We start from the raw sequence: 56,081 nt of genomic DNA on the forward strand, positions 1-56,081 counted from the left end.
GAGCCTAGGCGAGGTGCCGAGTGTTGGGGCAAGAGCGTTTTGCTTACTTTTGCGCTCTTCAAAAGTGAGCCGCCGTAAGGGCGGAACCAATATCAGCCATCACCGCAGCAACGGATATGTACACAACACACCACCAACCACCCCAACGGAACTTTGCCAAGAAATAACCGCCTGAATCCGGTAGGCTCACCCTTTTCATTCAAGGAGTTACTCCCCATGGCCAAAGCCACCGCCCGTCACATCCTCGTTTCCACTGAAGACAAGTGCAACGAACTCAAGGCCCAAATCGAAGGCGGCGCCGATTTCGCAGAGATCGCCAAAGCCAACTCCAGCTGCCCGTCCAGCCGCGAAGGCGGCAACCTGGGCTCGTTCGGTCCAGGCCAGATGGTCAAGGAATTCGACACTGTCGTATTCAGCGCCCCGGTCAACACCGTACAAGGCCCGGTAAAAACCCAGTTCGGCTACCACCTGCTGGAAGTCACCAGCCGCCAGGACTGATCCAGTCTGCGCTGATGTTCTAAACAACGGCCCGCCTTTAGGTGGGCCGTTGTGCATGTGATGACTGGCGACGCTGATGCCGTTAGCGTACAAATCCCTTTTCTACTTCACACGGCGCTCAAGGCTGACAATGCGATTGGCTTTTTCCTACATTTTTAGTTCGACCCTGGCCCTGCTGCTGGCCAGCACAGCCGTGATCGCGGCACCGCAACCGTACCTGACCGTGTACGGCGAACCGGCCAAGTACCCCGCCGGCTTTACCCATTTCGACTACGCCAACCCGAATGCCCCCAAGGGCGGTAGCCTGCGCCGTTCGGCCATCGAGATCGGGCGCTTTGACCACGTGTTGCCCTATATCGACAAAGGCATCGGGGTTTCCCAGGTCGACGGCTGGCTGTATGCGCCCCTGGCCCAGCGCTCCCTGGACGAGCCCTACACCGTTTACGGCCTGGTGGCCGAAAAAATGGAGCGCGCCGATGACGGCCTGTCGCTGCGTTTTTTCCTCAATCCCAAGGCACGTTTTGCGGACGGTAAACCCATCACCGCCGAAGACGTGCGCTACAGCTTCGACCTGCTGATGACCCAAGGCAGCCTGCGCTTTCGCACCCTGTTTGCCGACGTCAAGCACGTCGAAGTCGAAGGCGAACGTCAGGTACGCTTTGATTTCTCCAGCAATGAAAACCGCACCCTGCCCCTGGACATCGCCACCCTGCCGGTCTTCCCGGAACACTGGTGGAAGACCCGCGACTTCGCCAACGGCGGCGGCTATGAAGCGCCTCTCGGCAGCGGCCCCTATAAAGTCAGCAAGATCGACTCCGGCAGCACCATCACCTTTACCCGAGACCCGAACTGGTGGGGCAAGGACCTGCCCGTCAGCCGTGGCCTGTACAACTTCGATCACTTGAGCCTGGAGTATTTCGGCGACACCGAAGTGGCCCGCCAGGTATTGCGCGGTGGTGCCTACGATTTCAACCGCGAGTTTTCCGCCACCGGTTACTCCATCGGCTACAACGGCCCGGCCCTGGATGACGGTCGCCTGCAACGCGCGCACTTGGCCAAGGAAATGCCGCAACCGGCGCAGGGTTATGTGTTCAATGTGCAAAAACCGATATTCAAGGACCGTCGCGTGCGCCAGGCCCTGGCGATGCTGTGGGACTTCGAATGGGCCAACCGGCAAATGATGCGCAACATGTACATCCGCCAGCAGAGCTTCTTCTCCAACAGCCCGCTGGCGGCCAGCCAGCCGCCGACCCCAGAAGAACTGGCGATTCTTGAACCCTTGCGCGGCCAGGTGCCGGACGAAGTGTTCACCCAGGTGTTCAAGGCGCCGGTCACCGACGGCAGCGGCATGATCCGCGACAAGCAATTGCAGGCCCTGGCCTTGCTGGAGGAAGCCGGCTGGAAACCGGATGGCGACAAACTGGTGAACGCCGAGGGCAAGCCGCTGGAATTTACCTTCCTCAACGCCCAAAGCGGCCTGGAACGCCTGTTGCTGCCGTACAAACGCAACCTGGCGCAGATCGGCATCACCCTGAATATCCGCCGCATCGACTCCTCACAGTATGTGAACCGGGTAATGGCACGGGACTACGACATGATCGTCACCGGCTTCCCGGTCACCACGTCGCCCGGCATGGAGCTGTACAACTATTTCGGCTCGGCCGCCGCGTTTGACCCCGGCGCCAACAACTACATGGTGCTCAAGGACCCAGCCGTCGACAGCCTGATAAAGGGTCTGGTCAAGGCCGACACCCAAGCGCAGATGCTCACCTACGCCCACGCGCTGGACCGGGTGCTGCAATGGAATTACCTGTGGATCCCCAATTACTACCCGCCCGGCACGTCCGCCGCGTGGTGGAACCGCTTTGGCCGCCCGGCCATCGAGGCGAAAAACGACGAAGCCCTGGAAACCTGGTGGGAAATCAGCCCCACCCCACTGACCAACGAACAAATGAACGCTGAGCTGAAAAAACGCGGAGGGGCGCGCTGATGTTTGCCTATATCGTGCGGCGCCTGCTGCTGATCATCCCGACGCTGGTGATCATCTTGCTGGTGAATTTCGTGATCGTACAAGCGGCCCCCGGCGGCCCGGTGGAGCAAGCCATTGCCCATTTGCAAGGCATTGGCGGCGGTGGCGTCGGCGGCTCGTCAGGCGAAGGCATCAGCGGCGGTTCCCGCGCCAGCCGTGGGCTGGACCCGAAGTTGATCGCGGACATCGAAAAACAGTACGGCTTCGACAAGCCTGCGCCGGAACGCCTGTGGCTGATGCTCAAGAGCTACGCGCAGCTGGACTTTGGTAACAGTTTCTTTCGCGGCAAGACGGTGATCGATCTGATCCTGGAAAAAATGCCCGTCACCATCTCCCTCGGCCTCTGGGCCACGCTGATCACCTACCTGGTGTCGATCCCCCTGGGGATTCGCAAGGCGGTGCGCCATGGCAGCAGCTTCGATGTGTGGAGCAGCACCGCGATCGTCATCGGCTATGCGATGCCGGCGTTCCTGTTTGCGATGTTCCTGATCGTGGTGTTTGCCGGCGGCACGTCGCTGAACTGGTTCCCGGTGCGCGGGCTGGTGTCGGAGAACTTCGAAGAACTGAGTACCGTGGGCAAGATTGCCGATTATTTCTGGCATCTGGTGTTACCGGTTACCTCGTTGGTCATCGGTGGGTTCGCCACGCTGACCATCCTCACCAAAAACTCATTCCTCAATGAAATCACGCGCCAGTACGTAGTGACCGCGCGCGCCAAGGGCCTGAGCGAAAGGCGCGTGTTGTACGGCCACGTATTTCGCAACGCCATGTTGCTGGTGATCTCGGGGATTCCCCAGGCGTTCATCGCCGTGTTCTTCGCCGGCTCCCTGCTGATCGAGGTGATCTTCTCCCTCGATGGCCTCGGCCGCATGAGCTACGAAGCCGCCGTCTCCCGCGATTACCCGGTGGTGTTCGGTTCGTTGTTCATCTTCACGTTGTTCGGCCTCTTGATAAAACTCATCGGTGACCTCTGCTACACCCTGGTGGACCCGCGTATCGACTTCGCCGCGAGGAACGCCTGATGCTTAACCTGTCTCCCGTGGCGCGCCGCCGTTTCGAGCGTTTCAAGAAAAACCGACGCGGCTGGTGGTCGCTGTGGCTGTTTATCGGCCTGTTTATCCTGACCCTCGGCGGTGAGTTGATCGCCAATGACAAGCCCCTGGTGTTGAGTTTCAAGAACGAACTGTATTTCCCGGTGTTCAAGCGGTACACCGAGCAACAGTTCGGCGGCCAGCTGCCGTTCCAGGCCGACTATCGCAGTGACTACGTGAAAAAGCTGATTGAGCAGGACGGCGGCTGGATGCTGTTCCCGCCGATCCCGTTCAGCGACGACACGCCCAACTACGAACTGACCCGCCCTGCCCCCAGCCCGCCCTCGGCGGTGAACTGGCTGGGCACTGACGACCAGTCGCGGGATGTGTTGGCGCGGGTGATCTTTGGTGCGCGGGTGTCGATCCTGTTTGCCCTGGCGCTCACCGCGATCAGCGCCGCCATCGGTATTGCGGCCGGCGCATTGCAGGGCTACTACGGCGGCTGGGTGGATTTGATTGGCCAGCGCGTGCTGGAGGTGTGGTCCGGGCTACCGGTGCTGTACCTGCTGATCATCCTGTCCGGTTTTGTCGAACCGAATTTCTGGTGGTTGCTGGGGATCATGGCGCTGTTTTCCTGGCTGGCCCTGGTGGACGTGGTGCGCGCCGAGTTCCTGCGCGGGCGCAACCTGGAATACGTCAAGGCAGCACGGGCCTTGGGTTTGGGTGACGGCAAGATCATTCGCCGGCATATTCTGCCCAACGCCATGACGGCCACCTTGAGTTACCTGCCGTTCATCCTGACCGGCGCGATTTCTACCCTGAGCGCCCTGGATTTCCTCGGTTTTGGCATGCCGGCAGGCAGCGCCTCCCTGGGCGAGTTGATCGCCCAGGGCAAGCAGAACCTGCAAGCGCCCTGGCTGGGCCTGACGGCGTTCTTCACACTGGCGCTGATCCTGTCGCTGCTGGTGTTTATCGGCGAGGCATTGCGTGATGCCTTCGACCCACGCTCATGAGTGACCGCCTATGAACCTGATCGAAATCCGCGACCTCAGCGTCGCCTTCAGCGGCCAGACCGTGGTGCGCAACCTGAGCCTGGACGTTCGCCCCGGCGAGTGCCTGGCGCTGGTGGGCGAGTCGGGCTCGGGCAAGTCGGTGACTGCCCACTCGATCCTGCAACTGCTGCCCGAAGCCGGCACTGAAACCACCGGTTCTATCCAGTACCGCGGCCAGGAATTGATCGGCGCATCGGCGCCGACCCTGCAGAAGCTACGCGGCAACCGCATTGCGATGATCTTCCAGGAGCCGATGACCTCCCTGAACCCGTTGCACAGCATCGAAAAGCAGATCGGCGAAACCCTGCTGCTGCACAAGGGCCTGGGTGGCAAGGCGGCCCAGGCGCGCATTCTGGAATTGCTTGACCTGGTGGGCATCCAGAAACCCAAGGAGCGGCTCAGGGCCTATCCTCATCAACTGTCCGGCGGGCAACGCCAGCGGGTGATGATCGCCATGGCCCTGGCCTGCGAGCCGGAACTGCTGATCGCCGACGAACCCACCACCGCGCTGGACGTGACCGTGCAGCGCAAGATCCTGTTGCTGCTCAAGTCCCTGCAACAACGCTTGGGCATGTCGCTGCTGCTGATCAGCCACGACCTCAATCTGGTGCGCAGCATCGCCCAGCGCGTGTGCGTGATGCGCGCAGGCGAGATTGTCGAGCAGGCCGACTGCCAGAGCCTGTTCAATGCGCCGCAACACCCGTATAGCCGCCTGCTGCTGGATGCCGAACCGGACGGTGATGCGCTGTGCAGTGACGAACGCGAAACCGTTTTGCAGGTGGACGACCTGACCGTGCAGTTCCCCCTCGGCGGCGGGTTGTTCCGGCGCAAGACCTACCTGCGTGCTGTAGACGGCATCAGCCTCAGCGTGCAACGCGGCAAGACCCTGGGGATTGTTGGCGAGTCCGGCTCGGGCAAATCCACCCTGGGCCAGGCGATCCTGCGGCTGCTGGACTCCACCGGCAGCATCCGCTTCCAGGGTGAAGCCCTCGACCCGCTGAATAACCAGCAGATGCGCCCATGGCGCAAGCAGATGCAGGTGGTGTTCCAGGACCCTTACGGCAGTCTCAGCCCACGCATGACCGTGGAGCAAATCATCAGCGAAGGCCTGGAAGTGCACGCACCGTGCAGCCTGGCCGACCGCGATGCGCAGGTGATCCAGGTGCTCAAGGATGTGGGCCTCGACCCCGCCAGCCGCCACCGTTACCCCCATGAATTCTCCGGCGGCCAGCGCCAACGCATTGCCATCGCCCGCGCCTTGGTACTCAAGCCGGCACTGATGCTGCTCGACGAACCGACCTCGGCCCTTGACCGCACCGTACAGAAACAAGTGGTGGCGTTGCTGCGCGAGCTGCAAGACAAGTACGGCCTGACTTACCTGTTTATCAGCCATGACCTGGCCGTGGTGCGCGCCATGGCCCATGACATGATCGTGATCAAGGACGGCCAGGTGGTGGAGCGCGGCGCCAGCCATGAGGTGTTCGATGCACCGCAACATCCGTACACCAAAGAGTTGCTGGCAGCGGCGCATATTCCCTTGTAAACACGCCCGCTCTCACAAGGATCGCGATTCCATGTCCAATTTGTGTTGGTAGCCTAAACATGAACATCACCGATAACCTCAAGGACTATCAGCAGGTGCGTGGCCTGGCCATCCAGTCGCTGTTCGAGATCATCGAACAGTCCAGCGAAGGCACGGTGATTGTCGACCGCGACGCCAATATCGTGTGGATGAACGAGCGCTACGCCAAGCGTTTCGGCCTCAAGAGCGCCGACGAAGCCATCGGCCAGCCGTGTGAACAGGTAATCTCCAACAGTCTTTTACGCCAGGTGGTGCGCAACGACCAGCCGATCCTGCTGGATATCCAGGACACGCCCAAAGGCCCGTTGGTGGTGATGCGTTTGCCGATCCACAACGACGCAGGCGCGGTGATCGGCGCGATTGGTTTTGCGCTGTTCGATGAACTGCGCAACCTGTCCCCGTTGATTGAGCGTTACTTGAGCATGCAGCAGGAACTGGCCTCGACGCGCTCCTTGCTGCGTTCGCGCCAGAGCAAATACAACTTCGCGCACTTTATCGGCACCAGCGCCGCCAGCCTCGAAGTCAAACGCCGGGCGCGGCGCAGTGCCAGCGCCGAATCGCCGGTGTTACTGCTGGGCGAGACTGGCACCGGCAAGGAATTGCTCGCCCAGGCGATTCACGGCGCCTCAAGCCGTGCACACAAGGCATTTGTCAGTATCAACAGTGCAGCGATTCCCGCTGACCTGCTGGAAGCCGAGTTCTTCGGCACCGCGCCGGGTGCGTTTACCGGCGCCGACCGCAAGGGCCGTCCGGGCAAATTCCAGATTGCCCAGGGCGGCACGTTGTTCCTCGATGAAATCGGCGACATGCCCCTGCCGTTGCAAAGCAAATTGCTGCGGGTGTTGCAGGAAAAGGAATTCGAGCCGGTCGGCTCCAATGAAATGCTGCACAGCGATGTGCGGGTGATCGCGGCCACGTCGATGGACCTGGAAGCGGCGATCAAACGGGGCGAGTTCCGCGCCGACCTGTATTACCGGCTGAACGTGCTGCCGATCCAGGTGCCGCCGTTGCGTGAACGGCTGGAGGATATTCCGGCGTTGAGCGAGGCGATTCTTGAGGAGTTGCGCAGCCAGCATGAGCTGGACCGTGAAGCCTTGGCGCTGCTGGCGCAGCATGCGTGGCCGGGGAACATCCGTGAGCTGCGCAATGTGCTGGAGCGGGCGGCACTGCTCAGTGATGACCTGGTGTTGAATGCCCCGGCCATTCGCGCAGCAATCGGCACCTTTACGCCGGTGGAACGTGGCAGCGCGGTAGCGGCGGTTGAGGGAGAAAGTTTCAGTGCGGCGCGGGAGCGGTTTGATCGGCAGGTGATCGGCACGGCGTTGCGGGCCTGTGAGGGGAATGTGGTGGAAGCGGCCAAACGGTTGGGGCTCGGGCGGTCGACGCTGTACAAGAAAATGGTGGCGTTGGGCATCGATCAATCTCACTAAAGAGACAATAATCTCAATATGCAGATGATCTACTGTGGGGGCTGGCTTGCCTGCGATAGCGTTGGTTCAGCTGAACAATTGGTGACTGATACACCGCTATCGCAGGCAAGCCAGCTCCCACATTTGATCTCTGCCTGTCTCAAAATAGAGATCACATTCAAGATAGCCGCTACAAAATTAAATAAATTGTATAAATATCAATACGTTATTAATTTGGCACACATCTCGCTATAGCCCCTCCTACAGCAACATCCCACAAAAATAACAATCCGATGGAGACACACCATGAGTGTGATCATTGCCCTGGCAGCGCTCGCGTTGCTGATGCTGGCTGCCTACCGTGGCTATAGCGTTATCCTGTTTGCCCCCATCGCCGCGCTCGGCGCTGTACTGCTTACCGATCCGTCCGCCGTCGCCCCCGCCTTTACCGGGGTGTTCATGGAGAAGATGGTCGGTTTTATCAAACTGTATTTCCCGGTGTTCCTGCTCGGCGCGGTGTTCGGCAAGCTGATCGAACTGTCGGGATTCTCGCGCTCCATTGTCGCCGCCGCGATCGGTCTGCTCGGCACGCGTCAGGCGATGCTGGTGATCGTGCTGGTCTGCGCCCTGCTCACCTACGGCGGCGTGTCGCTGTTCGTGGTGGTGTTTGCGGTGTACCCGTTCGCGGCGGAGATGTTCCGCCAGAGCAATATCCCGAAACGCCTGATCCCGGCAACCATCGCCCTCGGCGCATTCTCGTTCACCATGGACGCGCTGCCCGGCACGCCACAGATCCAGAACATCATCCCCAGCACCTTTTTCAACACCACCGCCTGGGCGGCGCCGTGGCTGGGCCTGATTGGCACAATCTTCGTGTTTTGCGCCGGCATGCTGTACCTGGCGCGCCAACGCAACAAGGCGCAACGGGCCGGTGAAGGTTACGGTACCGAACTGCGCAACGAGCCGGAAACCGCCGATAACCTGGCACTCCCCAACCCGTGGATCGCGCTGTCACCACTGATCCTGGTGGGTGTGATGAACCTATTGTTCACGCACTGGATCCCGCAGTGGTACGGCAAGACCCACAGCCTTGCCCTGCCAGGCATGACCACCCCGGTGACCACCGAAATCGCCAAGCTCACCGCGATCTGGGCGGTGCAGGCGGCATTGCTGGTGGGGATTATCGTGGTGCTGGTGTTCGGCTTCTCGGCAATCAAAAGCAAGCTCGCCGAAGGCAGCAAAAGTGCGGTCAGCGGTGCATTGCTGGCCGCGATGAACACTGCGTCGGAATACGGCTTTGGTGCCGTGATCGCCTCGCTGCCAGGCTTTCTGGTGCTGGCGGACTGGCTCAAGGGCATCCCCAACCCACTGGTCAACGAAGCGATCACCGTGACCCTACTGGCCGGCATCACCGGCTCCGCGTCGGGCGGCATGAGCATCGCCCTGGCGGCCATGTCCGAGAGCTTTATTTCGGCGGCGCATGCGGCCAATATCCCCCTTGAAGTGCTGCACCGCGTCGCGGCCATGGCCAGCGGCGGCATGGACACCCTGCCCCACAACGGCGCGGTGATCACGCTGCTGGCGGTCACCGGCCTGACGCACCGCGAAGCCTACAAGGACATTTTCGGCATCACGATTATCAAGACCCTCGCGGTGTTCGTGGTGATCGGTACTTTCTACGCCACCGGCATTGTGTGAGGTTTTCATGACGACATTGAACGGCAAGACCGCCCTGGTCACCGGCTCCACCAGCGGCATCGGCTTAGGGATTGCACTGAGCCTGGCCAAGGCCGGCGCTAACCTGATCCTCAACGGCTTCGGCGACGCCAGCGCGGTGATCGCCCAGGTTCAGGCTTTCGGCGGCAAGGTCGGCCATCATCCGGCCGACGTCAGCGACCCGGCGCAGATCGCCGACATGATCGCCTACGCCGAGCGTGAATTCGGCGGCGTGGACATCCTGGTGAACAACGCCGGCATCCAACATGTGGCGGCGGTAGAAGACTTCCCGGTGGAGCGCTGGGACTCGATCATTGCGATCAACCTGTCGTCGGTGTTCCACAGCACACGCTTGAGCTTGCCGGGCATGAAAGCCAAGGGCTGGGGGCGTATCGTCAATATCGCCTCGGTGCATGGCCAGGTCGGTTCGGTGGGCAAGGCGGCGTATGTGGCGGCCAAGCACGGCGTGATTGGTTTGACCAAGGTCGTCGGCCTGGAAACCGCTACCAGTAACGTCACCTGCAACGCCATCTGCCCCGGCTGGGTGCTGACGCCGTTGGTGCAGAAGCAGATTGATGACCGTGCCGCCGCAGGCGTTGACCCGCAGCAGGCGCAGCATGATCTGCTGGCGGAGAAGCAACCGTCGCTGGAGTTTGTGACACCGCCGCAATTGGGCGAGTTGGTGCTGTTTTTGTGCAGCGAAGCCGGCAGCCAGGTGCGCGGCGCCGCATGGAATATCGACGGCGGCTGGCTGGCCCAGTAACACCAGAGACTGGAGTTCAAAATGTGGGAGGGGGCTTGCCCCCGATAGCGGTGGGTCAGTCACCCGATGTATCAACTGACACTCCCTCATCGGGGGCAAGCCCCCTCCCACATTTGAACTGTATTGTGTGGAAGACCTGGATAAGAACAAGAGACCTTGCTGATGTCCGACATTCTGTGGCAACCCTCCCCGGAACGCATCGCCCACACGCGGATGGACCAGTTCCGGCGCTACATTAACGAACGCTACAGCGTGCAGCTCAGCGACTATCCGGCGCTTCACCAGTGGAGCATCGACCAGCGCGCGGATTTCTGGCGGGCGATCGTGGCGTATTTCGACGTGCAATTTCGCAGCCCGCCCACGGCGGTGCTGATCGAAGACACCGAAATGCCCAGCGCCCAATGGTTTCCCGGCGCGACCCTGAACTTTGCCGAGCACCTGTTGCGCCGTCGCGACGATCACCCCGCCGTGGTCGCCCTCAGTGAAGACGGCCAGCGCGAGCAATTGACCTACGCCGAACTGGCCGCCCATGTCGCCGGTCTGCAAAACAGCCTGCGGGCGGCCGGTGTGGTCCAGGGTGATCGCGTCGCGGCGTGTATGCCCAATACCTGGCAAACCCTGGTGGGCATGCTTGCCACCACCAGCCTCGGCGCAATCTGGTCATGCTCATCGCCGGACTTCGGCACCCAGGGTGTGATCGACCGGTTCGGCCAGATCGAGCCCAAGGTGCTGATCACCTGCGCCGGATATCGTTATGCCGGCAAAGACATCGACCAGACCGCCAAGCTCAATGAAATCCTCGAACGCCTGCCGTCCCTGGAGCAGTTGATCATCGTGCCGTACGCGCGTCCCCAGGTAAGGATCGAGGACTATCAGACCCACGCCCGCGTCGCGCTGTGGCAGGACTTCTATCAGCCCGGCGGCGAGCCTGAATTCGTCGCGGTGCCATTCGATCATCCGCTGTATATCCTCTATTCCAGTGGCACCACCGGCGTGCCCAAGTGCATCATCCACGGCACCGGCGGCGTGCTGCTCACCCACCTCAAGGAACACGGCCTGCATGCCGACCTGTCCCGCGAGGACTGCCTGTTCTACTACACCACCTGCGGCTGGATGATGTGGAACTGGCTGGTGTCGGTCCTGGCCATCGGCGCCACGGCGGTGCTGTATGACGGTTCGCCGTTTCATCCAGGCCCCGAGCGGCTGATCGACCTGATTGATGCCGAGAAGATCAGCGTGTTCGGTACCAGCCCCAAGTTTCTCGCCACCTTGGAAAAGGCCGGCTTGCAACCGCGCCTGAGCCACAAGTTGAGCATTCTCAAAGGCTTGATTTCGACCGGTTCGCCACTATCGCCCCAGAGCTACGACTACGTGTACCGCGAGATCAAGGGCGAGCTATGCCTGTCGTCCATGTCCGGTGGCACCGATATCGTCTCCTGCTTTGTGATCGGCAACCCGGTGCTCCCGGTGCGTCGCGGTGAAATGCAGTGCAAGAGCCTGGCGATGGCCATCGAGGTGTGGGATGACCAGGGCCAGCCGCTGGTCGGCGAAAAAGGCGAGCTGGTGTGCACCCGGCATTTCCCGGCCATGCCCATCGGGCTATGGAACGATGCGGAGCGCAAGAAACTGCTCGCTTCGTATTTCAGCCAGTTTCCCGGCGTCTGGGCCCAAGGAGACTACGCCGAACAGCGCCCCAACGGCAGCCTGCTGATCCACGGGCGCTCCGACGCGGTGCTCAACCCCGGCGGCGTGCGGATCGGCACGGCCGAGATTTACCGCCAGGTGGAAAAAATCCCACAGGTGCAGGAAAGCCTAGCCATCGGCCAACGCTGGCAGGACGACGTGCGCGTGGTGCTGTTCGTACGCCTCAACGACGGTGTGGAATTGGACGACGCGCTGGAGCAGCAGATCCGCCAGGTGATTCGCGCCAACACCACACCGCGCCATGTGCCGGCGAAGATCCTCGCTGTCACCGATATCCCCCGCACCATCAGCGGCAAGATCGTCGAATTGGCGGTGCGCAATGTGGTGCACGGTGAGCCGGTGAAGAACACCGACGCCCTGGCCAACCCGCTGGCGCTGGAGCAGTTCCGCGACCGCCCTGAACTCGCCCAAGGATGAAAGGCTTCAGCCCTGACGCACTCATTTGAAGACAAACCCCGAATGCATGCTATTTTTCGGGGGTAGTCACCCATTCCCAAGTCACGGGATAATGGGTGTTGTCATCTTTCAAAGCGTTACGCTCAGGGCTTTTTCATGATTGGAACATCCACCGGTAGCGAAGCCGCCGCATTGATTGCGCGGCTGGACTGGGCGCAAAGCCCGCTCGGTGAGACCAGTGGTTGGCCGCAAAGCCTGCGCACCGCCGTGGATATCGTCGTCCACTCGCCGATGCCGATGCTCCTGCTGTGGGGCGACCAACTCACGCAACTCTACAACGACGGCTTCGCCCAACTGGCCGGCAACAAGCATCCTGAAGCAATGGGGCAGCCGGCGCATCAGACCTGGCCGGAGCTGGAAAGCTTTACCGCGCCGATCTATGACGCCGTGCTCAGCGGCCAGGTGCGCACCTTCAGCGAGCAGCGTTTTGTGCTGCAGCGCAACAATCGCGACACGGAAATCTGGCTGGACCTGACCTACAGCCCGATCCGTGATGAAAGCACCCGAGTGGCCGGCATCCTCGTCACCGCCATCGAAACCAACGAACGCCGCAGAGCCCAGCACAACACCGAGCAACGCTTGCAGTTGGCCCTGGCTGCCACCGACGCGGTAGGCACCTGGGATTGGGATATCGGTGAAGACCGCTTTATCGCCGACGCGCATTTCGCCTATCTGCACGGCGTCGACCCCAGCGATGCGCGCCTGTTGCCGATCAGCGACTACCTGCACGGGGTACACCCGGAAGACCGTGGCATGGTGGCGCGCAGTATCAAGCACTGCATCACCTTCGGCACCGAGTACGCCGAGGAATACCGCCTGTTGCAGGCCGATGGCCAGATACGCTGGGTGTTCGCCCGTGGCCGCTGCTACAAGGATCATCAAGGTCGGCCGACACGGTTCCTCGGCGCCGCGCTAGACCTCACCGAGCGCAAACACACCGAACAGGCCCTGCGCCAGAGCCAGACCGAGTTGCAGCTGATCATCAACGCCATGCCGGTGCTGATCGGTTACGTCGACCATGAACAGCGCTTTCGCCTGAACAACAGCGCGTACCTGGAGTGGTACGGCATGACGCCCCAGGAGCTGTACGGCAAGACCATCCGCGAAGTGCTCGGCGACGAGGTGTATGCCGGACGTGAAGACAAGATCGCCGCCGCACTCAAGGGCAAGGCCTGCAGCTTCATGACCATCACCCCGCACCGCGACGGCCGCCCACGCCACGCCTTGATGAAGTACCTGCCGCGCTTCAGCAATGACGGCTCGGTGAATGGTTTCTACATTTTTGTGATCGATGAGACTGAACGCAAACTCACCGAAGAAGCCCTGCGTCACCTCAACGAAAACCTTGAAGAACGCGTAGCCCAACGCACCCAGGCCCTGGCCGAAGCCAACCAGCGCCTGCAAAACGAGATGTACGAGCGTGAGCGCGCCGAAGATGCACTGCGCCATGCGCAGAAGATGGAGGCCGTCGGCCAGCTCACCGGTGGCATCGCCCACGACTTCAACAATATGCTCACTGGCATCATCGGCAGCCTGGACCTGATGCAGCGTTACATCGCTGCCGGGCGCAGTGACGAGATCGGTCGTTTTACTGACGCGGCTGTGTCCTCCGCCCATCGCGCCGCCGCCCTCACCCACCGTTTACTGGCGTTCTCACGCCGACAGTCGCTGGATCGGCGCCCACTGGATCCGAACCAATTGGTCGCCTCGCTGGAAGACTTGTTCCGCCGCACCAAAGGCGCGCACATCGCGCTCAAGGTACAACTGGGCCACGACATCTGGCCGGTGAACACCGACGCCAGCCAACTGGAAAACGCCCTGCTCAACCTGGTGATCAACGCCCGCGATGCCATGCCCGACGGCGGTGAAATCCTGATAGAAACCGCCAATAGCTACCTGGACGGCACCGACATCGCCACCCTTGAACCGGTCAAGGCTGGCGACTACGTGATGCTCGGTGTGTGCGACAACGGCACCGGCATGGCACCGAAGATTCTGGCCAAGGCTTTCGATCCCTTTTTCACCACCAAGCCCATCGGCCAAGGCACCGGCCTGGGGCTGTCAATGATCTATGGCTTTGCCCAACAGTCCGGCGGCCACGTGACCATTCATAGCGAACCGGGCCAGGGCACCTGCGTGCGTCTGTACCTGCCGCGCCTGTATGGCACTGCACTGGAAAGCAGTTTGCCCGCCAGCCTCGGTGAAGCACCGGTGGCCCTGGCCGGTGAAGCCGTGGTGGTGGTCGAGGACGACCCGGCGGTGCGCATGCTGGTGGTCAATGTGCTCGATGAGCTGGGCTACACCGCCCACCAGGCGGCGGATGCACGGGCGGCACTGCCGCTGCTGGAGTCGGATTTGCGTGTGGACTTACTGGTCACCGATGTCGGACTGCCGGGCATGAACGGCCGGCAACTGGCAGAGATCGCACGCCAACACCGCCCTGGACTGCGCGTATTGTTCATGACCGGTTACGCGGAAAAAGCCGCTGAGCGCCAGGGCTTTCTGGAGGACGGCATGGACATGGTCGCCAAGCCGTTTTCCATCGACCTGCTGGCCACGAAAATCCGCAGCATGATCAGCGTGGTTGAATGAGTTCAGGCATAATCGCGCGCCGTTGCACGTACCTGGTAGAGATCAATGAAAGCCCAAGCCCGTCATATCCTGGTGAAAACCAGCGAAGAAGCCGAACAACTCAAGCAGCGCATCGCCAAGGGCGAAGCCTTTGATGTGCTGGCCAAGAAGTACTCCACTTGCCCGTCCGGCAAGCGCGGCGGCGATCTGGGTGAAGTGCGGCCAGGGCAAATGGTGGGGGCGATTGATGCGGTGATTTTCAAGAAGCCGGTGAAGGTGGTTCACGGGCCGATCAAGAGCAAGTTCGGGTATCACCTGGTGCAGGTCTTCTACCGCGATTGATGGGTTGGCTGCAGACGCTATCGGGGGCAAGCCCCCTCCCACAAGGGACCGCATTCCTCCAGATGAAATGCGGTCAACTGTGGGAGGGGGCTTGCCCCCGATCCGCCGCAGGCGGCCATTCACTTTGGAATCAAGGCCCCTGGAACCTGAATGACCCGACTGGCCAGCCGATGTCCAGCCAAAGCAGCTTGCTCTGGAGTGCCGCCTTTCAGCCGCCCCGCCAAATACGCCGCACTGAACGAATCCCCCGCCGCTGTCGTATCCACCACCTTTTCCACCTTCAGCGCCGGCACGGCAAAGCGCTCGCCCTTGCAACGGATCAGGCATTCATCCGCCCCACGCTTAAGCACCACCTCTTCAATCCCCGGATACGCCGCGAACACCTGTTCACTGTCGGCATAAGCAAACAACGCACGCTCGTCATCTTCGGTCAACAAGGCGATATCCACCTCGGCCAAGACACGGTGGTACGCCGCGCGGGCCGCTTCAACACTGGCCCAAAGACGCGGCCGATAGTTGTTGTCGAACACCACCTTGCCCCCTCGCCGACGGGTCTCGACCAAGGTTTGCAGCAAACGCTCACGGCCGATGTCACCCAACACCGCCAGGGTGATGCCGCTGAAATACACCACATCGTAGTCCGGCAAAGCGGCCAGGATCGGCTCGGCGGCGGGCGTGGTGAAACAGTCACGCACGGCGGCTTCGTTGCGCCAGTAGAGGAATTTGCGTTCGCCATTGGCGTCAGTCTGGATGCAGTACAAACCCGGCAACCGTCCGGGCAGGCGCTGGACCATGCTCAGGCCCAGGCCTTCCTGCGCCCATTGCTGACACATGGCATCGCTGAAGCTGTCATCGCCCAGGGCAGTGACGTAGTCGACGTGGCCGGTAGCGCCCAGTTCGCGGCGCAGGTAGACGGCCGTGTTCAGGGTGTCGCCGCCGAAGCTTTGATGCAGGCTGCCGTCGGCGCGGTGTTGCAGTTCGATCATGCATTCGCCGATAAGGGCGATGCGGGGGATTGTGTTCATGCCTGAATCTCTGGTGTGGCTGATGGCCTCATCGGGGCAAGCCCCCTCCCACATTTTGAACGCATTTCAAGTGTGGGAGGGGGCTTGCCCCCGATGGGAGCGACTCGGTCTAGAAGCAGGTATGCAGGCTCTCGATCACCTGCAACTGCTCATCCACCAGGCAGCCGACTTGCCACTTGTCAAACGTCAAACAAGGGTGGGATGTGCCAAAGGAAATGATGTCGCCAATACGCAATTCAACCCCCGGCGCCACGCTCATGAACGCATGCTGGTCCATCACCGCCGTGACCTTGCACTCGCCCACGTCATCACCTTGCGCTGGCAAAATACCGGCCTTGTAGCGTTTGAGTGGCACCGGCAAACCAGCGTCGTAGGCCACGTCGCGCTTGCCCAGGGCGATCACCGCAAAACCCGGCTCGGGCAACGATTGCACATGGGCCCAGACTTCCAGGGCCGGGCGCAGGCCTTCGCTGAGGTCGCTGCGGCGGTCGAGCACGCAGCATTGCGCCTCTTTGTAGATACCGTGGTCATGGGCCACGTAGCTGCCGGGGCGCAATACGCTGAGGAAGCGGCCAGCAGCGTTCTGTTCTTCAAACGACTCGGCAATCAGGTCGTACCAGGCCGAACCCGACGCCGTGACGATGGGCTTGGGCAGGTCGAAAGAACCGTTGTTCTGCAGGTCCACGGCCAGGCGCACCAGGCTGGCGGCGAAGGCGCGAATGCCGCTGATCGCATGCTCGCCATGGATCACGCCTTCGTAGCCTTCGATACCGGTGAGGGCCAGGGCCGGCTGGGCCTTGATCGCCTTGGCCAGGTCACGCACTTCCTGCTCGCTGCGGCAGCCGCAACGGCCGCCGACCACGCCATATTCGATCATCACGTTCAGGCGCAGGCCACGGGCGGCGAAGAACAGACCCAGGTCAGCAACGTTGTCCGGGTGATCGACCATGCAGTGGAAGTCGAAGTCCGTGTCGGCCAACAGGTCAGCGATCAACGCCATGTTCGGCGCGCCCACCAGTTGGTTGGCCATCAGCACGCGACGCACGCCACCGGCATAAGCGGCGCGAGTCTGCACCGCGTTGGCCAGTGTAATCCCCCAGGCACCCGCTTCGATCTGGCGCTGAAACAGCGCCGGCATCATGCTGGTCTTGCCATGGGGCGCCAGCTCGGCGCCGCTCTTGCTGACGAAGTCCTGCATCCAGCGGATGTTGTGTTCCAGGGCGTCACGGTGCAGTACCAGAGCGGGCAGGCTGACGTCACGGACCAGGTGGGCCCCGACGGCGGCGGCGCCTTTTTCAACGGCATTGATGGCAGACATGGAAAACTCCTATTCGTTGATACGCCGGGCCAGGTTGTTGGCGCTGTCGATCAACACCCGGCGATAGTCGTTGTAGTTTTTTGTGGCATCGGCGCGTGGGGCGACGATGCACAGCGTCGCGATGCTGATGCCTTGCGCGTCCCGCACCGGGGCGGCAAAGCAGTGGGTAAAGGTGTCGGCCACGCTGTCGAAGGAGAAGAAGCCATCGAGGGTGGCCTGACGGATTTGCGCCAGGAAGGTCTCCAGCGGCAGGCGCTGACCGTCCGGCAGGATGAAGTCGTCGTGATCGATCAGGTCGATGATCTGCTGGTCGCTCAAGTGCCCCAGCAACAGGCGCCCGGAAGCGGTCCACGGGATCGGCGCGTTTTCGCCAATGTCCGAGGAGATACGGAAATGCCGCTCGCCTTCACGCATCAGCGCCACCGTGTATTTGCGCCCGTTGAGCAGGCACATCTGCGCGGTTTCGTGGGTCTGGCTGACGATTTCCTGCAAGGCGTGATCGGCCTCGCGGGTCAGGTCGAAATGGCGCAGGTGCGCCTGGCCGAGAAAATACAGCTGGCGGCCGAGGTAGACGTGACCGTCCTTGCCCACCGTTTCCAGGATGCGCCGCTCAAGCAGCGACGCAACCAGTTCGTAGACAGTGGACTTGGGGCTGCCGATGCCGCTGGCAATATCATTCGGGCGCAGGGGCTGGCCGATTTCCTTGAGAAAATCGAGGATATCGAATGCACGGTCCAGGCCTTTGGCGCGGCGTTTGATGGTGTCTTCGGTCATGGCAGTGTCGGTCCGGTCATAGTGGTAATGCTGCACAGTGAACCCCTGTGGGAGCGGGCTTGCCCGCGATGGCGGTGGTTCAGTCACACATGGGTTGCCTGACACTCCGTCATCGCAGGCAAGCCAGCTCCCACATTGGATTTGCTGTAGTCTTAAGGTCGCAGCATTTAGCCTTTTTTCTTGTACGCCACGCAATCAATCTCCACCTTGCAATCGACCATCATATTGGCCTGCACGCAGGCCCGTGCCGGAGCGTGTTCCGGGGTGAAGTATTCGCCGAACACTTTGTTGAAGCTCCAGAAGTCCCGCGGGTCTTCCAGCCACACGCCGACGCGCACGACATCCTTCAATTCGTAACCCGCTTCTTCGAGGATCGCCACCACGTTGCGCATGGTCTGACGGGTCTGTTCGATGATGCCCCCAGTAATGATTTCGCCGTCCACCGCAGGCACTTGGCCTGAGACGTACAACCAACCATCGGCTTCCACCGCACGGGCGAACGGACGGGGTTGGCCACCGCCGGCGGTGCTACCGGCACCGTAACGAGTAATGCTCATAAAAAAGGCTCCTGATTAAAAACGAATGTTCTTGAGAAATTCCGCCAGGCGCGGCGATTGCGGGCGTTCGAAGATGTCCTTCGAAGTGCCCTGTTCTTCAATGCGGCCCTGGTTCATGAAAACGATCTTGTCCGAGACTTCATAGGCAAAGCGCATTTCGTGGGTGACCAGCAACATGGTCATGCCCTCCTCCGCCAGGCCCTTGATCACGCTGAGCACTTCGCCCACCAACTCGGGGTCGAGGGCCGAGGTGACTTCGTCGAACAGCATCAGGCTGGGGTTCATGGCAATGGCGCGGGCAATCGCCACACGCTGTTGCTGGCCGCCGGACAGTTGGCCGGGGAAGTGGTTGCGACGCTCTAGAAGTCCTACGCGGTCCAGCCACTTTTCCGCCAGCGCAACGGCTTCGTCCTTGCCCATCTTCTTGACCTTGAGCAGGCCGAGGGTGACGTTCTGCAATGCCGTCAGATGCGGAAACAGGTTGAATTGCTGGAACGCCATGCCCGTCATCGCACGGTGCTGCGCAATGACGCGCTCAGGGTGGCGCACGCGCTTGCCGGCGATTTCGCTGTAGCCGATGGACTCGCCATCCAAGGTAATTTGGCCGCCCTGGAACTCTTCCAGCAGATTGACGCAACGCAACAGTGTGGTCTTGCCCGAGCCGCTGGAGCCGATCAGGGTCACCACGTTGCCGCGCTGCATGGACAGGTCAACGCCCTTGAGCACTTCCACCTGGCCGTATTGCTTACGCAGGCCACGGATGTTCAGCAGCGGTTGGTTGGTGTGAGGTTGGTTCATGGCAAGGCCACCCGCTTTTCAATGTAGCGCCCGAATAACTCGATGGCGTAGTTGATGACAAAGAACATAAAGCCTGCGAACAGGTAGAACTCCAGGGTCATGAAGGTGCGCGCGATCACTTGCTGGGTACTGAGCAGCAACTCGGCCACGCCGATCACCGAGAGCAAGGTCGAGGCCTTGACGATTTCCGTGGAGGAATTGACCCAGGTCGGCAAAATCTGGCGCAGCGCCTGGGGCAGCAGCACATAGCCCAGGGACTGGTAGAACGTCAGGCCGATCGCCTTGCCCGCCTCCAGTTGCCCACGGGGAATGGCTTGCAGCGCGCCGCGCACGATCTCGGAGACGTGGGAACCGCAGAACAGCGTCAACCCGACCGCACCGGCCTGGAACGCGGTGATCTGCCAACCGAGCGCCGGCAGCATGTAGAAACACGCCAGCACCAGCACGAACACCGGCGTGCCACGGATTAGGTCGACATACAGACGAAACGGTGCACGCATCCAGAACTTGCCGTAGGTCAGGATCAACCCGGCGACAATGCCGATCAGGGTGCCAAAGATAATCGCTAACGCAGACACATAAACGCTGGCTTGAAAGCCCGCCCAGAGGGTATCCCGGGCGATCCACAACTCATGCAGCCAGCTGGGGGATTCGTACATGGAAACCTCGCTTAACGACGGATCGCCAGACGCTGTTCCAGGTAACGGAGCAGCATGGCAATGAGGTAACAGGCAGCCACGTAGAGCGCCGTCGTGACCATCCAGGTTTCAATCACCCGGTAGCTTTCGACGTTGATCTTGCGGGCGTAATAGGTCAGCTCCGGCACCGCGATGGCGGCGGCGAGCGAGGTGTCCTTGAACAGCGAAATGAAGTTGTTCGACAGCGCGGGCAGCACGTTGCGCAGCATCACCGGTACGGTGATGTAGGCGCGGATACGCCATTCGCCCAGACCGATAGCCAACCCGGCTTCCCGCAGGCCCTTGGGAATGTTCAACAGCCCGGCGCGGAACACTTCGGTCAAGTAGGCACCCGCGTACAGCGACAAGGTGATGATGAACGACGGGATCTTGTCCAGACGGATCCCGAGACTGGGCAACGCAAAGTAGATCAACAGGATCAACACAAGGATCGGCGTATTGCGCACCACCGTCACGTACACCGAGGCGAAGACCCGCAACGCACGGTGCTTGGAGAGCATGGCAAACGCCATCATCAGGCCGATCACACAGCCGATGGCGATCGACAGCAGCGCCAGCTCAAGGCCCAGGCCGAGCCCCGCCAGCAAGCTGGGGAAGTCGCGCCACACGGCGGCAAAGTTCAACTGATAGTTCATGGTCAGCAGTACCTGATTGGGGCGCCGTCAGCGACGCCCCAGTTTTCGATTTACTTGAACTCAACCGGGAAGCCGATCGCGGGTTCCGGCAGGTCGACACCGAACCATTGCTTGAACGAGGCCTTGTAGGTCGGGAACTCGACACCGGTCATGGCTTCATGCAGCGCGGTGTTGACGAAGTTCAGCCAGTCCTGGTCGCCACGCTTGACGGCGCACGCATAGGTCTGCGGGCTCCAAGCGTACGTCGGGCTGCGGTAGCGGCCTGGGTTCTGCACCATCAGGTATTTGACCGAGGACTGGTCGGTAGCGGCGGCATCGGCGCGACCGGAGTTCACGGCCTGATACATCAGGTCGACGCTGTCGTACTGGTCGACCTTGGCCTTGGGCAACGCCTGGTGCACCAGCTCTTCGGCATACACGTTTTGCAGCACAGCCACGGTGACGCCGTCGCCGCCGGCCTGCAGGTCTTCAATCTCTTTGTACTTGCTGTTGTTCGGCAGCAGCAGGCCCACGCCTTCGCGGTAGTACGGCAGGGTGAACGCGACCTGCTGGGCACGGCTGGCGGTGACGGTAATGAACTGGCAACTCATGTCGACCTTGTCGGTCAGCAGGTTGGGAATCCGGGCGTCAGACGACTGCACCACGAACTCGACCTTGCTTGGGTCATTGAACAAGCCCTTGGCCACGATGCGGCCGATGTCGATATCAAACCCCTGCAACTTGCCATCCGCTCCCTGGAAGTGCCACGGCGCATTGGTACTGCCTGTACCCACGATCAAGTGCCCACGCTTGAGCACATCATCGAGCTTGCTGTCCGCCGCCTGCACGATGCTTGCGAGGGAAGCCGATGCGGCGAAGAGAAAAACACACGCTTTAAACACGGAAGGTCGGTGATGCATGACAAGCACTCCAGGAGTTGTGTATTCCGCTATACCGGAACTTAGTATGTAACAACGGAATAGACAGCAGAAAGTGTGCCACACGCGGTAACAGAAAAAAACGACATGGATAAATCTGTGTTAAATCAACTAGATAAAAGATGATGTGCAGCAAGGCTTTAAGCCAGCACCTGAAATTACTTTGCTACCCAAGGCCCCACACAGCGGTGACAGACCCCAGTTGCGTGCGCTACAACGGCGTTACCGCGCACCGTTGCAGTGCGTCTGGCGTGTGGAAAAATCCCCACGCTGGGCTAGCCTTGGCACATTCATTCCGACAAGGACTCCGCCCTGATGAAGTTCCGCCTCACCCTGGTTTTGCTTTCCTTTCTGGTGGCCGGCAGTGCTTTGGCCAGTAACGACCGCCGCGAATGCAAGGAAGAACTGCGCAAGCTCAACGCAGCCCTGAGCACCAACTACACCAGCCAGAACCACCACGGCTACCGCCAGGCAAAGGCTTCGAGGGACAACCTTGAATACAAGAAATGCGCAAGCCAGGCGCGCAAGGCGCGGGAACGCCTGGAGCGCGATAGCGACCTGTGAAGGTTGACAGTAGACGGCAGTGATTCCTCGACTTAGCGTGGGCAGACACTCGCACTGTCCAGGAGGACCACTATCATGGGAATTGCCACCGCAACCATTACCAACGCCGAGGAATATGAAAAGGTACTGAGTACCTCCCACCCCGTGTTTCTATTGTTCGTTTCAGCTCGCTGCCCTGCGTGCGCAGACGCCGGCCCACTGTTCGAACGGATTGCTGCCAGGCATCCCGATATCGTGAGCCTGGTGCTGGACTGCGCAAACACTCCACAACACCCCCATGTCAAGGGCACGCCCACCTTGTTGGTTTACGTCATGGGCGAACTGATGGAAATTATCGAGGGTTTCGACCCCATTAAAGATCAGGAAAAAACTGTGGAAGAGCTTTTCAACCGCTACGTCCAGCGTCCCCTCTTGCACGGTACGACCTAGCGTCTAAGCTGCTCAAATTAGTCTCAGCCACCAGGTCGGCAATGTTCAAGACCATTGAAGCTGAAGTCTTGGAGAAACGCCCTTCACCCACCTTGCAACTTGAGCTCGCCCAGCATGATTTCGAGCGACTCAAGTCATTCTGCCTGCTGATCTACATCGCGATCATCACATTGGGCACCCGTCCGCTAATCGAAGGCTTGTCGACGGATCTGCACCCCAGCGGGGTGATTCTGACAACGCTTACGTTTCACACGCCCGCATAAACCGATCACGCCCCGTGCGTGATAGACAGCGCATCGAAATGCTTTACCGGGCGGCCACTTACTGGATAATAGCTCAATGCCTTCATTGAGTTAATGTTCGGCACCACCTCTACCGCCTCGATGGATTTTCTTCTGCGTATGGACACTCCTCTGCTTCCGCAAAAACGCCTCAATGCTGCAATCACCAAAGTCATGGCCGGTATCAGCGCAACGCTGGGCGCCATGTGGGCGCTGATCACCTATGTGTTTCCCGATCCCAGCGTGTTCGGCTTTGGCTTTCTCAACTGGAAAAACTTGATTCTGGTGATCAGCGTGTTCCTGTTCCTCGCGGCACTGTCTATTGGCTGGCAGGCGCGTCGCCTGCCGGATGCGATAAAAGGCACGCTTTCGGTGATCCTGGCCGTATTGCTCGCCGGCGGTTTTTTCATTTTGGGCAGTGAGTACGCCAAACCCACTTTCGAATTTGCCCAATCGCAAAAGCTGATGACTGAAAATGACGGCGCCAACCTGTTTGGCAAGCGTATAGAGCTGGTCGACGGTGTACGCATCGAACTGCTGGAGTGTGAGCAGATTGGCCAGGCACCGAGCTGCCTGCTGGAACTGACCAACACCAATGTCGACCGCGAAATGCGCGACCTTAAGCAAAGCACCCTATTTGAAAAAACCGGCGGCTCCCTGGATGTCGAGCAACTGCAGGTCGGCCAATCTAAGTCTGACCAGTGGAACGCATTTGCGCTGGTACGCAATGTGCCGACCCGAGTGACGATGGTGTTCCAGCCCGTGCGCGGGAAGCTGGAGAGCATCCCGGCACTCAAGATCAGGTTTCGCAGCCTCAAGGGTGAGGATAACGTGGTGAAATTCAGTGGCGTGGCGGTTAACTGAGGGGATGGATATGAGCACTGCTACTGCAACAGAGAATACTGACCAGCCCTGGGAAGATACGTTGATTCTGGCATTTCGCGATACTCAGTGGATCCATCACCGCGAAAAACAGCAGACACTGATTTCAGATGCGCTTGGCTGGTTCCAATTGAACAATCATTTACTGCTGTGCAATCCCTCAGACAAAACACAGCAAAACACCTGTAATAAGGCCAAGGAAAAGCTCGATCTGGCAGTGAAAGAAATGGCGGCAACACCGCCACTACTCGCGAAATTGGACGGCAAGGCTGAAAGTGCAGCGGGCGATGTGCTAACCGCCCATGAAGACAGGTTCTTCCTGATTGAATTCAAATCAGACATGAGCACCAGAAGCTCCGAATACACCAAATTCCTGGGGATTCTAATGTGGCTGATCGATCCAGAAGCCAACCACGTACTGATAAACCAGTCAAAAAAAGGGCATTTTTTTGTCACGCAGAGGCCCGACACATGCGCCCCCTCTGCTCCAAACCTGCGAAAGCTCACTATGGAGGCCTACACTTACTACGACGCAATCACTCAGCCCAACTTAAAACTGACTGCGGCGATCCCCGTGCACACGCTCCTGGCAGAAAAACGCCACGGCCTGCCGCTGGCTCAAATGGCGGACTACCTTCAACTGCTCTGTAACGTACATGTCGGTGACGCAGCAGGCGGCGCACACCCGATGAAAGTGGCGGTGGCAAGTGCATCCGGGGTGTTTTGGCCGATATCCGACCTTTCGGAACTGACTGCATTGGCCGGCTTGTTCAACGCGACCGCAAGGCTGTCGCACCCAAAACACCCGGCATTTGGCATTGCAAACGCCAAACGCCTGAAAGACATCGTCGATGCCTTTCGGGAAAAAACGCTCGAAGAGCAAAAAACCGCGCTCAGACGTGACGGCAGAACACCCGGCGGCGCCACTCCAGGCATCAATCGAAGCTGAGTGACACCGCTTACGCCCCCATCAGGAATCCACGCACCGAAGCAGGCTGACCTGCGTCACCCGGCGGTCCTCCACCGCCGCCACCGTCAGGCGCCAGCCCTCATGTTCCAGGCTGTCGCCCACCACTGGGAGGCGATCCAGCAGACTCATCACCAGGCCGGCCAGGGTCTGGTAATCGTCGGTCGCAACCGCGTTGAAGCCCGTGCGCTGACGCACCTGATTGAGGTTCAGTGCACCATTGGCGCGGAAACCAGCGCCCTCCTCGACAATATCCGGCCCTTCGATTTCGCTGGCGTCCGGCAGCTCACCGGCGATGGACTCGAGAATGTCGGTCATGCTCAACACACCCATGAAGTCACCGAATTCGTTGATCACGAACGCAATGTGAGTGGATTCCTGACGCATCTGCTCCAGGGCGTTGAGGATCGAGAAACTGTCCAGCAGGTTGATCGCCCGGCGTGCCAGGTGCTCCAGGTTCGGCTCGTTACCGGCCAGGTATTCCTTGAGCAACTCCTTCTTGTGCACAAAGCCCAGCGGTTCATCGACGGCGCCGTTGCGGATCAACGGCAGTCGCGAGTAGGACGAATGCATCAGTTTCAGGCGAATGCTGTCGGGATCGTCCGCCAGATCGATGCAGTCGACCTTGGCCCGCGGTGTCATCAGTGTGCGAATCGGCCGTTCGGCCAGTTGCAGCACACCACTGATCATCACGCGTTCGCGTCGATCAAACAGCGGGCCTTGCGCAGCATCCGGCTCACCCAGCAGGTCGGCAACCTCATCGCTCACCTCTTCCACCGCCAGGCTACGACCGCCGAGCAAGCGCATCACGGCATGGGCCGTACGCTCACGTACTGGCAACACACCTTGCGCCGACTTCTTGCGGCGGGCCCGTGCGATCTGGTTGAACAACTCGATCAGGATCGAGAAACCAATCGCTGCGTACAGGTAGCCCTTCGGAATATGGAAGCCCAGGCCTTCGGCGGTCAGGGCGAAACCGATCATCATCAAGAAGCCCAGGCACAGCATGATCACCGTCGGGTGCGCATTGACGAAGCGGGTCAATGGCTTGCTCGCGACGATCATCACGCCGATGGACACGATCACCGCGATCATCATCACCGCCAGCTCGTCCACCATGCCCACAGCGGTAATCACCGCATCCAGGGAGAACACCGCATCCAGCACCACGATCTGCGCCACGATCGGCCAGAACATCGCGTAGGCGGCATTGCCCGTGCGCTGGGCCACATGGCCTTCGAGGCGCTCATGCAATTCCATGGTGGCCTTGAACAACAGGAATACACCACCAAACAACATGATCAGGTCACGGCCCGAGAAGCTCTTGTCGAACACCTCGAACAACGGCTGCGTCAGGGTCACCAGCCAGGAAATACTCGCCAATAGGCCCAGGCGCATCAGCAGCGCCAGGGACAGGCCGATCAACCGCGCACGGTCACGCTGCTCCGGCGGCAACTTGTCCGCCAGGATCGCGATAAACACCAGGTTGTCGATGCCCAGCACCAGTTCCAGCACAATCAAGGTCAACAGGCCGAGCCAGGCCGTTGGATCCGCTAACCATTCCATTTATTGAGTCTCTTCAGTCATCGATTTTCAGAATGCCGGGCACGGCAAGGCGCGGTCAGTGGACCGGTACAAGGTTAGCAGTCGGAATACGGGGTGCTTCAGAGGGAACAGCGGCAGCGCAAGTCTTGGGGAAAGACGACTGGGGGGCTCCGAAAGGGTGTTCATGCAAGGCCTGAAATAACAAAAGGACTTGAATCCTACATCTGAAACACAATTCTCCTACAACGCAAAACTATTACAAGATCTGTAATCTCACCTGTCGGAGCCGGCTTGCCGACTCCTACAGGGGCATCGTGGTGTCAGGACTTACGGGTAGCGTCGTCCAACGCCAGAATGGTATGCGCATTGGTCACCGTCGTGGCCAGCGTATTGATCACCCCCGACCGCAACGCCCCCAGCGTCGCCGCCGCCTTGGTATTTTCGCTGGCAATCGCCACCACATCCGGTATGCGAAACAACTCCTGCACCGTCAACCCGATCACCCGCCCCTGGATCGCGTTGACCGCCGGCTGCCCGTGAATGTCGATAAAGTCATAGCCCATCATGTCACCCACGGTGCCGGACAACCGGGCCTGGGCGATTTCCTGCGGTGAGAACCAGCCCATGCGCACCATGTTGCTGTTCTCACTCATGTCGCCAATACCGATCAACGCAATATCCGCGCGCCGCGCCCTATCCAGCGTGGAGCGCACGGTGTCGTTATTGATCAGCACCCCGCGCAACTCCGGGTTCGCCACCAGGGCCGGGGCATACAAGCTTTCACTCTCCCCCCCGAAGCGCAGCGCCAGGCGCCGGCAGATATGGTCGGGGTTCATGTATTCGCCGGCCTTGAGCGAACCACCGATGGCGCAGACAAATGTGCAATTGCGTGTCACCGGCAAGAATACGTTGTCCGCCACCGCGCCGACGTTACGCCCCATGCCTACCGCGACAATCATGCCATCGCTCAGCGTCTTGTTCAGGTAGTTGGCCACCAGACTGGCAACGGCCGAGCGCTGGGTGTCGGGGTCGCTGTGGTCCACGGCAATCAAGGCGCGGTCCAGCTTGAAGCGCTGCACCAATGCCTGCTCCAGCTCGTTGTTCATGGCCGGGTGCTGCAGCACGCGCACCTCGACGATCCCCTCATCGCGCGCACGCTTGAGCAAGCGGCTGACTTTCGCCCGCGACAGGTCGAAGCGCTTGGCAATGGCTTCCTGAGTGACGTTCTCAAGGTAATAGAGCATTGCCACTTCGGTCATCTGATCGATATCGCTGGCAATGCGCTGGGTACTGTCACTCATGGGGACGGGCTTCCGTTTCGGCGTCAAAGGCGCATTCTCCCGACTCTTGCCCCGTTTAGTCCACTACTGATGCCCGTCGCGCTCGATCGCATTGATGCGCTCGACCTTGGCGCCGGAACGTGCCGACTCGAACTCCGACTCCAGGAATGATTTGACGACGCTTTTGGCCAGCTCCGCACCGATCACCCGCGCGCCGATGGACAGGATTTGCGCATCGTTGCTCTTGCGCGCCCGCTCCGCCGAATAGGTGTCATGGGCCTGCGCCGCACGAATGCCCAGCACCTTGTTGGCGGAAATGGCCATGCCGATCCCGGTGCCACACACCAGCACACCCAGGCGCTGCTGCCCGGCATTGATCGCGTTGGCCACGGCCAGGGCGATGTCGGGGTAAAGCACCGGCGCGGTGGAATGGGTGCCGAAGTCGGTCACTGGGTAACCCAGCGCCTCGATATGGCGCTTCAACAGCTCTTTGAGCTCAAAACCCGCTTCATCGCATCCGATAGCCACCGGGAAAGGTGTGTTCATGGCGTCTGGCTCCGCTGCCGTGATCGTACTTATGACTGATCATATGATCACTCAATGAAATTTCGCTCAGGCATTTCGCCGCCAACCACCCCTCACTGTCAAGCATGATTTAACTGACTTGCCAGTCAAAGGCGCCTAAAAAGGCCTTATTGACGAGTAAGACGAGAATCAGTGCTTTTACATGAAAGAGATTGACTGATCAGAATTTCATTTGATACACATATGATCACAGCGAAACATGACTGTGCGACCTAATAAGAATTCACAGCACGAGGACACGCCGATGGCCACGCCATTACTGCTCCAGGCTGAACACGTCGCCAAGGCTTACGCCGGGGTCCCTGCCCTGCGTGACGGGCGCCTCTCTCTGCGGGCCGGCAGCGTCCACGCCCTGTGCGGCGGCAATGGCGCAGGCAAATCGACATTTCTGAGCATCCTGATGGGCATCACCCAGCGTGACGCCGGCAGCATTCTGCTCAACGGCGCACCGGTGCAGTTCAACCGCCCGAGTGAAGCGCTGGCAGCGGGGATCGCGATGATCACCCAGGAGCTGGAACCTATCCCCTACATGACCGTCGCCGAGAACATCTGGCTGGGGCGAGAACCACGCCGCGCCGGCTGCATCGTCGACAACAAGGCTCTGAACCGGCGCACCCGCGAATTGCTGGAAAGCCTGGAGTTCGACGTCGATGCCACCAGCCCCATGCACCGCTTGAGCGTCGCGCAGATCCAACTGGTGGAAATCGCCAAGGCCTTCAGCCATGACTGCCAGGTGATGATCATGGACGAACCCACCTCGGCCATTGGCGAACACGAGGCGCAAACCCTGTTCAAGGCCATCCGCCGCCTGACGGCCCGGGGCGCCGGCATTGTGTATGTGTCGCACCGCCTCAGCGAACTGGCGCAGATCGCCGACGACTACAGCATCTTCCGCGACGGCGCCTTCGTCGAAAGCGGACGCATGGCGGACATTGATCGCGACCATTTGGTACGCGGAATCGTCGGTCAGGAGTTGACTCGCATCGACCACAAGGTCGGTCGCGAATGCGCTGCCAACACGTGCCTGCAAGTCGACAACCTGAGCCGCACCGGGGAGTTCCACGACATCAGCCTGCAATTGCGCCAAGGCGAAATCCTCGGCATTTATGGCTTGATGGGCTCGGGGCGCAGCGAGTTCCTCAACTGCATCTATGGCCTGACGGTCGCGGACTCCGGCAGTGTCACCCTGCAAGGCAAGCCCATGCCGATCGGGCTGCCCAAGGCGACCATCAATGCCGGCATGTCGCTGGTCACCGAAGATCGCAAGGACAGTGGCCTGGTGCTCACCGGCAGCATTCTTTCCAACATTGCCCTGTCGGCCTACAAGCGCCTTTCGAGTTGGTCGCTGATCAATGCGCGCAAGGAAACCCAGCTGGCCCAGGACATGGTCAAGCGCCTGCAGATCAAGACCACGTCCCTGGAATTGCCGGTGGCATCCATGAGTGGCGGCAACCAGCAGAAAGTGGTGCTCGCCAAATGCCTGTCCACCGAGCCGGTCTGCCTGCTGTGTGACGAACCGACCCGTGGCATCGATGAAGGCGCCAAGCAGGAGATCTACCACCTGCTCGACCAATTCGTACGCGGCGGTGGCGCTGCCATCGTGGTGTCGTCGGAAGCGCCGGAACTGCTGCACCTGAGCGATCGCATCGCCGTATTCAAGGGCGGCCGGCTGGTGACCATCAGCACCGACACCGCCCTTTCCCAGGAAGCCTTGTTGAGTCTTGCCTCATGAATGCCAAAACCCTCGCAGCACCTGTCACTGCCGCGCCGCGCAATCGCCTGCGTCTGTCCCTCGACCGCTTCGGTCTGCCGCTGGTGTTTATCCTGCTGTGCGTGGTGATGGCGTTCTCCAGTGAATACTTCATGACCTGGCGCAACTGGATGGACATCCTGCGCCAGACCTCGATCAACGGCATCCTCGCGGTGGGCATGACCTATGTGATCCTGACCAAGGGCATCGACTTGTCCGTGGGCTCGATCCTGGCCTTTGCCGGGTTGTGCAGTGCCATGGTCGCGACCCAGGGGTACGGCTTGCTGGCGGCGGTCAGTGCCGGGATGTTTGCCGGCGCGATGCTCGGCGTGGTGAACGGCTTCATGGTCGCGAACCTGTCGATCCCGCCATTCGTGGCCACCCTGGGCATGCTCAGCATTGCGCGCGGCATGACCTTTATCCTTAACGATGGCAGCCCGATTACCGACCTGCCCGACGCCTACCTGGCGCTGGGCATCGGCAAGATCGGCCCGATCGGCGTGCCAATCGTCATCTTCGCCGTGGTTGCGCTGATCTTCTGGATGGTGCTGCGCTACACGACCTACGGCCGCTATGTGTACGCGGTGGGCGGCAATGAAAAGAGCGCACGCACCTCAGGTATCGGCGTGCGCAAGGTGATGTTCTCGGTGTACGTGGTCTCGGGCCTGCTCGCCGGACTGGCCGGCGTGGTGCTCTCGGCCCGCACCACTTCTGCCCTGCCCCAGGCCGGAGTGTCCTATGAACTGGACGCGATCGCCGCCGTAGTGATCGGCGGCACCAGCTTGTCGGGCGGTACCGGCAGCATTGTCGGCACGCTGTTCGGCGCACTGTTGATCGGGGTGATCAACAACGGGCTGAACCTGCTCGGCGTGTCCTCTTATTACCAGCAGGTCGCCAAGGGCCTGATCATTGTGTTCGCAGTACTGATCGACGTGTGGCGCAAGAAAAAACGCTAGAGAACGACCCACAACAATAACCGGAGTTCTACTCATGAAACTTGGTACCACCTTGGCCGCCACAGCGGCCCTCTCCCTGCTCGCCTGCAGTATCGCCCTGGCCGCCGATGGCAAGACCTACAAGGTCGGCGCAGCCGTCTACGGCCTTAAGGGCCAGTTCATGCAGAACTGGGTCCGCGAGCTCAAGGAACACCCGGCGGTCAAGGACGGCACCGTGCAGTTGACCGTGTTCGACGGCAACTACGACGCCCTCACCCAGAACAACCAGATCGAAAACATGGTGACCCAACGCTACGACGCCATCCTGTTCGTACCGATCGACACCAAGGCCGGCGTCGGCACCGTCAAGGCGGCCATGAGCAACGACGTGGTGGTCATCGCCTCCAATACGAAAGTAGCCGATGCCTCTGTACCGTATGTGGGTAACGATGATGTCGAAGGCGGCCGCCTGCAGGCCCAGGCCATGGTCGACAAGCTTAATGGCAAAGGCAACGTGGTGATTATCCAGGGGCCGATTGGCCAGTCGGCGCAGATCGACCGGGAAAAAGGCGAACTGGAAGTGCTGGGCAAACACCCGGACATCAAGATCATCGAGAAAAAGACCGCCAACTGGGACCGCGCCCAGGCCCTGGCGCTCACTGAAGACTGGTTGAACGCTCACCCCAAAGGCATCAACGGCGTGATCGCGCAGAACGACGACATGGCCCTCGGCGCCGTGCAGGCCCTGAAGTCCCACGGGCTGACCTCCAAGGACGTGCCGGTCACCTCGATCGATGGTATGCCGGACGCGATCCAGGCGGCGAAAAAAGACGAAGTCACCACCTTCCTGCAAGACGCCCAGGCCCAGTCCCAGGGCGCGCTGGACGTGGCGCTGCGCGCACTGGCCGGCAAGGACTACAAGCCGCAGTCGGTGATCTGGGAGCGCTATGCCAAGGATGTGAAATGGGGGGATGGCACGGCGAAGAACTACATCCTGCCGTGGGTGCCGGTCACCAATGCCAACGCCGATGCGCTGTACAAACAAGTCAGCGGCTCCAAGTAGTACACGATCAAAATGTGGGAGCTGGCTTGCCTGCGATGGCATCAACGGGTTGCGACTGACACACCGAGGTGCCTGCATCGCAGGCAAGCCAGCTCCCACATTGGATCTTCAACACCTTTGAAAATGGAGTCATTCATGTCTGGATTCTGGAACCAAGCCTTCGACCTCACCGGCCGTTGCGCGGTGATTACCGGTGGCGCCGCCGGGATCGGCCTGGCCTGTGCCAGCCTGCTGGTAGAACGCGGCGCCCGCGTGGCGCTGCTGGACCGTGACCCGGCAGTGGTCGAGGTAGCCGCCAGCCTGGGCGCCGGGCATCTGGGCATTGCCGTCGACCTCGGCCAGATCGGCCAGATACAAACCACCATCGACACGGTTTTCGAACACTTCCAACGCCTGGATTACCTGATCAACAGCGCTGGCGTGGTACTGCTGGACAAGGCCATCGACGTGAGCGAAAGCGCCTGGGACACCACCCTGGACATCAACCTCAAGGCCAGCTTCTTCGTGGCCCAGGCCTGCGCCCGGCACATGCTCGCCCATGGCAGCGGACGCATCGTCAACCTCGCCTCCCAGGCCGCCGTGATCGGCCTGGACCGGCACGTCGCTTATTGCGCCAGCAAGGCCGCCATTGTCGGCATGACCAAAGTACTGGCCATGGAATGGGCCCCTCACATCAACGTCAACGCCATCTCCCCGACCATTGTGGAGACAGCCCTGGGCAAGAAAGCCTGGGCGGGCGACGTGGGTGAAAAGGCCAAGCTGCAGATCCCGGCGGGCCGCTTTGCCCAGCCGGAAGAAATCGCCGGGCTGGCGTTGTACCTGCTCAGTGATGCGGCGCAGATGATCACCGGCGCCAACATGGTGATCGACGGCGGTTACAGCATTCAGTAATTCATCTTCTTGTCGTGAGGTTTTGTCATGTCCACCGTCACCGAACGCACACCCGAACAACTGTCCCCAGTCATCCCGAAAACCATGCAGGCCGTGGTGTGCCATGGCCCGGAAGATTACCGCCTGGAAACCGTCGACGTGCCTACGCCCGGCCCCGATGAAATCCTCACCAAAGTCGAGTTGTGCGGCATCTGCATGGGCGACATCAAGACCTATCGCGGCGCCCCCTCGTTCTGGGGTGACGCCGAACAACCCCGCTACGTGAAGCCACCGATGATCCCCGGCCACGAATTCGTCTGCCGCGTGGTTGCCCTGGGCCCAGGCGCAGAGAAGCGCGGGGTGAAGGTCGGTGATCGGGTGATTTCCGAACAGATCGTGCCGTGCTGGGGCTGCCGCTTCTGCAACCACGGCCAATACTGGATGTGCCAGAAGCACGACCTGTATGGCTTCCAGAACAATGTGCAGGGCGCCATGGCCCAGTACATGATCTTCACCAAGGAAGGCATCATCCACACAGTGCCGGAGTCCATCGCCCCCGACGAAGCGATTTTGATCGAGCCACTGGCCTGCTCGCTGCACGCGGCGGAACGCGCCAATGTCGACCACGACGACATCGTGGTGGTCGCCGGCGCCGGCACCCTGGGCTTGGGCATCATCGGTGCCGTGCGCCTGCGCAATCCGAAAAAGCTCATCGTGCTGGACATGAAACCCGAACGCGCCGCCCTGGCCCTGCGCATGGGCGCCGACGAAGTCTGGAACCCGGCCGAGGTGGACGTGCTGGCAAAGATCCGCGAGATCACCGAGGGCTATGGCTGCGACATCTATATCGAAGCCACCGGGCACCACAAGGCAGTGAACCAGGGCCTGGCGATGCTGCGAAAACTGGGGCGTTTCGTCGAATTCAGTGTGTTCAACGACGAGGCCACCGTAGATTGGTCGATCATTGGTGACCGCAAGGAACTCGACATTCTCGGCTCACACCTGGGGCCGTATATGTACCCACGTGCCATCGACTTTATCGGCAACCGCAAGATCGACATGCGCGACGTGGTGACCCACAAATTCGCGCTGGCGGATTTCAAGGAAGCCTTTGCCGTCATGGAGCGTGGAGACAAGTCACTCAAAGTGGTATTGGAACCTTGAACCGCCCATTCCTTATAAAAAGAACACAGGAACCCGCGTTATGAATCGAGTCATCAACGATCCGGACCAGGTGGTCGAGGACATGCTGCGCGGCATTCTGGTCGCGCACCCCGAACTGCGCCAGTTCGAGACCAACCCACGCGTCATCGTCAAGGCCAAGCCTTCTGCGCCGGGCCGCGTCGGCATTGTCACCGGCGGCGGATCGGGCCACGAGCCGGCCTTCCTTGGCTATGTCGGCCCGGGCTTGGTGGATGCCGTGGCGGTCGGCGAGATCTTTTCCTCACCCACCGCCAAGAGTTTCTTCGACGCCTTCCGCGCCGCAGACCATGGCGCAGGCGTGGCCTGCCTTTACGGTAACTACGCTGGCGACAATATGAACGTGAAGCTGGCGATGAAAATGGCCGCCAGCAAAGACATGCGCATCCGCACGGTGGTCGCCAACGACGACGTAGCGTCCGCCCCCAAGGCCGAGATTGCCAAGCGCCGTGGCGTGGCCGGGGAGATCTTCATGTGGAAGATCGGTGGCGCTGCTGCCGCGCAGCACTACGACTTGGACGAGGTGATCCGGGTCGCACAGAAAACCGTGGATAACTGCCGCTCGATTGGTATCGGCCTGACCCCCTGCACCATTGCAGCAGTGGGCAAACCGAACTTCCAGATCCCTGACGGCCAGATGGAGCTGGGCATCGGCCATCATGGCGAACCCGGCATCGAGGTGATCCCGATCGAACCGGCTGCCGCCATGGCTGAACGCATGCTCGCGCCGATCCTCGCCGACCGTGATTTCGGCCAGGACGACAGCGTGGTGGTGCTGGTCTCGGGCCTGGGCGCCACGCCGGTCATGGAGTTGTATGTTTTCTATGCCGAGGTCGAAAAACAGCTCACGGCCAAAGGCTTGAAGATTCACCGCTGCTACGTCGGCAACTACTTCACCTCCCTGGAAATGATGGGCGTGACCCTGACCCTGCTCGGCCTTGACGCAGAGCTTGCCACCCTGATCGATCAACCCTGCCGCTCCATCGGCATGACCCAGGCGGAGTAAACCATGAGCCAGCATTTTTCCACCCGTGACGGCGGCGCCATCGTCAGCGACCTGGTCAGCGTGATCGTCGCCAACCGCGAATACCTCAGTGAAATCGACGGCGCCATCGGCGATGGCGACCACGGCATCAACATGGCCAAGGGCTTCGCCCATTGCGGACGCACCATTGAAGGACGCCAACTGACCCTGGCCGAGGCGCTCGACGAGTTGACCCTCAGCTTGATGGAAGGCATCGGCGGCTCCATGGGGCCTTTGTATGGCAGCCTGTTTATCGGCATGGCCGATGAAGTGCGCAGCAGTGATGACATCAACGCCGCAACCTTTGCTCATTTGCTGCGGGGCGGCTTGACCTCGTTGCAGGACATTACGGATGCGGGTGTGGGCGATAAATGCCTGATGGACACCTTGATCCCGGCGGTTGAGGCTTTTGAGCGCGCGCACGCCTCAGGCGCCTCCTTCAGCGACGCTCTGAATGCGATGAAAGCCGCCGCGTCACAGGGCCGCGATTCGACCAAGGACCTGGTGGCCAAGATCGGCCGCGCCAGTCGCCTGGGCGAACGCTCCCTCGGCGTGCTGGATGCCGGCGCGGTGTCGTGCTGCCTGATCCTCACGCGTCTGGCCGATTCGGTGCAGCCGCGACTGTCTGCTTGACCTGCTGGATATACCGCACGACCGCCGGCGCTTTTTCGAAGCGCCGGTGAATCAGCGATAGCCACGACGATGCGTCAGCGCCCTGAATGCTGCGGTACACCACGCCTGGCAAACTCACGTGCCCCACCATGGACGCCGGCACCACCGCCACGCCCTGCCCGAGTGACACCAGCGCCACCACCGCCACCAACCCACCGGGTTGCGGCCCCAGGCGCGGTGCGTAGCCACCTTGCGCGGCCACCTGCAAGGTGCCGCTGATTTGCTCCGGCAAGATAAATGTCTCGTTCTCCAAATGCTGGCAACCGATGGCCTTGAGCCCCAGCAGCCACGAGTCCTGGGGCAGCGCCAAGACAAACCCTTCGCTGTCCAGGCGCACCGCCTCGACCCCCTCCGGCAGCGTCATGGGCGAGCGGATGTAACCGATATCGACACGCCCGTCCGCTACCGCGCCAGGCAACGTCGCCATCGCACATTCGCGCACATTCACGCTCACATCCGGAAACGCCTGGCCGAACGCCTGCATTTGCCGCTGCAACAGGCCCGAATACACCGCCGACGCCACATAGCCCAATTCGATATGGCCGATCTCGCCACGTCCGGCGCGCTGAGCATTGCGCTGGGCGAACTCGAACTGGCGCACGGTAGCCTCGGCTTCGATCAATAAGGCAGCACCGGCTTCGGTCAGGCTGACTTCGCGTTGCTGGCGGATAAACAGACGCGTCCCCAGCGCCGCTTCCATGTCTTGGATCTGACGGCTTAACGTCGGGGGCGCAATGCCCAAATGCTCCGCGGCCCGCGTGAAGTTGCGCTGGCGGGCAACGGCCAGGAAGTAGCGAAAATGACGAATATCCATAACAGCATTAGCTCAAAGGTAATGAAGTACTTCATGGCGGCTAACAAAGATACCGCCGGCCGGGCATAAGCTCACAGCACCTGAACACTAAAGAGCCTTTGCGATGTCCGTCAACCGCCTTCTCCGTATTGCCTGCAAGGTAATTCAACCATGAACCGGGTCAGTCCACGCCTCACACTGCTGACCGCATCCGGCGTTTGCTCGCTGATCGTGCTCGACACCAACATCGTCGCCGTGACGCTGCCCAGCATCGCCCGCGACCTGGGGGCGAACTTTGCCGACATCGAGTGGGTCGTCAGCGCCTATATGCTGGCGTTTGCCGCACTGCTATTGCCCGCCGGCAGCATTGCCGATCGCTTTGGCCGCAAGAAGACCCTGGTTTGGGGGCTGAGCATTTTTATCCTGGCCTCCCTGGGCTGCGGCGCCGCCCCCAACGCTTTACTCCTAGACATCGCACGCGCGATCAAAGGCGTCGGCGCCGCCCTGCTATTGACCTCGGCGCTCGCCTCCATCGGCCACACCTTCCATGACGACGTGGAACGGGCAAAAGCCTGGGCCTTCTGGGGCGCGTGCATGGGCGTGGCCATGACCGCCGCGCCGACCCTGGGTGGTTTGATCACCGAGTACCTGGGCTGGCGCTGGATTTTCTATCTCAACCTGCCGGTAGGCCTGGGGCTGATGGCGCTGGTGCTGCGCGCCATTGAGGAATCCCGCGATACCCAGTCGGCGCGACTCGACCCTTGGGGCAGCCTGGCCTTCAGCGCCGCCCTGCTGTGCCTGATCTGGGGTTTGATCGAAGCCAATCGCATCGGCTGGGACAGCCCGTTGACCTACGCCCGGCTCATAGGCGGCGCGGCATTGCTGGGCGTATTTGTCGTCGTCGAACGTGTACAACAGCGACCCATGGTCGACCTGCAACTGTTCCGTCACCCGCGCTTTATCGGAGCCTTGCTGGGCATGTTCGCCTACGCCGGTTGTGCCCAGGTGATGATGACCTTGTTGCCGTTCTACCTGCAGAACGGCCTGGGGTTCTCCGCGATCGCCTCGGGCCTGGGCATGCTGCCGTTTGCGCTGACCATGTTGATCTGCCCACGCATTGGCGCACGCCTGGCGGGGCGTTTCGCGCCAGCAACGATGATGGCGGCCGGCTTGACCCTGGTGGGCTGCGGCAACCTCTTGAGCGCCTGGGCGGTAAACGTGGGGGGTTACCTGCCTTTGCCTTGGCGATTGCGGTGACAGGCGCCGGGGCAGGCCTGCTCAATGGCGATACGCAAAAAAACATCATGGCCTGCGTGCCGCGAGACCGTGCCGGGATGGCGTCCGGTATGAGCACCACCATGCGCTTCAGCGCGATCATGTTGGCGATCGGTGTGTATGGGGCGTTATTGAGCAGTCATAGCGAACAGTTGTTGAGCGCAAGCATCGACCCACAATGGCGGGCTCAGGTTAACGGCATTGCTTCACGCGTAGTCGCGGGTGATATGCCAGCGGCGATGAGGTTGTTGCCGGAGTCGGCACGGGTGTTGGTGCAGCCGCTGGCACAGCAGGCATTTGTGGGTGGGTTCAGTGGCGTGCTGTGGGTGGCGGGGTTGTTGGGATTGCTGGGGGCGCTGGTGGTGGGGATATTAATGAGAAGCCCCATACCAGCAGTGCAACAGGCCTCAATGAAACCTGCGCACCGCTGATCATTTTTACCAGAATCGCTGCTGGGTCAACCGGCTCCACCAGGTCAGCAGCACGCGGTCCACCGAACCACTGGCCGCCAGGCCTACGCGCTCCTGCAAGCTCTTGCGCTCGGCATAGTGCAAGTGGAACACCTCGGCGGTCTTGGCCTTCGTGGCCAGGTATTCATCGCTGGTTTGCAGCTCATCGACCAGTTGCTTGTCGAGGGCTGCAACACCCAGCCACACTTCTCCGGTCGCGACGTCATCAATCGCCAACTGCGGGCGGTAACGCGAGACGAAGTTCTTGAACAGTTGATGGGTGATGTCCAGGTCTTCCTGGAACTTCTCGCGGCCCTTCTCGGTGTTTTCACCAAACACCGTGAGGGTGCGTTTGTACTCACCGGCAGTCAGCACTTCAAAGTCGATATCGTGCTTTTTCAGCAGACGGTTGACGTTTGGCAGCTGCGCTACCACGCCAATGGAGCCGAGAATGGCAAACGGTGCGCTGATGATCTTCTCGCCGATGCACGCCATCATGTAGCCGCCGCTGGCCGCCACCTTGTCGATGCACACGGTCAACGGCACGCCGGCCTGGCGGATACGCGCCAGTTGCGACGAAGCCAGGCCGTAGCTGTGGACCATGCCACCGCCGCTTTCCAGGCGCAGCACCACTTCATCCTTCGGCGTGGCCAGGCTCAACAAAGCGGTGATTTCATGGCGCAGGCTCTCGGTGGCCGACGCCTTGATATCGCCATCAAAATCCAGCACGAATACCCGTGGCTTGGCCTCGGCTTTCTGCTTGCCCTTCTTCTTTTCAGCCTTGCCTTCGGACTTGCGCAGGGCCTTGAGCTGGTCCTTGTCGAGCAGCGTCGATTCCAGGCGTTCACGCAAACCCTTGTAGAAATCATTGAGTTTGCTGACCTGCAATTGACCGGCGGATTTGCGACGACCTTTGCTACGCAGGGCCGCGAAGCTGATCAGTACCACCAGAATAGCGACCACCAGAGTGACGGTCTTCGCCAGAAAGCTCGCGTATTCGGCCAAAAAATCCATGGTTCTCCTTACAAATGCAGTGCGCCAGGCGCGGATTGCCCAAGCATACCGACGGGGCTTGCCGGGAGCCAGTGCTCAAACCGCCACCAGGCGCCCTCCAACGCGCTTTTAAAACAAGCGTATGTTTTTTCATTGACAGCTCGCAGGCATCCTCATAACCTCGCCAGACTTTCAACGTACCGGGAAAACGGACGTGGGCAGCATCTATCTGATTCGACATGGCCAGGCCTCCTTCGGTGCAGACGACTATGACGTCCTGTCGCCCGTCGGCGTGGAACAGGCACAGGTGCTCGGTCGCCACCTGGCCGACATGGGCCTGGTGTTCGACCGCTGTGTGGCCGGCGACCTGCGCCGCCAGCAGCACACAGCCACCGCCGCGTTCGATCAGTACAGTGCCCTGGGCCTGCCGGTGCCGCCGCTGGAAATCGACAGCGCCTTCAACGAATTCGATGCCGACGCGATCATCCGCGCACTGCTCCCAGATCTGCTCACCACCGAACCCGAAGCCCTGGAGATCCTGCGCAATGCCGCGCAGAACCGCAGCGAATTCCAGCGCATCTTCGCGCTGATCATCGAGCGCTGGCTGGCCGGCACCTATGATCCACCGGGGCTGGAGAGTTGGCTGGGCTTTGTGGAACGTGTCCAGGGTGGCTTGCAACGCATTCTTGAAGCGGCGGACAACACGCAGAAAATTGCGGTATTCACCTCCGGCGGCACCATCACCGCCTTGCTCCACCTGATTACCCGGATGCCTGCCGCGCAGGCCTTCGAACTGAACTGGCAAATTGTTAACACCTCGCTCAACCAGCTGAAATTCCGCGGTCGCGAGGTGGCACTGGCTTCCTTCAACAGTCATACCCACTTGCAACTGTTGAAGGCGCCGCAGCTCATCACGTTCCGATGAACTGCGGCCAACCGTGACCCCAAGGTCACTGGACTCTACCCTAAAGGATCGAAACCATGACTGACGTAGCCAAAGCTGTAGAAGCAATGAAAGCCAAATTCAACCCAGCCGCCGCCGCCGGCCTGGACCTGGTGTTCGGTTTCCGTATCGACGACACCCAGAACTTCTCGCTGGTGGTGAAAAACAACACCTGCGAACTGCTGGAAGGCGAAAACCCAGACGCCCAAGTTACCCTGGTGACCGACGGCGAAACCATGGAAGGCATCGTCAGCGGCGATACTGACGGCATGCAGGCCTTCATGAGCGGCAAACTGCGCACCGAAGGCGACATGATGCTGGCGATGAAGCTGAGCGAGCTGTTCCCGGCTTGATTCACGGGCAACCCTGAATCCCGATCCCGCCCTTCCCGGCGGGATTTTTTTTGCCCGCTATCTTGAATCCGCTACCGGCTCCTTGAGTTTTTCTTTAGGTTTGCCCTGCCCGCGCAGGTACAACGCCTCGACCAGTTTTTGCCGCTCGACCTGGGGCAAGGTGCTGGCAAACTGCGCCAGCGTGGTGTCCACCAAGGCACGAAGCGCCATATCCGCCTCGCGAGCCTTGGCCAATTCGGTGACCAGCACATCCCGGTCCAGCGTCGGTGCCTCCAACTGCTTGATCACCCCCAACCGCGCCTCCCGCCCGGCCATCACCAGCGGCTGGCTATCGGCACGGTTATGGCGCAACAACTGGCGCAGTTCCCGTCGCCGCTCCGGCGGCAACTTGACCATCGCCTGCCGCAGCCCATGCTGGTTGACCGCCGCCTCGGCAGGCTTGGCACTGGCCATCCAGTGGTAAACCGCCCCGCCCACTCCGCCCATCAAAAACACATTGAGCAACACCGAGACCAGCAACCACGGTTTAAGAGATTGGGTACTCATTGCTCGGATTCCTCGGCATTGACGGTAAAGATGACTTGCGCATCGCCTTGGTCAAACACACTGGGCAACACCTCGGCGGACACCATCGGCAGCGGTACGCTCATGGACGCCACCAGCATGCCGGTGACAACACCGGCAATACCCACGCCCACCAGTCCCGCCGGTGACAGCCAACCGGCATAGCGCGACCAGAACGATGTCCGGCCCGGCGCCGACTGGCGGATCTGCCGGGCCAGCGCCGGGTCGGTGAATGCCAGTTGATGGCTGTCCAGCTGGGCGTCGAGCCAACTGGCCTGATCCAACACTTCTCGGGCACTGACATTACCGCCGTCGAGCAGCGCCTGAGCCGCCCCGCGCTCAGCCAGGGGCCAACGCTGTAGGTTGGCGCCATAGGCGTCGGCCAGATAAGCAAATCGTTCGGGTGTCATGATGTTCCCCTTCCTGGGCGGGCAAGCCCGGGTGTATCGGCAAGTTGGCTGCGCAACTGGCGTCGGGCCCGCGAAAGCAGGCTCTCCAGTGCCTCGACGCTGATATTCATCAGGGCCGCGGCGTCGATGTTCGACAGCTCCTGGTAGTACTGCAACACAATCGCCTCGCGCTGACGCGCGGGCAAAGCGGCCAGCGCGGCGGCCATGCGCGCGTTGCGGTCGGCGCTTTCCAATTGTTCATCCAGAGGTGGTGCGCTGTCCGCCAGCTCCAGCGCCTCCTCCTCGTTCAAAGGACGTTCCTTGCGCCGACGCAAGCGGTCATGGCACAGGTTGAGCGCCACCCGATGCAGCCACGTGTCGAAGCGCGCCTCGCCACTGCGCCAACTGGCCGCCTGGCGCCAGATGCGCAGGAAGCTTTCCTGGGCCACGTCCTTGGCTTCGTCGGCATCCCCCAGGATCCGGCTGGCGAGCGCCAGCAGACGCGGCAGTTTGCGCGTCACCATTTCGTTAACGGCCGCAGGTTCGTTGTTGCCGATACGTGCGAGCAGTTCAACGTCCGGATCAGAGTCTTTCAATCGGGCAATTCTCGGTCAGCGGATCCAATGCCCTTCGCGCCAGTACCAGTTGGGACCGTGGGCTTCCCAATGGCCGGGCTCCCAGCGCGCATTGCGCATCACCGGCTGCCAGTGGCCTGGCACCCAGCCATAGCCACGCCCTTCCCAGCGCCAGTGGCCACGGTCCCAGGCGTAGCCCGGTCGCTCCACGGGAACCATTTCCACACGCTCCGGTGGCGGCGCCTGGCGGATGATGATTTCGGTCTGGGCAAACACCGGGGTGCTGACAAACGCGGCAAGGGCCAGCGGAGCAAGCAAGGCAAAGCGCAATGTGGCCAGGGGTCTCATGGCAACTCCTTCATGCAACGGGCGAAAGTGCCGGTCGCTGATGGGTTGAACGGGGCGTGTCGAAAAATCCGTCGCAGGACGCGCAGATTATTTACGCAGGCAGTATTGCCCAAGGGATGAAGGCGCTTGATGAAAGGTTTGCAAGCTTCGCGACGGATTTACGCAGGTGGCAACGTTGAAGGATTAACGCTGATCAACCCAAGAGGAAACACCATGTCCCGCCGACTTTATATGCTGGTTGCCGCACTGCTGATTGCCAGCCTCAGCGGCTGCGTGATCGTGCCGGAACACCGCCATTGCTGCTGGCGCTATTACGGCGCGCTCGATACGCCGACCCACAGCGTCAACGGCTAGCCGACTGCCGCAAAACCCCGGCGCCCGGCCTTGATTTCGGTGCGCAACTCGCCAATCAGGTTTGAGATGGAACGGATGCTGTCCAAACCTTCGGGGGACACGCCGGTCAGCAGCAGGTCGACCCGGCCGGACACTGGCTCGAAGATATTGATGCGCAACGAGCCGTCGCTGTTGAGCGTGCAATCGCACGCCAGCGGCAGGAAACCCGAGGCCATGATGCGGTTGAGATCAGCGATTGAAATCATGACAAGTTCCCATCCCTGAGCCTCACCCGGTAGTTGTGATGGAGACAGATTAGATGAGGTTCTACCGGGCATGGAAGCATTAATGCAAAAGTGTTAGCCATGCCTCATTTCGCTCCGAAAGCGCCGAATCACTGACGCCAGAAAACCCGCTGTTCGACCTCTCGTCTGCTGCTCTGGCGAGCGCTTGACTCGAAGCGTCGATCACAAGACGCTCTTGGCTTTTCGCCATCATCTGAGCCAAACCACCATGAGCATCGACCCTCCGAGCCAGCCCGACAGCGATGTGTACAAGACCTTGCTGGAGTCGACCAAGGCCATCCCTTGGCGTATCGATTGGCAGAGCATGACCTTCAGCTACATCGGCCCGCAGATCGAGGCATTGCTGGGCTGGACCCCGCAGAGTTGGGTGAGCGTGGACGACTGGGTCGAGCGCATGCACCCGGACGATCGGGAATACGTGGTGAATTTCTGCGTGTCGCAATCGCGCGCCGGGGTGGACCACGAAGCGGACTACCGCGCGCTGACCGTGAATGGCGACTACGTATGGATTCGCGATGTGGTGCATGTGGTGCGCAAGGACGACGAGGTCGAGGCGCTGATCGGGTTCATGTTCGATATCAGCGAGCGCAAGAAGACCGAAGAACACCTGGTGCGCCTGCAAAAACAACTTGAGGAATATTCCTACCAGGACGGCCTGACCGGCATCGCCAACCGGCGCATGTTCGACACCGTGCTGGAGCGCGAATGGGCCAGCGCCCAGCGCAGCCAATTGCCCCTTTCGCTGATCATTCTGGACATCGATTTTTTCAAGCAGTACAACGACCATTACGGCCATATCAAGGGCGATGAATGCTTGCGCCAGGTTGCAAATACCTTGTCTCAGGCGGCCAACCGACCACGGGATTTCATTGCACGTATCGGCGGCGAAGAGTTCGTGTGGCTGCTCCCGGAAACCGACGCAGAGTCTGCCAGGCAAGTGGCGCAGCGCTGCCTGCACCTGATCCGCCAGCAGCAGATCGAGCATGGTTTTTCGGCGGTGTCGAACCTGCTGACCCTGAGTCTGGGCGTCGGTACGCGCATCGTGAAACCCGACAGCCCGATGCTGGGGTTTGTCGAAGAGATCGACAAGTTGTTGTATCAAGCCAAACGCAATGGGCGGATGCGCGCGGAGTTCGCTGACGGTGAAGTGTGACGCGAAGGTCAAATCGCAGGCAAAAAAAATCCCAAGTAGCTGATGGAAACTTGGGATTTAAAAATGCATAAACCGTGGGAGGTGAACGCCCGGCTATAGTAACGATTGTAAAAACCTGTAACAAGATTATTTTAATCCTTTCGTCGGATTAAAATCGCTGTAAGTCATTCAATAACCACACATTTTTTAAGGTAGCGCGGTCTATGCGTGCCACTTTTTGGTGCAACTACCGACACTATTTCCACTTATAAAAAAGGGTTATTGGATTAAAGCGGCGTCGCACTATTGGATATACGTCCATTCAATTGCTTACACGCTTCGTGTATTTCAAGGCTATTGGGAAGTACCGAGCGCCTTACACTTTCTACCTGCCTGCACAATGCCAGGCGTTCGTTGGCGGCTTCCCGCTCGCGGTCAATCTCGGCGTTGAGCCGCACAAAATAGAACCCCAGCAACACCGCAGCACAGAGCACGCCGAGCACGAAGTAGCGAAAGCTGTTGGACGACGGCGGCTCGGGTGGGTTCATGACGTTATTGCGCCCTGCTCTTCTCGTAACGCACATCATCGCCTTCCACCGGGCCGACCACGCTCCAACCCAGCCGCTGATAAAACCCGTTGGCACGAATTCCGTCACGGCCGTCGGTAATCAAGAACAACCGATCATGGTGTTCAAACAGTGCGGCCTCGGCCACCGCCATCAGTTGACGGCCCAGGCCCAGGTTCTCGAAATCCGGCCGCACGAACATCGCGAATACCTCGCCTTCGGCCAGGTCGACCATGGCAAAAGCGGCAGGCTGACCCTCCGCCTCGGCGATCCAAACGCAGGGCGCTGCGCGGATGCTGTCAGCCAATACCTGGGGCGTTATGCCCAGGTCGGCCATTTGCTCGACACTCAAATGGTTTTGCACCACCGAGGTGCGAATGGCGAAGAGCGTGTCGACATCGTCCTGCGTCGCCAGGCGGATGAGCGTTTGCATACTGGCCTCCCTAGTAGAGGGCGCAATTGTATGCAAATAGAAACACAGTGAATGTCGTGGATTTGTAAAACTCCCTACAGCGCTTCGCTTTGCTGCTGGCGACGGAACTGCCCCGGCGCCACCCCATGGGCCTTGCGGAAACACCGGGAAAAATATGCCTCGTCGGTGAAACCGCAGCGGTGCGCGATCACGCCAATCATTTGCGCACTGTTGAGCAACAAGGTGCGCGCCATCTGCATGCGCCGGTCGAGCACCAGTTGCGAGAAGGGTTTGCCGGTTTCCTTGCGTAACAGGTGAGTGAGGTAGTTGGGCGACAGGAACGCCGCCGCCGCTGCATCCGTGAGGTTGAGGGTCGGTTCATGCAAGTGCTCGCGGATATAGCCCTGCACCCGTGCCAACGCATCCTTGCGCCCGCGCCGCGTGGCATTGTTGGCGGCGAAAGCCTGCAAGGGCTCGGCGTACTGCTCACAGACCAGGCCGATCAGTTGAAACAGGTAGCCCTTGAGGCGTTCGCGGGCGCCGAAGGTGCGGTGGGCATCGAGTTCGCGCATGTGGGCAAGCCAGGTTTGCACCTGCTCGAACGCCGCGTCTTCGAGAATGAAGTCCAACTGCTCCTGGAAGCGAAACGGCGACAGCTCCGGCGCCTGGCCGATGGGAATGTCTTCCAGGTCCAGGGGATCGCAGGTGAGCTGCGGTAGGAAAAACGCCTGGCTGAAGTTGATCAGCATGAATTCGCCATCTTCGGGATGGGGAATCACATGCAAGCGATGGGGCAGGATGAACGCCAGGGCCTTGCGCGGAAACGGCCGCACCGCGCCGCCGATATGCTGCACGGTGTCACCGCCGAGGTTGATCTGGATCTGGAAATACTCATGGCGATGGGGGTTGGTCAGCGCCGCTCGCCCGCGTTTGTCGCGGATGTAGAAGTCGGGGCGGTCGCTGCGCTGTTCCATGCCGTAAGTGGTGACGCGGGTGCCTGGCATAACGGTCTCTCGGGTGGCCTGGGCACCACTGTAGCCTCAACCCTGGCTGAGGGTGAAACGCAACTCGCCGATGCCGTCGATGCCAGCACTGATCTCGTCGCCCGGTTGTAACGCACCGACGCCTGCGGGCGTACCGGTGAAGATCAGGTCGCCGGCTTTGAGCGCGACCGACTTCGACGCATGGCTGATCACTTCACTGACGGACCAGATCTGGTCGGCCAGGTCGCCCACCTGGCGCTGTTCACCGTTCACTTTGAGCCAGATCTTGCCGCTGGACGGATGCCCGACCACGCTCACCGGTTGCAGCGCAGTCGTCGGTGCGGACGCATCGAAAGCCTTGGCCCAATCCCACGGGCGTGACAGCTTTTTCGCCTGGGCCTGCAGGTCGCGGCGGGTCAGGTCGATGCCGACGCCATACCCCCAGATGTGGGAAAACGCCTGTTCCGGGCTGATGTCCACCCCGCCCTTGCCGATGGCTACCACCAGCTCCACTTCGTGGTGCAGGTCGGCGGTCAGCGGCGGATAGGCGATCACGCCTTCGGCCGGCACCACGGCATCCGCCGGCTTCATGAAGAAGAATGGCGGCTCGCGGTCAGGGTCATGCCCCATCTCACGAGCGTGTTCGCTGTAGTTGCGACCCACACAGAACACCCGGCGTAGCGGGAAGCGTGCTTCGCTGCCCTGCACGGCCAGGGAGGGGGTTGGCGTAGGTGTGAATACATAGTCAGTCATGGCTTGGGCCTCTTCGGTTACCTGGCGCCAGTATGGCGAGTGGCGCCGGGGCGAAGTTGGACAGGTCTACGCAGATTTTGCACTGGACGGTGCTTCAGAAGGTCGATCCAACAGGCGATACAACGGCAGGCACGCCGCCTGGATCAGCAACATGCGGATCACCTGCATCGCCGTCACCAGGGTCACGGCCAGACCCAGGGCCTCGGCGGTGAGGCTCATTTCCGGCGCGCTGCCGGGCATCATGCCCAGGGCCAGCGACAGCCACGGCATGCCCAACCCGGCACCCAGCGCCCAAGCGGCCAATGCGCTGGCAATCACCGAACCGATCAATAGCAGCAGCACTTTGCCCAGCAGGCCCGGCGCGCGGCGGAAGAAACTGCGGTCAAACGCGACGCCCAATGCGCAGCCAATCAGCAACTGGCCGCTGCCGCTGAGCCAACCCGGCATGCTCATCGACAGGTGATTGCAGCCCACCCCCACCGCGCAAATCAGGAACGGCCCGAAGGTCCAGGGGTTAGGCAACTTGCACTGCTTGAAACCCAAGGCCGCCAGCCAGCCCACGGCGAGGATGAAGATCAGCCAGGGCCAGATCACCGGCAATGGCGCATGCGCAGCGACGGGGGGCATGCCGAAAGTGGCGACAGCCGGCACCGTCAAAAGAATCAGCAATAATCGGATGCTATGGGCGGCGGCGATAAAGCTGGTGTCCGCCTGGCGTTGGCGGCCCAGGTGCACCATCTCGCTGGAGTTGGCCGGCATCAAGGCGAAGAACGCCGTGCCGAACGGCACGCCCCAGCGATGCAGGATCAGCACCGAACACAGCGCCAGTACCAGCGTCAGCAACACCGCCGTGACGATCAGCCCGAGATGAGCCGCCACTTGCTGCATCACCGGCAGCGTGAAATGACAGCCGATGGCAACCGCCACGATGAGTTGCCCGGCTTGGCGGCCATGGGGAATTTCCGGCACCAGGCTGCCAGCGCAACGGGTCAGCATCACGGCGACCAGCGAACCGATCACCCAGGGCAACGGCCACCCCGCCCAACTGGCAAGGCTGCCGCCCAGCGCGCCGATAATCAGTGTGAAGAGCCAATGGTTGGGCATGGTGGGGTACTCGGCATGGAGAAGAATGCCGACAGGCTATAGACTTGCCTTCATCACAGAAAATATCCATTTGTGAAGCAAGTCATCACTCTTTGTTATGCGAGCCGTCATGAACCTGAAAGCGCTGGAGTACTGCGTCGAGATCGCCCGTCAAGGCAGCTTCACCAAAGCCGCCCAGGCGTTGCACGTGGCACAGCCGGCGCTGAGCATGGCGGTGAGCCGGTTGGAGGATGAGTTGGGCGTGGCCCTGTTCAACCGCGCAACGCGGCAGATCAGCGTGACTGCCGAAGGCCAGCTGTTCCTGGCACGCGCCGAGGCGTGCCTTGAAGGCTTGGCCGGTGCCCGCCGTGAATTGCAGGACCTGACCCAACTGCACAGCGGCGAAATCCGCGTGGGCGTACCGCCCATGTACGGCATCCGCCATATTCCCGACCTGCTGATGCAATTTCGCGCCCAGTACCCCGGCATTGCCATGCATGTGGTGGAAGGCAGCGCCGATGACATCAGCGAACGCCTGGCCACGCGGGACATCGATGTGGCGTTGTTGGAGTCGCGGCGGGTTGATCCGGCGTGGGAGTCGGTGCTGCTCGGCAGCGATGAGATGGTGTTGTGCATGGCCGAAGATCACCCGCTGGCGGGCCTCTCGTCCATCTCGGCGCAGCGGCTGCAACACGAACCGATGCTGGTGTTCGACAACACTTTCCTGCAGCGCCATCTGCTGGACGCCTTTTGCAGCAACGCCCGCGTGCGTTTCAACATCGCCCTGGAAAGCAACTTCGTGCCGTTGGTGATTACCGCCACGCGCAACGGCATGGGCGTGTCCACCTTGCTGCGATCGGTGCAGGAGCAAGAACCAGGGTTGGCCGGCGTTTCATTCGAGCCGGCGCAATTCATGCACTTCAACCTGTGCTGGCGCGCCAGCGAATACCTGTCCCAGGCCAATCGGCGGTTTATTGAGACGGCGAAGGTGTATTTCCAGGAAGACGCCAGCTCGCCGCTGTCACGTTAAGCCCTTATTTGCGTGCGACTTTGTAGCGCACGCAATCCTGATAGAAGCCCTGGCGGATCGCCTCGGGCTTGAGCCGTGAACGGCTGTCGTAGGTCTGTTCGGTAATGCCCATAGCCATCATGCGCATCCATGATTTGCTGAACTTCATGCTTTGGATCTTCTGCCGCGCCGCGTACAACGACACGCCCGACAGCTTGAGTTCCTGGGCCCTGGCGGCGGTGCCGGCGCCCCAACTGCACATGTACTTGTCACCCTCGCGCAGCTCCCGCGCCTGCACGGCAGCCGCGCCGCCGGCCAGGGAGCAGGCGATCAGCATGATTCCAACAGAGCGCATTTGCATCCTCACCTAACCACCTGAAAATAAAAGCGATTCTGGCGAGGATTTTGTTACAAAGGGGCCATTAAATTGCCTTATTGCGCAAGGTTTCAGTTAGCCGCAGCCGGCGTGGTGCGGAAGGTGATGCCCAGGCGGTTGAATGCGTTCATCAAGGCAATGCCGTAAGTCAGGTCGGCCAGCTCCTTGGCGCTGAACTCGGCGGCGGCCGCTGCGTACTCTGCGTCCGAGACGTCGCTGTGGGTGACCGCTTCAGCGAAAGCCAGGGCGATACGTTCGCGGGCGGTGAACACATCCCGTGCGTCGCGCCACACCGGCACCAGCACCAGCTTGTCCACGGCCAAGCCTTGCTTGAGCAGGTCACGCGAGTGCATGTCGATGCAGAAGGCGCAGCCGTTGATCTGCGAGACGCGCAGGTAAACCAGGTCGATCAGCGCCTTGGGCAAGCCGCTGTTCTGCAGGTAGACATAGACGCCACCGAAAGCCTTGTAGCCTTCCGGGGATGCTTGGGTGTAATCGAGGCGAGTGGTCATGATAAATCCTGATGACGTTGAGTGAAGGCACCATGTTGCAGCGCCATGGCTCACCTCTGAAGAGCCAAGAATGGGCCCGGTGACCGGACCATGATGGTCTAGTCAAATGTTGCAGTTATGGTCCTTGGGTACAGGTCATGCAGCCGCTACAGTTAAGGCAGCCGCGACCAGGAAATCTCCCCCCATGCACACGTTGCCCCCTTTGGACCCTACCTCGGCCGAGCCGATCTACCGTCAGCTTTACTGGCGTTTTCGCAGTGCCATCGCCGAAGGCCTGCTCAAGCCCGGCGAGCGTGTCCCGGCGGCGCGGGCGCTGGCCAAGGAGTTGGGGCTCGCGCGCGGTACCATCGACAGCACTTATGCATTGCTGACCGCCGAGGGTTACCTTGAACCTCGCGGCCAGGCAGGCACGGTGGTGGCGCACGGCATCGAGAGCGCCCAACCTACGCCCGTGGTCATCACGCCCTACAACGCGGTGCGACAGCAGTCACAGGTGCGCCCCTTCCAGATGGGCCTGCCGGCGCTGGACGCCTTCCCACGCAAGATCTGGTCGAAAATCGCCGCCCGCTGCGTGCGCGCCACACAACTGGCGGACATGTCCAACCCGCCGGTCTACGGCCTGCCTTCGCTGCGCACCGCTATCGCCAGTTACTTGCAGGTGGCGCGGGGGATCCACTGCGCGCCGGAGCAGATCTTCGTCACGTCGGGCTACCGCAACACGCTGAGCCTGGTCACCCATGCGTTGCTCTCACCCGGCGACGCGGTGCTGGTCGAAGACCCTGGTTATCTGCCCACACGACCACTGCTGGACCACTTGCAGATCAAGTCCATCCCCGTGCCTGTGGATCAGGACGGCCTCTGCGTACAGCACCTCAGCGCCGCCCGCGCCGTGGTCGTCACCCCGGCCCATCAAAGCCCGCTGTGTGTGTCGCTGTCGCTGCCGCGCCGCCTGGAACTGCTGGACTGGGCCCGCCGTGAACAGGCCTGGATCATCGAGGACGACTACGACGGCGAGTACCGTTACGTCAGCCGCCCATTACCTGCCCTCAAGAGCCTGGACCGCGAGGGCCGGGTGCTTTACGCGGGTACCTTCAGCAAAGTGCTGTTCCCCGGCATTCGCCTGGCGTATCTCGTGGTGCCCGTTTCCCAGGTCAGTCGTTTCGAGCAGGTCAGCCAGAGCTTTCTTGGCAACTGCCCGGAACTGACCCAGGCCATCGTCGCCAGTTTTATCGCCGAAGGGCATTTCGCCCGGCATATCCAGCGCATGCGCAAGCTGTACGGCGAGCGCCGCGAAGCCACCGCCAACTGGTTGCGCAAGGTATTGGGCGCGCATATTTCCATTGATGCACAACCTGGCGGGATGCACCTGATCCTGCGGTTCAAGACCCCGCAATCGGACCGCTTGCTGGTACAGAAACTGGCAAGCGTCGGTCTCTTCGCGGAAGCCTTGAGCGAATGGAATGTCGTGCAGCACACCGTTCCCGGCCTACTGTTGGGGTTTGCCAACATCGACTCTCAGGCCAGCGCCGAAGCATTGGGCCGGCGCATCCTGGAATGCTTGGTGGCCTAGTCATCAGGTAATTTCTTGGCGCTGTTCTTGCCGGCCAACAGCCGTGAAGCTGCGACGCCCTCCCCCAGCCAGGATTTCTGATGCGCAGTCTCACGGTGTTTTGCGGCTCCAACTTCGGCACCCACCCTCGCTACAGTGAAGACGCCAAAGCCCTCGGCCGTGAAATCGCCCGGCGCGGTATTCGCCTGATCTACGGCGGCAGTGCCAAAGGCCTGATGGGCGTGATTGCCGACAGCGCGTTGGCCGAGGGTGGCGAAGTGATCGGCGTCATCACCCGATTGCTGCATGAACTCGGGCACATGCATCCAGGGCTCAGCACCTATGAAATCACCGAAGACATGCGCAGCCGCAAAGCGCGCATGAGCGAACTGGCCGATGGGTTCATCGCCCTGCCCGGTGGCCTCGGCACCTTTGAAGAATTGCTGGAAGCGATGACCTTGACGCAATTGGGCGAGCACCACAAAGGCGCGGCCTGCCTGAACACCGCACAGTTTTTCGTGCCGTTGCAGGGCCTCTTCGCGCACGGCGTGCAGGAAGGCTTCATCAAGGCCGAACACAGCCAGATGCTGATCGTCGAAGACAACCCCGGCGCCCTGCTCGATGCCCTTGGGCGGTGGCAGGCGCCGGTGGTCAACAAATGGATTGAGCCCGCTAAGCGCTAGCCCGTTTCGGCCTTGGCGATGCTGCTCCCGAATCCTTTCGCCAAGGCCTTTTTTTTACCTCACCACTGGTACGTGGCGCTTGCCTGTACGGTGCGCTGCGAGCCATACCAGCACCACGAATAGGAGTAGCAGGACGCAACATACTCTTTATTCGCCAGGTTGGTGGCATTGAGCGCCAGGCGCAGGTTGTCCTTCAGGCTGGTGATGTTCGGGATGTCGTAGTGCACCGCCGCATCGAACAGGGTGTAGCCCGGCACCTTGAGGGTGTTGGCCGTATCACCCCAGGACGAGCCGACATACCGAGCCCCCGCACCGACACCGAAGCCCTTGAGGTTGCCATCGTGGAAGGTGTAGTCGGCCCACGCCGAGGCGGTGTGACGCGGCACGCCGTAGGTGGTGGTGCCTTCGGCCGCGATGGCCGGGCCTACGCCGATGTCACTGATGGGCGCATACCGCACAGTGTTGTTGGACTTGCTGATGCGGTTGTCCAGGTAGGCGTAGGCCGCGGTGATGTCCAGGTTGTCATTGAGGCTGGCCTTGCCTTCCAGCTCAAAGCCACGGGATTGCACTTCACCGTCCTGGCTCTGGCAGCGTCCGGAGCCGCACAGATGAGTCGGGTCCGGATCGGTGGTCAGCACGTTGGTCTGGCGCAGGTCGAAGATCGCTGCCGTGATAAAGCTGTTGCTGCCTGGCGGCTGGTATTTGATGCCGATTTCGTACTGCTTGCCTTCGGTCGGCTTGAACACCGAACCGCCGTAGCCGGTGCCCGACTGCGGGTTGAACGACTCGGCGTAGCTGGCATAGGGTGCCAGGCCATTATCAAACAGATAGACCAGGCCGATACGGCCGGTAAACGCCTTGCTGTCCAGGGACGACTCGGATTTGGCGCCGGTGCGAATCGTCTTGGTGCTGCTGTCGGTGCTGGCCCAGTCATAGCGCCCGCCCAGCAACAGGACCCATTTGTCCCATTTCATCTGCTCTTGCAGGTACACGCCGGTCTGCTCGCTGCGCGAGGTGCCGTCGGTGGTGTAGGCCGGCACCGGAACGGCCGCGCCGTAGACCGGATTGAAAATATCCTGGGTCGGGCCGGCGGTGTACACGCCCGAGCCGGACAGGGTGTCGGTGCTGGTGTTCTGGTAGTCGAGCCCCATCAGCAAGGTGTGCTGCAACGGGCCGGTATCGAATTTGGCCTGCACCTGGTTGTCGAGGGTGTAGGCATCCAGGTCGACATCGCTGGCGATGGTCGAGCGGCGGATGGTGCGATAGTCCGTCATCAGGTAGTTGCTGTAGAGGCTGCGGTACTGGCCTTCGCTGCGCAGGTAACGCGCATTCTGGCGCACGGTCCACACGTCATCGAAGTGATGCTCGAATGCCCAGCCGATGCTGTAGTACTCGCGGTCACTTTTCTCGAAATTCTTTTCACCGTCGTAGAAATCCACATCGATGCTGCGCCCGGTCGGGCTGTGCAGCACCGAGCCCCAGGCCGGTACCGAACCGTAGGACGCGCCTTTGGGGTCCTTCTGGAAATGCCCGAGCAGGGTCAGCGAGGTCGCGTCGTCCGGGCGCCAGGTGAAGGCGCTGGATAGCGACTGGCGGCGCGTCTGGGTGTGTTCTACCTGCCCGTCGGCATCGTCGAAAAGCCCGGCCACGCGGTAGGAATACACGCCCTGATCATCCAGTGGGCCACTCAGGTCGAAGGTCGTACGCTTCTTGTTGAAGGTGCCGTATTCCACACCCACTTCGTGAAACGGCGTGTCCAGCGGGCGTTTGCTGACCATGTTGATCACGCCGCTCGGCGTACCCTGCCCGTAAAGGACCGAGGCCGGGCCGCGCAGCACTTCGACACGTTCCAGGTCAAAAGCGTCCTTTTGCGGCAAGGCGTCACGGCTCGAGGGCATGCGCAGGCCGTCGAGGTAAGTGGCCGGTGAGAAACCCCGGATGGTCAACTGGTCCAGGCGCGATGCGGTGGCGCCACGGGTCTCCGGAATGACGGCGGCGCTGTAGCGCAGGATCTGGTTGAGGCTCTCGGCGTTTTGCGCGCGCATCTGGTCTTTGGTGACGATGGAGATCGATTGCGGCGTTTCGATCAGCGCGGTGTCGGTCTTGGTGCCCGACAAGCTACGCGTGGCCACATAGCCGGACACCGGCCCGGTCGGGCTTTCGGTCTGGTATGCGCCGCTGATGGTGGTGGCCTGCAACTCCATGGCCCCGCCGTTATCCGGGATAGCTTCCAGGCGGTAGCGGTCGGCGGAGATCTTCAAGGCCTGCAAGCCGCTACCGTCGAGCAACTGGTTCAGCGCCACATCGGTGTCGTATTGCCCGCTCAAACCCTTACTGCGCTTGCCGCGCGTCAGGCTTGCATCAAACGCCAGCACCAGGCCCGCCTGCTCGGCCAGGCTATTGAGCGCCTGGCTCAAGTCACCGGCGGGAATCGAGAAACTGCGCACGGCGCTGCTGCTCTCTTCGGCAAAGGAGGACTGGACGGTCAGCAACGGCACGGCGGCAAAAGCCATCGCCACTGACAAGGCCAGTGGGTGCAAGGGACGAGCAAGGCGCGACATGGGAAATCCTGCGTAAGGGAGGTTCTATTAACCATGACGGCCATGTCGGAAAATCGGGCAAGGATGAGAGCGATTTTTATTTAAGCTGCCGCGCTGCAATCAGTTTTGTCGCTTTTTTTTGTAGCCCTTTGGGTTGGTTTTTTGCGCTTTTTCCCCGTGTTCAGTCAGCCCTTTCTGAATTTCTCAACCGCTCGTCCCGCTGCGTTTTGCTACGGCATGCTCCGACGCCTTGCCCTTTGCCGAGACGTCACGGATGACCCACCCTTCCCGCATTGCCCTTATCGAATTTGAGCTGGATGGCTTCCATCAAAGCCTGGTGATTTATCGCCAGCAGATGGACGCGTGGTATTCGCGTGCGCTGGATTCGGTGAGCCATGGGCTGGACATGCCGTCGCTGCTGGGGATGGATCGGGTGTTGCGGGTGGGCGATTCGCAGCGATCGGTGAGCATTGCGGATGCTGACTTTTCGACCGTGGCCCAGTGCCCGGTGGGCGGCGAGCTGAAGATCGAGAGCCTGTTCGAGTCGGTGTATGACGTGCCGATTGGCAACATCCCGGTGGAGGTGATCGGGCTGGATGACGGCAGTTCCACCGTGATCATGCTGGATGAACAAGGCAAAGGCTCGCACCACTGCGCGGCGGGCGGGCGATATCAAGTGCGGGTGCAGGGGGGCGTTTCTGCTGAGCAAGTGGACGCGTTGTTTACCTCTTACGCTGGGCTGACCGGGGATCTGGAGCAGTGGCTTCGGTCTGAGTGGTCGGGTTTTAAACCGCATTGGGAGCAGTCCACCGCCAGCGCGATTGGCAGCGGCGTACTGGCGGGCAGTTGGGCGGCGATTCGTGATGTGTGGGACAGCATCAAGCTGGTGCAGGCGATTCTTGATGACCCGCTGAAGTACGTCGAACAGCTGGGCGCAGAAGCGGCCAAATTGGCGCAGCTCGCCACCGATGCGCCCAAAGTCATGGAACAGGCGATGTTGCTGGCCAGTGATGAGGCAGCACTGTTCCTGATGCTGCGCACGGCGATGATCTGGTTGGACGCATTGCCGCCCGGTGAAATGGCCGAGATGGCGGCAGGGTTTGTGGTGTCGTTGCTGATTGATCTGGTGATCGGCGTGGTGTTGACCATCGCGTTACCGGCGGCGGGTGTGGCGTATTTGAGTCTGCGGTTGGTCAAGTATGGCGGGCAGATTCTTGATGCGGCGGTGGGTTTTGTCAGGG

At 60.9% G+C, this 56,081-nt stretch carries 57 protein-coding genes and 1 pseudogene (1 of these 58 running past the window's edge); 32 read left to right on the forward strand and 26 right to left on the reverse strand.

The annotated features are described in order from the left end of the window. Positions 1-216 precede the first annotated feature (216 nt). From WH299_RS23310 to WH299_RS23360, 11 genes are all read left to right on the forward strand, one after another. Positions 217-498: a peptidylprolyl isomerase gene (locus tag WH299_RS23310; RefSeq protein ID WP_339551411.1), complete on the forward strand. Its 282-nt coding sequence runs from the start codon at positions 217-219 to the stop codon at positions 496-498. Between the two features lie 130 nt (positions 499-628). Further along, on the forward strand, positions 629-2,488 hold the full coding sequence (locus WH299_RS23315; protein ID WP_339551413.1) for an extracellular solute-binding protein: 1,860 nt from the start codon (positions 629-631) through the stop codon (positions 2,486-2,488). Then, complete coding sequence (locus WH299_RS23320; RefSeq protein WP_016976573.1) at positions 2,488-3,549, forward strand: microcin C ABC transporter permease YejB; 1,062 nt, start codon at positions 2,488-2,490, stop codon at positions 3,547-3,549. The genes WH299_RS23315 and WH299_RS23320 overlap by 1 nt, the downstream gene beginning before the upstream one ends. After that, positions 3,549-4,571 (forward strand): ABC transporter permease, encoded by a 1,023-nt coding sequence (locus WH299_RS23325; RefSeq protein WP_028616409.1) that lies wholly within the window; start codon positions 3,549-3,551, stop codon positions 4,569-4,571. Before WH299_RS23320 ends, WH299_RS23325 begins: the two co-directional genes overlap by 1 nt. Before the next feature lie 10 nt (positions 4,572-4,581). Then, positions 4,582-6,153, forward strand: a complete 1,572-nt coding sequence (locus WH299_RS23330; RefSeq protein ID WP_122727702.1) for an ABC transporter ATP-binding protein — start codon at positions 4,582-4,584, stop codon at positions 6,151-6,153. 59 nt (positions 6,154-6,212) lie between these two features. Beyond that, entirely contained in the window at positions 6,213-7,622 is a 1,410-nt protein-coding gene (locus WH299_RS23335; RefSeq protein ID WP_126571661.1) for a sigma-54 interaction domain-containing protein, read from the forward strand. Positions 7,623-7,907: 285 nt separating this feature from the next. Then, on the forward strand, positions 7,908-9,299 hold the full coding sequence (locus tag WH299_RS23340) for a GntP family permease (protein ID WP_028616412.1): 1,392 nt from the start codon (positions 7,908-7,910) through the stop codon (positions 9,297-9,299). A gap of 7 nt (positions 9,300-9,306) precedes the next feature. Beyond that, on the forward strand, positions 9,307-10,080 hold the full coding sequence (locus tag WH299_RS23345; protein WP_339551416.1) for a 3-hydroxybutyrate dehydrogenase: 774 nt from the start codon (positions 9,307-9,309) through the stop codon (positions 10,078-10,080). A 162-nt stretch (positions 10,081-10,242) separates the two neighbouring features. Further along, positions 10,243-12,201 carry an acetoacetate--CoA ligase gene (locus tag WH299_RS23350; RefSeq protein WP_339551417.1) on the forward strand — a complete coding sequence of 653 codons (1,959 nt, stop codon included), beginning with the start codon at positions 10,243-10,245 and terminating at the stop codon, positions 12,199-12,201. 135 nt (positions 12,202-12,336) lie between these two features. Beyond that, positions 12,337-14,832 (forward strand): PAS domain-containing hybrid sensor histidine kinase/response regulator, encoded by a 2,496-nt coding sequence (locus WH299_RS23355; protein ID WP_122727693.1) that lies wholly within the window; start codon positions 12,337-12,339, stop codon positions 14,830-14,832. 45 nt (positions 14,833-14,877) lie between these two features. Continuing rightward, on the forward strand, positions 14,878-15,153 hold the full coding sequence (locus WH299_RS23360) for a peptidylprolyl isomerase (protein WP_003174397.1): 276 nt from the start codon (positions 14,878-14,880) through the stop codon (positions 15,151-15,153). A gap of 119 nt (positions 15,154-15,272) precedes the next feature. On the opposite strand, the gene WH299_RS23365 is transcribed toward WH299_RS23360, so the two are convergent. The 8 genes from WH299_RS23365 to WH299_RS23400 form a co-directional block, all read right to left on the reverse strand. Next, the gene (locus WH299_RS23365) at positions 15,273-16,178 is read right to left on the reverse strand and encodes a sugar kinase (RefSeq protein ID WP_126571658.1); all 906 of its coding nucleotides are present in this window, start codon (positions 16,176-16,178) and stop codon (positions 15,273-15,275) included. Between the two features lie 109 nt (positions 16,179-16,287). After that, positions 16,288-17,496, reverse strand: a complete 1,209-nt coding sequence (locus WH299_RS23370; RefSeq protein WP_028616417.1) for an amino acid deaminase — start codon at positions 17,494-17,496, stop codon at positions 16,288-16,290. Positions 17,497-17,505: 9 nt separating this feature from the next. Beyond that, positions 17,506-18,270, reverse strand: coding sequence for an IclR family transcriptional regulator (locus WH299_RS23375; protein WP_016976583.1), 765 nt, complete (start codon positions 18,268-18,270; stop codon positions 17,506-17,508). Between the two features lie 167 nt (positions 18,271-18,437). Further along, entirely contained in the window at positions 18,438-18,827 is a 390-nt protein-coding gene (locus tag WH299_RS23380; RefSeq protein WP_010210958.1) for a RidA family protein, read from the reverse strand. Positions 18,828-18,842: 15 nt separating this feature from the next. Then, positions 18,843-19,625: an amino acid ABC transporter ATP-binding protein gene (locus WH299_RS23385; protein ID WP_016976585.1), complete on the reverse strand. Its 783-nt coding sequence runs from the start codon at positions 19,623-19,625 to the stop codon at positions 18,843-18,845. Further along, positions 19,622-20,284, reverse strand: a complete 663-nt coding sequence (locus tag WH299_RS23390; protein WP_016976586.1) for an amino acid ABC transporter permease — start codon at positions 20,282-20,284, stop codon at positions 19,622-19,624. The genes WH299_RS23385 and WH299_RS23390 overlap by 4 nt, the downstream gene beginning before the upstream one ends. A gap of 11 nt (positions 20,285-20,295) precedes the next feature. Then, entirely contained in the window at positions 20,296-20,958 is a 663-nt protein-coding gene (locus WH299_RS23395) for an amino acid ABC transporter permease (RefSeq protein WP_122727686.1), read from the reverse strand. 50 nt (positions 20,959-21,008) lie between these two features. Continuing rightward, positions 21,009-21,857, reverse strand: coding sequence for a transporter substrate-binding domain-containing protein (locus tag WH299_RS23400; protein WP_028616419.1), 849 nt, complete (start codon positions 21,855-21,857; stop codon positions 21,009-21,011). 333 nt (positions 21,858-22,190) lie between these two features. Here WH299_RS23400 and WH299_RS23405 point away from each other — a divergent pair, with 333 nt between their 5' ends. The 5 genes from WH299_RS23405 to WH299_RS23425 all read left to right on the forward strand — a co-directional run bounded on the left by WH299_RS23405 (position 22,191) and on the right by WH299_RS23425 (position 24,980). Continuing rightward, entirely contained in the window at positions 22,191-22,439 is a 249-nt protein-coding gene (locus WH299_RS23405) for a hypothetical protein (RefSeq protein WP_122727684.1), read from the forward strand. Positions 22,440-22,514: 75 nt separating this feature from the next. Beyond that, on the forward strand, positions 22,515-22,868 hold the full coding sequence (locus WH299_RS23410) for a thioredoxin family protein (protein ID WP_126571657.1): 354 nt from the start codon (positions 22,515-22,517) through the stop codon (positions 22,866-22,868). A gap of 41 nt (positions 22,869-22,909) precedes the next feature. Then, a complete protein-coding gene (locus tag WH299_RS23415; protein WP_028616422.1) occupies positions 22,910-23,131 on the forward strand; it encodes a hypothetical protein in 222 nt (73 codons plus the stop codon). Between the two features lie 138 nt (positions 23,132-23,269). Beyond that, positions 23,270-24,013 (forward strand): hypothetical protein, encoded by a 744-nt coding sequence (locus tag WH299_RS23420; RefSeq protein ID WP_028616423.1) that lies wholly within the window; start codon positions 23,270-23,272, stop codon positions 24,011-24,013. Between the two features lie 10 nt (positions 24,014-24,023). Next, complete coding sequence (locus WH299_RS23425; protein WP_339551420.1) at positions 24,024-24,980, forward strand: hypothetical protein; 957 nt, start codon at positions 24,024-24,026, stop codon at positions 24,978-24,980. Between the two features lie 21 nt (positions 24,981-25,001). Here the strand turns inward: WH299_RS23425 and WH299_RS23430 are convergent, their stop codons facing one another. The 3 genes from WH299_RS23430 to rpiB form a co-directional block, all read right to left on the reverse strand. Beyond that, positions 25,002-26,564, reverse strand: a complete 1,563-nt coding sequence (locus WH299_RS23430; RefSeq protein ID WP_339551422.1) for a TerC family protein — start codon at positions 26,562-26,564, stop codon at positions 25,002-25,004. A gap of 299 nt (positions 26,565-26,863) precedes the next feature. After that, positions 26,864-27,844 (reverse strand): sugar-binding transcriptional regulator, encoded by a 981-nt coding sequence (locus WH299_RS23435; RefSeq protein ID WP_028616426.1) that lies wholly within the window; start codon positions 27,842-27,844, stop codon positions 26,864-26,866. A gap of 63 nt (positions 27,845-27,907) precedes the next feature. Further along, positions 27,908-28,369: a ribose 5-phosphate isomerase B gene (gene rpiB, locus WH299_RS23440; RefSeq protein ID WP_339551423.1), complete on the reverse strand. Its 462-nt coding sequence runs from the start codon at positions 28,367-28,369 to the stop codon at positions 27,908-27,910. A 283-nt stretch (positions 28,370-28,652) separates the two neighbouring features. Between rpiB and WH299_RS23445 the strand changes: the two genes are divergently transcribed. From WH299_RS23445 to dhaL, 7 genes are all read left to right on the forward strand, one after another. Continuing rightward, the gene (locus WH299_RS23445) at positions 28,653-30,140 is read left to right on the forward strand and encodes a sugar ABC transporter ATP-binding protein (protein WP_123476781.1); all 1,488 of its coding nucleotides are present in this window, start codon (positions 28,653-28,655) and stop codon (positions 30,138-30,140) included. Next, positions 30,137-31,114, forward strand: a complete 978-nt coding sequence (locus WH299_RS23450) for an ABC transporter permease (protein WP_016977121.1) — start codon at positions 30,137-30,139, stop codon at positions 31,112-31,114. The genes WH299_RS23445 and WH299_RS23450 overlap by 4 nt, the downstream gene beginning before the upstream one ends. Before the next feature lie 34 nt (positions 31,115-31,148). Next, positions 31,149-32,156 (forward strand): substrate-binding domain-containing protein, encoded by a 1,008-nt coding sequence (locus tag WH299_RS23455; RefSeq protein ID WP_122727673.1) that lies wholly within the window; start codon positions 31,149-31,151, stop codon positions 32,154-32,156. 135 nt (positions 32,157-32,291) lie between these two features. Beyond that, a complete protein-coding gene (locus WH299_RS23460; protein ID WP_126571655.1) occupies positions 32,292-33,047 on the forward strand; it encodes an SDR family oxidoreductase in 756 nt (251 codons plus the stop codon). 27 nt (positions 33,048-33,074) lie between these two features. Continuing rightward, the gene (locus WH299_RS23465) at positions 33,075-34,190 is read left to right on the forward strand and encodes an MDR/zinc-dependent alcohol dehydrogenase-like family protein (protein WP_122727668.1); all 1,116 of its coding nucleotides are present in this window, start codon (positions 33,075-33,077) and stop codon (positions 34,188-34,190) included. 40 nt (positions 34,191-34,230) lie between these two features. Further along, complete coding sequence (locus WH299_RS23470) at positions 34,231-35,232, forward strand: dihydroxyacetone kinase subunit DhaK (protein ID WP_123476777.1); 1,002 nt, start codon at positions 34,231-34,233, stop codon at positions 35,230-35,232. A 3-nt stretch (positions 35,233-35,235) separates the two neighbouring features. After that, on the forward strand, positions 35,236-35,883 hold the full coding sequence (gene dhaL, locus WH299_RS23475) for a dihydroxyacetone kinase subunit DhaL (protein WP_339499539.1): 648 nt from the start codon (positions 35,236-35,238) through the stop codon (positions 35,881-35,883). Here the strand turns inward: dhaL and WH299_RS23480 are convergent. Continuing rightward, a complete protein-coding gene (locus WH299_RS23480; RefSeq protein ID WP_016977115.1) occupies positions 35,840-36,736 on the reverse strand; it encodes a LysR substrate-binding domain-containing protein in 897 nt (298 codons plus the stop codon). The two genes, dhaL and WH299_RS23480, sit on opposite strands and share 44 nt — an antisense overlap. Positions 36,737-36,886: 150 nt before the next feature. Between WH299_RS23480 and WH299_RS23485 the strand changes: the two are divergent. Further along, positions 36,887-38,421: pseudogene (locus WH299_RS23485) on the forward strand (MFS transporter). A gap of 6 nt (positions 38,422-38,427) precedes the next feature. On the opposite strand, the gene sohB reads toward WH299_RS23485, so the two are convergent. After that, complete coding sequence (gene sohB / locus WH299_RS23490; protein WP_010210988.1) at positions 38,428-39,453, reverse strand: protease SohB; 1,026 nt, start codon at positions 39,451-39,453, stop codon at positions 38,428-38,430. A gap of 193 nt (positions 39,454-39,646) precedes the next feature. On the opposite strand from sohB, the gene WH299_RS23495 reads away from it, so the two are divergent. Together WH299_RS23495 and WH299_RS23500 are read left to right on the forward strand one after the other, a co-directional pair. After that, positions 39,647-40,357: a histidine phosphatase family protein gene (locus tag WH299_RS23495; protein ID WP_123476769.1), complete on the forward strand. Its 711-nt coding sequence runs from the start codon at positions 39,647-39,649 to the stop codon at positions 40,355-40,357. Positions 40,358-40,413: 56 nt separating this feature from the next. After that, positions 40,414-40,728 carry an SCP2 sterol-binding domain-containing protein gene (locus WH299_RS23500; RefSeq protein WP_339551425.1) on the forward strand — a complete coding sequence of 105 codons (315 nt, stop codon included), beginning with the start codon at positions 40,414-40,416 and terminating at the stop codon, positions 40,726-40,728. A 57-nt stretch (positions 40,729-40,785) separates the two neighbouring features. Here the strand turns inward: WH299_RS23500 and WH299_RS23505 are convergent, their stop codons facing one another. Genes WH299_RS23505 through WH299_RS23520 form a run of 4 tightly spaced genes read right to left on the reverse strand, consistent with a single transcriptional unit; the run spans position 40,786 to position 42,604 of the window. Next, the gene (locus tag WH299_RS23505; protein ID WP_122727651.1) at positions 40,786-41,274 is read right to left on the reverse strand and encodes a periplasmic heavy metal sensor; all 489 of its coding nucleotides are present in this window, start codon (positions 41,272-41,274) and stop codon (positions 40,786-40,788) included. Beyond that, positions 41,271-41,702 (reverse strand): hypothetical protein, encoded by a 432-nt coding sequence (locus WH299_RS23510; RefSeq protein ID WP_122727649.1) that lies wholly within the window; start codon positions 41,700-41,702, stop codon positions 41,271-41,273. Before WH299_RS23510 ends, WH299_RS23505 begins: the two co-directional genes overlap by 4 nt. Beyond that, positions 41,699-42,277, reverse strand: a complete 579-nt coding sequence (locus tag WH299_RS23515; protein WP_028616440.1) for an RNA polymerase sigma factor — start codon at positions 42,275-42,277, stop codon at positions 41,699-41,701. Before WH299_RS23515 ends, WH299_RS23510 begins: the two co-directional genes overlap by 4 nt. A gap of 15 nt (positions 42,278-42,292) precedes the next feature. After that, positions 42,293-42,604 (reverse strand): YXWGXW repeat-containing protein, encoded by a 312-nt coding sequence (locus WH299_RS23520; protein ID WP_028616441.1) that lies wholly within the window; start codon positions 42,602-42,604, stop codon positions 42,293-42,295. Between the two features lie 213 nt (positions 42,605-42,817). On the opposite strand from WH299_RS23520, the gene WH299_RS23525 reads away from it, so the two are divergent. Continuing rightward, the gene (locus WH299_RS23525; protein WP_162834922.1) at positions 42,818-42,958 is read left to right on the forward strand and encodes a hypothetical protein; all 141 of its coding nucleotides are present in this window, start codon (positions 42,818-42,820) and stop codon (positions 42,956-42,958) included. Here WH299_RS23525 and WH299_RS23530 read toward each other — a convergent pair. Continuing rightward, positions 42,955-43,203 carry a DUF1652 domain-containing protein gene (locus WH299_RS23530; protein WP_028616442.1) on the reverse strand — a complete coding sequence of 83 codons (249 nt, stop codon included), beginning with the start codon at positions 43,201-43,203 and terminating at the stop codon, positions 42,955-42,957. The genes WH299_RS23525 and WH299_RS23530 overlap by 4 nt on opposite strands. A gap of 247 nt (positions 43,204-43,450) precedes the next feature. Between WH299_RS23530 and WH299_RS23535 the strand changes: the two genes are divergently transcribed. After that, positions 43,451-44,395: a sensor domain-containing diguanylate cyclase gene (locus tag WH299_RS23535; protein WP_339551426.1), complete on the forward strand. Its 945-nt coding sequence runs from the start codon at positions 43,451-43,453 to the stop codon at positions 44,393-44,395. A gap of 266 nt (positions 44,396-44,661) precedes the next feature. Here the strand turns inward: WH299_RS23535 and WH299_RS23540 are convergent, their stop codons facing one another. From WH299_RS23540 to WH299_RS23560, 5 genes are all read right to left on the reverse strand, one after another. After that, positions 44,662-44,922 carry a hypothetical protein gene (locus WH299_RS23540; RefSeq protein ID WP_073860003.1) on the reverse strand — a complete coding sequence of 87 codons (261 nt, stop codon included), beginning with the start codon at positions 44,920-44,922 and terminating at the stop codon, positions 44,662-44,664. 4 nt (positions 44,923-44,926) lie between these two features. After that, a complete protein-coding gene (locus tag WH299_RS23545) occupies positions 44,927-45,373 on the reverse strand; it encodes a GNAT family N-acetyltransferase (RefSeq protein WP_126571649.1) in 447 nt (148 codons plus the stop codon). A 74-nt stretch (positions 45,374-45,447) separates the two neighbouring features. Further along, positions 45,448-46,356, reverse strand: coding sequence for a helix-turn-helix transcriptional regulator (locus tag WH299_RS23550; protein ID WP_323625349.1), 909 nt, complete (start codon positions 46,354-46,356; stop codon positions 45,448-45,450). Positions 46,357-46,392: 36 nt separating this feature from the next. Beyond that, a complete protein-coding gene (locus WH299_RS23555; protein WP_339551428.1) occupies positions 46,393-47,088 on the reverse strand; it encodes a fumarylacetoacetate hydrolase family protein in 696 nt (231 codons plus the stop codon). Positions 47,089-47,154: 66 nt separating this feature from the next. Continuing rightward, positions 47,155-48,192, reverse strand: a complete 1,038-nt coding sequence (locus WH299_RS23560) for an AbrB family transcriptional regulator (protein ID WP_123476755.1) — start codon at positions 48,190-48,192, stop codon at positions 47,155-47,157. A 109-nt stretch (positions 48,193-48,301) separates the two neighbouring features. Between WH299_RS23560 and WH299_RS23565 the strand changes: the two genes are divergently transcribed. After that, a complete protein-coding gene (locus WH299_RS23565) occupies positions 48,302-49,201 on the forward strand; it encodes a LysR family transcriptional regulator (protein WP_068938018.1) in 900 nt (299 codons plus the stop codon). 4 nt (positions 49,202-49,205) lie between these two features. Here WH299_RS23565 and WH299_RS23570 read toward each other — a convergent pair whose 3' ends face one another. Both WH299_RS23570 and WH299_RS23575 read right to left on the reverse strand, forming a co-directional pair. After that, a complete protein-coding gene (locus tag WH299_RS23570) occupies positions 49,206-49,535 on the reverse strand; it encodes a hypothetical protein (RefSeq protein WP_025999890.1) in 330 nt (109 codons plus the stop codon). A 92-nt stretch (positions 49,536-49,627) separates the two neighbouring features. Beyond that, positions 49,628-50,068, reverse strand: coding sequence for a carboxymuconolactone decarboxylase family protein (locus tag WH299_RS23575; RefSeq protein WP_068938017.1), 441 nt, complete (start codon positions 50,066-50,068; stop codon positions 49,628-49,630). 184 nt (positions 50,069-50,252) lie between these two features. On the opposite strand from WH299_RS23575, the gene pdxR reads away from it, so the two are divergent. Together pdxR and WH299_RS23585 are read left to right on the forward strand one after the other, a co-directional pair. Further along, entirely contained in the window at positions 50,253-51,638 is a 1,386-nt protein-coding gene (gene pdxR / locus WH299_RS23580; protein WP_339551429.1) for a MocR-like pyridoxine biosynthesis transcription factor PdxR, read from the forward strand. A gap of 80 nt (positions 51,639-51,718) precedes the next feature. After that, positions 51,719-52,300 carry an LOG family protein gene (locus WH299_RS23585; protein WP_339551430.1) on the forward strand — a complete coding sequence of 194 codons (582 nt, stop codon included), beginning with the start codon at positions 51,719-51,721 and terminating at the stop codon, positions 52,298-52,300. A 59-nt stretch (positions 52,301-52,359) separates the two neighbouring features. Here WH299_RS23585 and WH299_RS23590 read toward each other — a convergent pair whose 3' ends face one another. Beyond that, positions 52,360-54,861: a TonB-dependent siderophore receptor gene (locus WH299_RS23590; protein WP_339551431.1), complete on the reverse strand. Its 2,502-nt coding sequence runs from the start codon at positions 54,859-54,861 to the stop codon at positions 52,360-52,362. Between the two features lie 253 nt (positions 54,862-55,114). On the opposite strand from WH299_RS23590, the gene WH299_RS23595 reads away from it, so the two are divergent. After that, positions 55,115-56,081 carry part of the coding region annotated (locus WH299_RS23595) for a DUF6531 domain-containing protein (protein ID WP_339551433.1) on the forward strand (this coding region is incomplete at its 3' end). Its footprint extends 737 nt past the window's final position, so 967 of the 1,704 annotated nt are shown.

This window comes from Pseudomonas sp. MYb541, assembly GCF_037479595.1.
In the GTDB taxonomy this organism is placed as follows: Bacteria; Pseudomonadota; Gammaproteobacteria; order Pseudomonadales; family Pseudomonadaceae; genus Aquipseudomonas; species Aquipseudomonas canadensis.

What these genes read in the sequence shown, in the direction of transcription:
- WH299_RS23310 (WP_339551411.1), top strand. Translation starts at nt 217, where the DNA reads ATGGCCAAAGCCACCGCCCGTCACATCCTCGTTTCCACTGAAGACAAG.
- WH299_RS23315 (WP_339551413.1), top strand. Translation starts at nt 629, where the DNA reads ATGCGATTGGCTTTTTCCTACATTTTTAGTTCGACCCTGGCCCTGCTG.
- WH299_RS23320 (WP_016976573.1), top strand. Translation starts at nt 2,488, where the DNA reads ATGTTTGCCTATATCGTGCGGCGCCTGCTGCTGATCATCCCGACGCTG.
- WH299_RS23325 (WP_028616409.1), top strand. Translation starts at nt 3,549, where the DNA reads ATGCTTAACCTGTCTCCCGTGGCGCGCCGCCGTTTCGAGCGTTTCAAG.
- WH299_RS23330 (WP_122727702.1), top strand. Translation starts at nt 4,582, where the DNA reads ATGAACCTGATCGAAATCCGCGACCTCAGCGTCGCCTTCAGCGGCCAG.
- WH299_RS23335 (WP_126571661.1), top strand. Translation starts at nt 6,213, where the DNA reads ATGAACATCACCGATAACCTCAAGGACTATCAGCAGGTGCGTGGCCTG.
- WH299_RS23340 (WP_028616412.1), top strand. Translation starts at nt 7,908, where the DNA reads ATGAGTGTGATCATTGCCCTGGCAGCGCTCGCGTTGCTGATGCTGGCT.
- WH299_RS23345 (WP_339551416.1), top strand. Translation starts at nt 9,307, where the DNA reads ATGACGACATTGAACGGCAAGACCGCCCTGGTCACCGGCTCCACCAGC.
- WH299_RS23350 (WP_339551417.1), top strand. Translation starts at nt 10,243, where the DNA reads ATGTCCGACATTCTGTGGCAACCCTCCCCGGAACGCATCGCCCACACG.
- WH299_RS23355 (WP_122727693.1), top strand. Translation starts at nt 12,337, where the DNA reads ATGATTGGAACATCCACCGGTAGCGAAGCCGCCGCATTGATTGCGCGG.
- WH299_RS23360 (WP_003174397.1), top strand. Translation starts at nt 14,878, where the DNA reads ATGAAAGCCCAAGCCCGTCATATCCTGGTGAAAACCAGCGAAGAAGCC.
- WH299_RS23365 (WP_126571658.1), bottom strand. Translation starts at nt 16,178, where the DNA reads ATGAACACAATCCCCCGCATCGCCCTTATCGGCGAATGCATGATCGAA.
- WH299_RS23370 (WP_028616417.1), bottom strand. Translation starts at nt 17,496, where the DNA reads ATGTCTGCCATCAATGCCGTTGAAAAAGGCGCCGCCGCCGTCGGGGCC.
- WH299_RS23375 (WP_016976583.1), bottom strand. Translation starts at nt 18,270, where the DNA reads ATGACCGAAGACACCATCAAACGCCGCGCCAAAGGCCTGGACCGTGCA.
- WH299_RS23380 (WP_010210958.1), bottom strand. Translation starts at nt 18,827, where the DNA reads ATGAGCATTACTCGTTACGGTGCCGGTAGCACCGCCGGCGGTGGCCAA.
- WH299_RS23385 (WP_016976585.1), bottom strand. Translation starts at nt 19,625, where the DNA reads ATGAACCAACCTCACACCAACCAACCGCTGCTGAACATCCGTGGCCTG.
- WH299_RS23390 (WP_016976586.1), bottom strand. Translation starts at nt 20,284, where the DNA reads ATGTACGAATCCCCCAGCTGGCTGCATGAGTTGTGGATCGCCCGGGAT.
- WH299_RS23395 (WP_122727686.1), bottom strand. Translation starts at nt 20,958, where the DNA reads ATGAACTATCAGTTGAACTTTGCCGCCGTGTGGCGCGACTTCCCCAGC.
- WH299_RS23400 (WP_028616419.1), bottom strand. Translation starts at nt 21,857, where the DNA reads ATGCATCACCGACCTTCCGTGTTTAAAGCGTGTGTTTTTCTCTTCGCC.
- WH299_RS23405 (WP_122727684.1), top strand. Translation starts at nt 22,191, where the DNA reads ATGAAGTTCCGCCTCACCCTGGTTTTGCTTTCCTTTCTGGTGGCCGGC.
- WH299_RS23410 (WP_126571657.1), top strand. Translation starts at nt 22,515, where the DNA reads ATGGGAATTGCCACCGCAACCATTACCAACGCCGAGGAATATGAAAAG.
- WH299_RS23415 (WP_028616422.1), top strand. Translation starts at nt 22,910, where the DNA reads ATGTTCAAGACCATTGAAGCTGAAGTCTTGGAGAAACGCCCTTCACCC.
- WH299_RS23420 (WP_028616423.1), top strand. Translation starts at nt 23,270, where the DNA reads ATGGACACTCCTCTGCTTCCGCAAAAACGCCTCAATGCTGCAATCACC.
- WH299_RS23425 (WP_339551420.1), top strand. Translation starts at nt 24,024, where the DNA reads ATGAGCACTGCTACTGCAACAGAGAATACTGACCAGCCCTGGGAAGAT.
- WH299_RS23430 (WP_339551422.1), bottom strand. Translation starts at nt 26,564, where the DNA reads ATGGAATGGTTAGCGGATCCAACGGCCTGGCTCGGCCTGTTGACCTTG.
- WH299_RS23435 (WP_028616426.1), bottom strand. Translation starts at nt 27,844, where the DNA reads ATGAGTGACAGTACCCAGCGCATTGCCAGCGATATCGATCAGATGACC.
- rpiB (WP_339551423.1), bottom strand. Translation starts at nt 28,369, where the DNA reads ATGAACACACCTTTCCCGGTGGCTATCGGATGCGATGAAGCGGGTTTT.
- WH299_RS23445 (WP_123476781.1), top strand. Translation starts at nt 28,653, where the DNA reads ATGGCCACGCCATTACTGCTCCAGGCTGAACACGTCGCCAAGGCTTAC.
- WH299_RS23450 (WP_016977121.1), top strand. Translation starts at nt 30,137, where the DNA reads ATGAATGCCAAAACCCTCGCAGCACCTGTCACTGCCGCGCCGCGCAAT.
- WH299_RS23455 (WP_122727673.1), top strand. Translation starts at nt 31,149, where the DNA reads ATGAAACTTGGTACCACCTTGGCCGCCACAGCGGCCCTCTCCCTGCTC.
- WH299_RS23460 (WP_126571655.1), top strand. Translation starts at nt 32,292, where the DNA reads ATGTCTGGATTCTGGAACCAAGCCTTCGACCTCACCGGCCGTTGCGCG.
- WH299_RS23465 (WP_122727668.1), top strand. Translation starts at nt 33,075, where the DNA reads ATGTCCACCGTCACCGAACGCACACCCGAACAACTGTCCCCAGTCATC.
- WH299_RS23470 (WP_123476777.1), top strand. Translation starts at nt 34,231, where the DNA reads ATGAATCGAGTCATCAACGATCCGGACCAGGTGGTCGAGGACATGCTG.
- dhaL (WP_339499539.1), top strand. Translation starts at nt 35,236, where the DNA reads ATGAGCCAGCATTTTTCCACCCGTGACGGCGGCGCCATCGTCAGCGAC.
- WH299_RS23480 (WP_016977115.1), bottom strand. Translation starts at nt 36,736, where the DNA reads ATGGATATTCGTCATTTTCGCTACTTCCTGGCCGTTGCCCGCCAGCGC.
- sohB (WP_010210988.1), bottom strand. Translation starts at nt 39,453, where the DNA reads ATGGATTTTTTGGCCGAATACGCGAGCTTTCTGGCGAAGACCGTCACT.
- WH299_RS23500 (WP_339551425.1), top strand. Translation starts at nt 40,414, where the DNA reads ATGACTGACGTAGCCAAAGCTGTAGAAGCAATGAAAGCCAAATTCAAC.
- WH299_RS23505 (WP_122727651.1), bottom strand. Translation starts at nt 41,274, where the DNA reads ATGAGTACCCAATCTCTTAAACCGTGGTTGCTGGTCTCGGTGTTGCTC.
- WH299_RS23510 (WP_122727649.1), bottom strand. Translation starts at nt 41,702, where the DNA reads ATGACACCCGAACGATTTGCTTATCTGGCCGACGCCTATGGCGCCAAC.
- WH299_RS23520 (WP_028616441.1), bottom strand. Translation starts at nt 42,604, where the DNA reads ATGAGACCCCTGGCCACATTGCGCTTTGCCTTGCTTGCTCCGCTGGCC.
- WH299_RS23525 (WP_162834922.1), top strand. Translation starts at nt 42,818, where the DNA reads ATGTCCCGCCGACTTTATATGCTGGTTGCCGCACTGCTGATTGCCAGC.
- WH299_RS23530 (WP_028616442.1), bottom strand. Translation starts at nt 43,203, where the DNA reads ATGATTTCAATCGCTGATCTCAACCGCATCATGGCCTCGGGTTTCCTG.
- WH299_RS23535 (WP_339551426.1), top strand. Translation starts at nt 43,451, where the DNA reads ATGAGCATCGACCCTCCGAGCCAGCCCGACAGCGATGTGTACAAGACC.
- WH299_RS23540 (WP_073860003.1), bottom strand. Translation starts at nt 44,922, where the DNA reads ATGAACCCACCCGAGCCGCCGTCGTCCAACAGCTTTCGCTACTTCGTG.
- WH299_RS23545 (WP_126571649.1), bottom strand. Translation starts at nt 45,373, where the DNA reads ATGCAAACGCTCATCCGCCTGGCGACGCAGGACGATGTCGACACGCTC.
- WH299_RS23550 (WP_323625349.1), bottom strand. Translation starts at nt 46,356, where the DNA reads ATGCCAGGCACCCGCGTCACCACTTACGGCATGGAACAGCGCAGCGAC.
- WH299_RS23555 (WP_339551428.1), bottom strand. Translation starts at nt 47,088, where the DNA reads ATGACTGACTATGTATTCACACCTACGCCAACCCCCTCCCTGGCCGTG.
- WH299_RS23560 (WP_123476755.1), bottom strand. Translation starts at nt 48,192, where the DNA reads ATGCCCAACCATTGGCTCTTCACACTGATTATCGGCGCGCTGGGCGGC.
- WH299_RS23565 (WP_068938018.1), top strand. Translation starts at nt 48,302, where the DNA reads ATGAACCTGAAAGCGCTGGAGTACTGCGTCGAGATCGCCCGTCAAGGC.
- WH299_RS23570 (WP_025999890.1), bottom strand. Translation starts at nt 49,535, where the DNA reads ATGCGCTCTGTTGGAATCATGCTGATCGCCTGCTCCCTGGCCGGCGGC.
- WH299_RS23575 (WP_068938017.1), bottom strand. Translation starts at nt 50,068, where the DNA reads ATGACCACTCGCCTCGATTACACCCAAGCATCCCCGGAAGGCTACAAG.
- pdxR (WP_339551429.1), top strand. Translation starts at nt 50,253, where the DNA reads ATGCACACGTTGCCCCCTTTGGACCCTACCTCGGCCGAGCCGATCTAC.
- WH299_RS23585 (WP_339551430.1), top strand. Translation starts at nt 51,719, where the DNA reads ATGCGCAGTCTCACGGTGTTTTGCGGCTCCAACTTCGGCACCCACCCT.
- WH299_RS23590 (WP_339551431.1), bottom strand. Translation starts at nt 54,861, where the DNA reads ATGTCGCGCCTTGCTCGTCCCTTGCACCCACTGGCCTTGTCAGTGGCG.